The sequence below is a fragment of the Bdellovibrio bacteriovorus genome (assembly GCF_001592745.1).
Lineage (GTDB): Bacteria > Bdellovibrionota > Bdellovibrionia > Bdellovibrionales > Bdellovibrionaceae > Bdellovibrio > Bdellovibrio bacteriovorus_B.
On sequence record NZ_LUKD01000001.1, the window covers coordinates 1,004,558 to 1,062,228 of the forward strand.

55 protein-coding genes (1 of these 55 cut by a window edge) are annotated in these 57,671 nt (G+C 45.8%); 21 read left to right on the top strand and 34 right to left on the bottom strand.

Annotation, left to right across the window (positions count from 1 at the left end):
• Positions 1-253 carry the 3' portion of a BON domain-containing protein gene (locus AZI87_RS04710; protein ID WP_063205240.1) on the top strand. It extends 191 nt beyond the left edge of the window, so 253 of the gene's 444 nt are visible here — the last part of the coding sequence; its start codon lies beyond the left edge, outside the window; it ends in the stop codon at positions 251-253.
• Positions 254-329: 76 nt separating this feature from the next.
• Here the strand turns inward: AZI87_RS04710 and AZI87_RS04715 are convergent, their stop codons facing one another.
• The 6 genes from AZI87_RS04715 to AZI87_RS04765 form a co-directional block, all read right to left on the bottom strand.
• Positions 330-608, bottom strand: coding sequence for a hypothetical protein (locus AZI87_RS04715; protein ID WP_063205241.1), 279 nt, complete (start codon positions 606-608; stop codon positions 330-332).
• Between the two features lie 754 nt (positions 609-1,362).
• Positions 1,363-1,839, bottom strand: coding sequence for a hypothetical protein (locus AZI87_RS04725; protein WP_063205243.1), 477 nt, complete (start codon positions 1,837-1,839; stop codon positions 1,363-1,365).
• Between the two features lie 177 nt (positions 1,840-2,016).
• The gene (locus AZI87_RS04730; RefSeq protein WP_063205244.1) at positions 2,017-2,244 is read right to left on the bottom strand and encodes a hypothetical protein; all 228 of its coding nucleotides are present in this window, start codon (positions 2,242-2,244) and stop codon (positions 2,017-2,019) included.
• A gap of 1,000 nt (positions 2,245-3,244) precedes the next feature.
• Positions 3,245-3,997 carry an RHS repeat-associated core domain-containing protein gene (locus tag AZI87_RS04750; RefSeq protein WP_063205248.1) on the bottom strand — a complete coding sequence of 251 codons (753 nt, stop codon included), beginning with the start codon at positions 3,995-3,997 and terminating at the stop codon, positions 3,245-3,247.
• Positions 3,998-4,516: 519 nt separating this feature from the next.
• Positions 4,517-6,133, bottom strand: a complete 1,617-nt coding sequence (locus AZI87_RS04760; protein WP_253696447.1) for a DEAD/DEAH box helicase — start codon at positions 6,131-6,133, stop codon at positions 4,517-4,519.
• 64 nt (positions 6,134-6,197) lie between these two features.
• The gene (locus AZI87_RS04765; protein ID WP_063205250.1) at positions 6,198-7,013 is read right to left on the bottom strand and encodes an alpha/beta fold hydrolase; all 816 of its coding nucleotides are present in this window, start codon (positions 7,011-7,013) and stop codon (positions 6,198-6,200) included.
• 138 nt (positions 7,014-7,151) lie between these two features.
• Here AZI87_RS04765 and AZI87_RS04770 point away from each other — a divergent pair, with 138 nt between their 5' ends.
• On the top strand, positions 7,152-8,351 hold the full coding sequence (locus tag AZI87_RS04770; protein WP_253696450.1) for a poly(A) polymerase: 1,200 nt from the start codon (positions 7,152-7,154) through the stop codon (positions 8,349-8,351).
• Between the two features lie 137 nt (positions 8,352-8,488).
• A complete protein-coding gene (locus AZI87_RS04775) occupies positions 8,489-9,247 on the top strand; it encodes a cyclic nucleotide-binding domain-containing protein (RefSeq protein WP_063205252.1) in 759 nt (252 codons plus the stop codon).
• Here AZI87_RS04775 and AZI87_RS04780 read toward each other — a convergent pair whose 3' ends face one another.
• On the bottom strand, positions 9,248-9,988 hold the full coding sequence (locus AZI87_RS04780; protein ID WP_063205253.1) for a hypothetical protein: 741 nt from the start codon (positions 9,986-9,988) through the stop codon (positions 9,248-9,250).
• A gap of 210 nt (positions 9,989-10,198) precedes the next feature.
• Between AZI87_RS04780 and AZI87_RS04785 the strand changes: the two genes are divergently transcribed.
• A complete protein-coding gene (locus tag AZI87_RS04785; protein WP_063205254.1) occupies positions 10,199-11,260 on the top strand; it encodes a hypothetical protein in 1,062 nt (353 codons plus the stop codon).
• Between the two features lie 28 nt (positions 11,261-11,288).
• Here the strand turns inward: AZI87_RS04785 and AZI87_RS04790 are convergent, their stop codons facing one another.
• The 5 genes from AZI87_RS04790 to AZI87_RS04810 all read right to left on the bottom strand — a co-directional run bounded on the left by AZI87_RS04790 (position 11,289) and on the right by AZI87_RS04810 (position 18,406).
• Positions 11,289-13,400 (bottom strand): prolyl oligopeptidase family serine peptidase, encoded by a 2,112-nt coding sequence (locus AZI87_RS04790; protein WP_063205255.1) that lies wholly within the window; start codon positions 13,398-13,400, stop codon positions 11,289-11,291.
• Positions 13,401-13,462: 62 nt separating this feature from the next.
• Positions 13,463-14,260 carry a S1 family peptidase gene (locus AZI87_RS04795; RefSeq protein WP_063205256.1) on the bottom strand — a complete coding sequence of 266 codons (798 nt, stop codon included), beginning with the start codon at positions 14,258-14,260 and terminating at the stop codon, positions 13,463-13,465.
• Positions 14,261-14,447: 187 nt separating this feature from the next.
• Positions 14,448-15,506: a protein-glutamate methylesterase/protein-glutamine glutaminase gene (locus AZI87_RS04800; RefSeq protein WP_063205257.1), complete on the bottom strand. Its 1,059-nt coding sequence runs from the start codon at positions 15,504-15,506 to the stop codon at positions 14,448-14,450.
• 18 nt (positions 15,507-15,524) lie between these two features.
• A complete protein-coding gene (locus AZI87_RS04805) occupies positions 15,525-16,394 on the bottom strand; it encodes a CheR family methyltransferase (protein ID WP_063205258.1) in 870 nt (289 codons plus the stop codon).
• Positions 16,391-18,406 (bottom strand): chemotaxis protein CheA, encoded by a 2,016-nt coding sequence (locus tag AZI87_RS04810; protein ID WP_063205259.1) that lies wholly within the window; start codon positions 18,404-18,406, stop codon positions 16,391-16,393. The genes AZI87_RS04805 and AZI87_RS04810 overlap by 4 nt, the downstream gene beginning before the upstream one ends.
• Before the next feature lie 275 nt (positions 18,407-18,681).
• Here AZI87_RS04810 and AZI87_RS04815 point away from each other — a divergent pair, with 275 nt between their 5' ends.
• Positions 18,682-19,170 (top strand): chemotaxis protein CheW, encoded by a 489-nt coding sequence (locus AZI87_RS04815; RefSeq protein ID WP_063205260.1) that lies wholly within the window; start codon positions 18,682-18,684, stop codon positions 19,168-19,170.
• 111 nt (positions 19,171-19,281) lie between these two features.
• Here AZI87_RS04815 and AZI87_RS04820 read toward each other — a convergent pair whose 3' ends face one another.
• Positions 19,282-21,321 carry a transketolase C-terminal domain-containing protein gene (locus tag AZI87_RS04820; protein ID WP_063205261.1) on the bottom strand — a complete coding sequence of 680 codons (2,040 nt, stop codon included), beginning with the start codon at positions 21,319-21,321 and terminating at the stop codon, positions 19,282-19,284.
• Between the two features lie 66 nt (positions 21,322-21,387).
• On the opposite strand from AZI87_RS04820, the gene add reads away from it, so the two are divergent.
• From add to AZI87_RS04840, 4 genes are all read left to right on the top strand, one after another.
• On the top strand, positions 21,388-22,407 hold the full coding sequence (add, locus tag AZI87_RS04825; RefSeq protein ID WP_081112129.1) for an adenosine deaminase: 1,020 nt from the start codon (positions 21,388-21,390) through the stop codon (positions 22,405-22,407).
• Positions 22,404-22,994, top strand: coding sequence for a DUF6624 domain-containing protein (locus AZI87_RS04830; protein ID WP_063205262.1), 591 nt, complete (start codon positions 22,404-22,406; stop codon positions 22,992-22,994). Before add ends, AZI87_RS04830 begins: the two co-directional genes overlap by 4 nt.
• Positions 22,995-23,062: 68 nt before the next feature.
• On the top strand, positions 23,063-24,343 hold the full coding sequence (gene hmgA, locus AZI87_RS04835; RefSeq protein ID WP_063205263.1) for a homogentisate 1,2-dioxygenase: 1,281 nt from the start codon (positions 23,063-23,065) through the stop codon (positions 24,341-24,343).
• A gap of 155 nt (positions 24,344-24,498) precedes the next feature.
• A complete protein-coding gene (locus AZI87_RS04840) occupies positions 24,499-27,708 on the top strand; it encodes a beta strand repeat-containing protein (RefSeq protein ID WP_063205264.1) in 3,210 nt (1,069 codons plus the stop codon).
• A gap of 4 nt (positions 27,709-27,712) precedes the next feature.
• Here AZI87_RS04840 and AZI87_RS04845 read toward each other — a convergent pair whose 3' ends face one another.
• Positions 27,713-29,338 (bottom strand): response regulator, encoded by a 1,626-nt coding sequence (locus tag AZI87_RS04845; RefSeq protein ID WP_063205265.1) that lies wholly within the window; start codon positions 29,336-29,338, stop codon positions 27,713-27,715.
• 386 nt (positions 29,339-29,724) lie between these two features.
• On the opposite strand from AZI87_RS04845, the gene AZI87_RS04850 reads away from it, so the two are divergent.
• The 4 genes from AZI87_RS04850 to AZI87_RS04865 all read left to right on the top strand — a co-directional run bounded on the left by AZI87_RS04850 (position 29,725) and on the right by AZI87_RS04865 (position 33,504).
• Complete coding sequence (locus tag AZI87_RS04850; protein WP_063205266.1) at positions 29,725-30,609, top strand: YihY/virulence factor BrkB family protein; 885 nt, start codon at positions 29,725-29,727, stop codon at positions 30,607-30,609.
• Positions 30,610-30,644: 35 nt separating this feature from the next.
• Entirely contained in the window at positions 30,645-31,592 is a 948-nt protein-coding gene (pip, locus tag AZI87_RS04855; protein ID WP_063205267.1) for a prolyl aminopeptidase, read from the top strand.
• Positions 31,593-31,726: 134 nt separating this feature from the next.
• Positions 31,727-32,554, top strand: coding sequence for a S1 family peptidase (locus AZI87_RS04860; protein WP_253696463.1), 828 nt, complete (start codon positions 31,727-31,729; stop codon positions 32,552-32,554).
• Between the two features lie 101 nt (positions 32,555-32,655).
• Positions 32,656-33,504: a S1 family peptidase gene (locus AZI87_RS04865; protein ID WP_063205268.1), complete on the top strand. Its 849-nt coding sequence runs from the start codon at positions 32,656-32,658 to the stop codon at positions 33,502-33,504.
• Here the strand turns inward: AZI87_RS04865 and AZI87_RS04870 are convergent.
• Genes AZI87_RS04870 through AZI87_RS04880 form a run of 3 tightly spaced genes read right to left on the bottom strand, consistent with a single transcriptional unit; the run spans position 33,484 to position 36,829 of the window.
• Positions 33,484-34,251, bottom strand: coding sequence for an alpha/beta fold hydrolase (locus AZI87_RS04870; protein ID WP_253696466.1), 768 nt, complete (start codon positions 34,249-34,251; stop codon positions 33,484-33,486). The genes AZI87_RS04865 and AZI87_RS04870 overlap by 21 nt on opposite strands.
• The gene (gene menD / locus AZI87_RS04875) at positions 34,239-35,807 is read right to left on the bottom strand and encodes a 2-succinyl-5-enolpyruvyl-6-hydroxy-3-cyclohexene-1-carboxylic-acid synthase (RefSeq protein ID WP_063205269.1); all 1,569 of its coding nucleotides are present in this window, start codon (positions 35,805-35,807) and stop codon (positions 34,239-34,241) included. Before menD ends, AZI87_RS04870 begins: the two co-directional genes overlap by 13 nt.
• Complete coding sequence (locus AZI87_RS04880; protein WP_253696468.1) at positions 35,804-36,829, bottom strand: chorismate-binding protein; 1,026 nt, start codon at positions 36,827-36,829, stop codon at positions 35,804-35,806. The genes menD and AZI87_RS04880 overlap by 4 nt, the downstream gene beginning before the upstream one ends.
• Positions 36,830-36,907: 78 nt before the next feature.
• Here AZI87_RS04880 and aroF point away from each other — a divergent pair, with 78 nt between their 5' ends.
• Both aroF and ubiE read left to right on the top strand, forming a co-directional pair.
• A complete protein-coding gene (aroF, locus tag AZI87_RS04885) occupies positions 36,908-37,741 on the top strand; it encodes a 3-deoxy-7-phosphoheptulonate synthase (protein ID WP_063205270.1) in 834 nt (277 codons plus the stop codon).
• The gene (gene ubiE / locus AZI87_RS04890; protein WP_063205271.1) at positions 37,731-38,441 is read left to right on the top strand and encodes a bifunctional demethylmenaquinone methyltransferase/2-methoxy-6-polyprenyl-1,4-benzoquinol methylase UbiE; all 711 of its coding nucleotides are present in this window, start codon (positions 37,731-37,733) and stop codon (positions 38,439-38,441) included. Before aroF ends, ubiE begins: the two co-directional genes overlap by 11 nt.
• Positions 38,442-38,751: 310 nt before the next feature.
• Here ubiE and AZI87_RS04895 read toward each other — a convergent pair whose 3' ends face one another.
• The 10 genes from AZI87_RS04895 to ung form a co-directional block, all read right to left on the bottom strand.
• Positions 38,752-38,994, bottom strand: a complete 243-nt coding sequence (locus tag AZI87_RS04895) for a hypothetical protein (RefSeq protein ID WP_063205272.1) — start codon at positions 38,992-38,994, stop codon at positions 38,752-38,754.
• 126 nt (positions 38,995-39,120) lie between these two features.
• Complete coding sequence (locus tag AZI87_RS04900) at positions 39,121-40,020, bottom strand: 1,4-dihydroxy-2-naphthoyl-CoA synthase (RefSeq protein ID WP_063205273.1); 900 nt, start codon at positions 40,018-40,020, stop codon at positions 39,121-39,123.
• Positions 40,021-40,031: 11 nt separating this feature from the next.
• On the bottom strand, positions 40,032-41,057 hold the full coding sequence (gene aroC / locus AZI87_RS04905) for a chorismate synthase (RefSeq protein WP_063205274.1): 1,026 nt from the start codon (positions 41,055-41,057) through the stop codon (positions 40,032-40,034).
• Entirely contained in the window at positions 41,054-42,853 is a 1,800-nt protein-coding gene (locus AZI87_RS04910; protein WP_063205275.1) for a shikimate kinase, read from the bottom strand. The genes aroC and AZI87_RS04910 overlap by 4 nt, the downstream gene beginning before the upstream one ends.
• Positions 42,850-44,025 carry a 3-phosphoshikimate 1-carboxyvinyltransferase gene (locus AZI87_RS04915; protein ID WP_063205276.1) on the bottom strand — a complete coding sequence of 392 codons (1,176 nt, stop codon included), beginning with the start codon at positions 44,023-44,025 and terminating at the stop codon, positions 42,850-42,852. Before AZI87_RS04915 ends, AZI87_RS04910 begins: the two co-directional genes overlap by 4 nt.
• Complete coding sequence (locus AZI87_RS04920; RefSeq protein WP_063205277.1) at positions 44,018-45,070, bottom strand: 3-dehydroquinate synthase family protein; 1,053 nt, start codon at positions 45,068-45,070, stop codon at positions 44,018-44,020. The genes AZI87_RS04915 and AZI87_RS04920 overlap by 8 nt, the downstream gene beginning before the upstream one ends.
• Positions 45,070-45,483 (bottom strand): hypothetical protein, encoded by a 414-nt coding sequence (locus tag AZI87_RS04925; protein WP_063205278.1) that lies wholly within the window; start codon positions 45,481-45,483, stop codon positions 45,070-45,072. The genes AZI87_RS04920 and AZI87_RS04925 overlap by 1 nt, the downstream gene beginning before the upstream one ends.
• Before the next feature lie 41 nt (positions 45,484-45,524).
• Entirely contained in the window at positions 45,525-45,839 is a 315-nt protein-coding gene (locus AZI87_RS04930) for a hypothetical protein (RefSeq protein ID WP_063205279.1), read from the bottom strand.
• Positions 45,840-45,922: 83 nt separating this feature from the next.
• Positions 45,923-46,819 (bottom strand): DUF72 domain-containing protein, encoded by an 897-nt coding sequence (locus AZI87_RS04935; RefSeq protein ID WP_063205280.1) that lies wholly within the window; start codon positions 46,817-46,819, stop codon positions 45,923-45,925.
• Positions 46,820-46,833: 14 nt separating this feature from the next.
• Complete coding sequence (gene ung / locus AZI87_RS04940; RefSeq protein ID WP_063205281.1) at positions 46,834-47,520, bottom strand: uracil-DNA glycosylase; 687 nt, start codon at positions 47,518-47,520, stop codon at positions 46,834-46,836.
• A 147-nt stretch (positions 47,521-47,667) separates the two neighbouring features.
• Between ung and AZI87_RS04945 the strand changes: the two genes are divergently transcribed.
• A complete protein-coding gene (locus AZI87_RS04945; protein WP_063205282.1) occupies positions 47,668-48,069 on the top strand; it encodes a hypothetical protein in 402 nt (133 codons plus the stop codon).
• Positions 48,070-48,098: 29 nt separating this feature from the next.
• On the top strand, positions 48,099-49,058 hold the full coding sequence (locus AZI87_RS04950; RefSeq protein WP_063205283.1) for an aldo/keto reductase family protein: 960 nt from the start codon (positions 48,099-48,101) through the stop codon (positions 49,056-49,058).
• Positions 49,059-49,249: 191 nt separating this feature from the next.
• On the opposite strand, the gene AZI87_RS04955 is transcribed toward AZI87_RS04950, so the two are convergent.
• Entirely contained in the window at positions 49,250-50,146 is an 897-nt protein-coding gene (locus AZI87_RS04955) for a M14 family zinc carboxypeptidase (RefSeq protein WP_253696676.1), read from the bottom strand.
• Positions 50,147-50,301: 155 nt separating this feature from the next.
• Between AZI87_RS04955 and AZI87_RS04960 the strand changes: the two genes are divergently transcribed.
• Together AZI87_RS04960 and AZI87_RS04965 are read left to right on the top strand one after the other, a co-directional pair.
• On the top strand, positions 50,302-50,523 hold the full coding sequence (locus tag AZI87_RS04960) for a hypothetical protein (RefSeq protein ID WP_063205284.1): 222 nt from the start codon (positions 50,302-50,304) through the stop codon (positions 50,521-50,523).
• Between the two features lie 102 nt (positions 50,524-50,625).
• On the top strand, positions 50,626-50,970 hold the full coding sequence (locus tag AZI87_RS04965) for a hypothetical protein (protein ID WP_063205285.1): 345 nt from the start codon (positions 50,626-50,628) through the stop codon (positions 50,968-50,970).
• Positions 50,971-50,972: 2 nt separating this feature from the next.
• Here the strand turns inward: AZI87_RS04965 and AZI87_RS04970 are convergent, their stop codons facing one another.
• From AZI87_RS04970 to AZI87_RS18340, 3 genes are all read right to left on the bottom strand, one after another.
• The gene (locus AZI87_RS04970) at positions 50,973-52,298 is read right to left on the bottom strand and encodes a polysaccharide deacetylase family protein (RefSeq protein WP_063205286.1); all 1,326 of its coding nucleotides are present in this window, start codon (positions 52,296-52,298) and stop codon (positions 50,973-50,975) included.
• A gap of 205 nt (positions 52,299-52,503) precedes the next feature.
• The gene (locus AZI87_RS04975; protein WP_063205287.1) at positions 52,504-53,325 is read right to left on the bottom strand and encodes a hypothetical protein; all 822 of its coding nucleotides are present in this window, start codon (positions 53,323-53,325) and stop codon (positions 52,504-52,506) included.
• Positions 53,309-53,431 (bottom strand): hypothetical protein, encoded by a 123-nt coding sequence (locus tag AZI87_RS18340; RefSeq protein ID WP_301335607.1) that lies wholly within the window; start codon positions 53,429-53,431, stop codon positions 53,309-53,311. Before AZI87_RS18340 ends, AZI87_RS04975 begins: the two co-directional genes overlap by 17 nt.
• An 84-nt stretch (positions 53,432-53,515) precedes the next feature.
• Here AZI87_RS18340 and lexA point away from each other — a divergent pair, with 84 nt between their 5' ends.
• Both lexA and AZI87_RS04985 read left to right on the top strand, forming a co-directional pair.
• Positions 53,516-54,241 (top strand): transcriptional repressor LexA, encoded by a 726-nt coding sequence (lexA, locus tag AZI87_RS04980; RefSeq protein WP_063205288.1) that lies wholly within the window; start codon positions 53,516-53,518, stop codon positions 54,239-54,241.
• 85 nt (positions 54,242-54,326) lie between these two features.
• A complete protein-coding gene (locus tag AZI87_RS04985) occupies positions 54,327-54,830 on the top strand; it encodes a GAF domain-containing protein (protein ID WP_063205289.1) in 504 nt (167 codons plus the stop codon).
• A gap of 33 nt (positions 54,831-54,863) precedes the next feature.
• On the opposite strand, the gene AZI87_RS04990 is transcribed toward AZI87_RS04985, so the two are convergent.
• The 3 genes from AZI87_RS04990 to AZI87_RS05000 all read right to left on the bottom strand — a co-directional run bounded on the left by AZI87_RS04990 (position 54,864) and on the right by AZI87_RS05000 (position 57,406).
• The gene (locus tag AZI87_RS04990; protein ID WP_063205290.1) at positions 54,864-55,619 is read right to left on the bottom strand and encodes a ferritin-like domain-containing protein; all 756 of its coding nucleotides are present in this window, start codon (positions 55,617-55,619) and stop codon (positions 54,864-54,866) included.
• A 9-nt stretch (positions 55,620-55,628) separates the two neighbouring features.
• A complete protein-coding gene (locus AZI87_RS04995; protein ID WP_063205291.1) occupies positions 55,629-56,813 on the bottom strand; it encodes a hypothetical protein in 1,185 nt (394 codons plus the stop codon).
• Between the two features lie 221 nt (positions 56,814-57,034).
• On the bottom strand, positions 57,035-57,406 hold the full coding sequence (locus AZI87_RS05000) for a TraR/DksA family transcriptional regulator (protein ID WP_063205292.1): 372 nt from the start codon (positions 57,404-57,406) through the stop codon (positions 57,035-57,037).
• Between the last annotated feature and the right edge of the window lie 265 nt (positions 57,407-57,671).

The window sequence follows — 57,671 nt, forward strand, 5'->3', positions numbered from 1 at the left end:
CTACAAACGCAGTGACGAACGCATTCGCGAAGAGGTCTGCGAAATGCTGACACGCGATCAATACGTCGATGCTTACAACATTGATGTCGATGTCGTCGATGGCGAAGTCATCCTTCGCGGCACCGTCCCTGACCGTCACATGAAGTATCTTGCCGAAGATTCTGTAGAAAAAGTATTTGGAGTGAAGGACATCTCAAACCGCCTGCACGTCGATCGTCACGAAGACCTGATCCGCCGTCACGGGCGCCACTAAAAGTAGAAAGATAGTTCGATTTGTGAAAATCGATTTCCGAACCAAATTGGAGATGAGTATTTCTAAGGCTCCCATCTTATTTGGTAAAGAAATTTTTAACTGCTATCTTACAACTCTCATCACATGCAATTTTATAAAATATCGGGAGCAATACGATCGCTAAAAGTGCGAAATACACAGGTTTAATGCGACCTTTTGAGTTACTTAAATTCTCCTTTTTTTGAAATACTTGGGCGATTCGGTCAGTTCCAAAAAAACTACGTTCAATTTTCGAAAGAAGTACAATAACTGCAATTAACGCAGCTATCACGATTATAACTAAAAATATTCTATTTACTAAAAAATCAAAATTCATGGATTAACGTCCCGAATATCCCACTGTATTTCCTGTAGGTGTGTCAGGATTCCTGAGCTTATTCCGAACCCTAATCTTGAGCCTACAGCAAATCCAAGTGTTTCACTGATACCCGCTTTCAACAAGGTATTTGCTCCGAATGCAGTCAAGGCTCCCGCTGCGCCCGTTAATGCGCTTCCCACACCAGCATCTATCGCTTTTTTGAGATCAACATTACGAGTAAAAATGATCTGATTGAAGGCGCTGTCTTAAATATTTTAAGCTTACTTTTATTCTTTCGTAGTTCCATTGTAAAATATATGATTGTCCAACAAAAACCAGTGAACTGGCGCATACAATTGCGAGCAGTTGAGTCTCTGTTTCACCGCCCAACGAGGGTTTAGAAAGTTTCACAAAGTATGTGTCGCTTACAAATTAGCTGTTTTTGGTAATTAATAAATAAATCAAAAAAATACACAAAAAAGGCATACCTAACGAAGAGACACCAAAGTAGGACATTAAGAAGAAACGCATGCCCTTCGAAACTTTGTTTCCTTCATTTCTATGCGCTACCATAAAATTTTTTATCGTGGGTTTAAGACCAAATATAAAAAGAATAATGAAAGCAACGCATGCTATGTTTTCAAATTTCGTCATACTCAGACTTTCTCATCATTGGCACATGAGAGCACTAAGTTTCCAGCATCGGAATAAGAGAATTTGAAACGTCCGTAAGATTGACCTACAGCCTGGACTTTACAAAATTCCTTTTACTCTAATTTTCCCGACTCTTTTCGATGTGAACAGTTAGAAGGTTCTTAATCATCGTCACAGCCCTGAAATTTGCATACTCGTCGGAAGCGTTAAGGACTTCAACTGCTTCAGGTTCATCACTGTCCATCTGAAATTTCGAACTGATGTGAAACTTAAAGCCATCTTTAAAGATGATATAAAAACCATCAAAAGTGTGATCCTCAAGACCAACAATATCACTATATCGATATTGTTTTTCATAAAGTCTTATTTTTAGGGTTAGATAATGGGTCTCCAGAGATATCTTAGAGCGACTACGAATCGCTCCAAACAAGTAGATGAGTCCCATAATAAAAAAAATGGAAAAAATCCAAATAACTGGCCCTTTCACTTGAATTGAAAGAGCCCAAAACAAACCGCCACCAAATAAAATAGAACCAAGAATCGATAGAATTATTGCTTCTTTCAAGTACTGTGTGGTGCTAAAAAGCCCGTTCATACATCAATCATATAGTAATAAACTCTATATCTGTATTCATTTGATTTTAAATTTCAACTACGGCCGTGCAAGGGACGGATGCCATTTCGACATCATACTCAAGATTTCGAGCTTTTTAGAAAATTTTTAGATTCCGGCGGCCGCAGAATGGCCGTCGCTACCTCAGAATCTTAATATCTACGAAAATAAAGCATCTTGAATTTTATAAATAAAGAATGCGGCTCCTAAAAAAATTCCAAGAAAACCAATTGCATAAAAAATTAAAAGAAGATTTCTTCTGCCTTCGCTAATTCGAGGAATGAACTCATTCGTATAAATTAATTTTAAATTCCTAATGGCAGGAACTAAAGCAAAGGCCCAAATCAACAATAGGGCTATCATCCCCACCAATTCACTAGTTTTCATACTTTTAATCCGCCTCAGCGCGACAAACGAGACTCAATTTTTTTCTTTAACCTAAGCCTTTCGCCAGGTCTGCCTTAAGCATCTACTGGGCCTAATTCGGGAACCGAAAAATTCATCGCTTTCTCTGCGTATAGTCGATCCAAGAGAAATATTTTTTCCATTTTTCAGACGCATAGATAAGCTCATACCCAAATCCGAGAACGTAACTTCCTGTATTTGATCGTATTGGATCTTAAAAGATTTGTCCCTAAAGGGACTTATTCCCCAATCTGCACCGATAGCTAATTCAGCAAACGCAAATCCCATCTCTCATGTCTTTTACTTCTTTTGGAACCAGCCTAATTCCTTCCGGCACGCGCGAATTAAAAACCAAATCCCAAATATGCAAACAGCCACAACTGAAAACCAAGAAAAGAAATCTTTCTCCCCTGTTTGAAAGTAAATTTTATACTGATCAGTAAGAGCACTGCTGTTGCGATAAATCCTATTGCCAGAAAAGGCCGCGCTAACTTTACCAATATTACAGAAAGATTTTTATCTAAATTATTTTCCAACTCATCTTCCTTTCTGGGCATGCAGGTATCCATGGCAACACAGAACCTTTGAAAATCAGGTCCCTTTTGGAAAAATCTCCTGTGCAAGAATCGCGGGCGGCCCCAACCCGGAGGGGGGCTGAGGCTGAATTTCGAGAATTTTTTGAATTTTTGGCCGCTGCTTGGCCCCTATATGTCTTCAGTTCTTAATACAACGAAGTCACTTAACGAGTTACAAAGAGCACAACCAAATCGATCAATCCAATCAACAAAAACAATCTAAATCGAAACTTAACTTTCGATGATGCCACCGAAAGTTGAATGCTACTTTCTCCACCTTTGACAGAACTACTTTGCTTACGAAGGCTCTTCGCCTTAAATACAGCTGGAATCAGTAGAGCAAACAAGACCACCGTTATAATTAGAAGAAAAATATATATGAAATTCATTCTCGGTCCTTTCGCATCTTAAGGGCATTTTATCGCGTTTGTACTAGGAAGAACAATTGGCGAGTACGGATTTTGATTCTTTGTGTAATCGCCAGCATCCTTTTTAAAGTTATTGTACTCATCAATAATCATGCTAACACCGGCAAGCGCCGCAGTACCACCGATTACCGCACCGATTGCCCCAAGCGGGCTTGCAGGAGCAGTAACGACTGCAGCTGCACCAAAAGTAAACAATAGACCGCCGCTAAAAAGATTTCTAACGTTCACATCCCTCCAAGTTGTTCCCTCTGGATCAATGAAATTTACCGGATCTTGCAAAACGTATCCACAGAGATTCGTATCGCCACCTCTAAACAGTATTGGATCTTTAGAAGTCCATCTACCAGTCTCCGGATCATAATCACGAGCGCCGAAACGCAATAAACTAGTGTCGCTATCGCTAAGCCCTCCAGCAAAACCAAACGGAAGGTATGAGCTGCGTTTACCATCAAGGGACACGCCAAACTCATCGTAGCTTAATGTCTCAACAATTTTTCCCGTTGAAGACTCCACGATTGCTTTGGGTGTTCCTACTTGGTTGGAAATAACTCGATATTCTTTCCCACCAGTGACGACGTAATCGGGAATATTTATTTTTGATCCATAAACGAAACGGCGGATGATATTTCCGGCGCCGTCTGTTTCTGCGGCGATTTGATATTGAGTTTGGCAGATGAATCCTTGAACTGGTTTGCCGTTTCTTCTTCTCAGGTACTTTCCAAACTCAGACAAAGGATAAGTTCAGCCTACCTTCTTCCACCAAACCACCCTAAGCCAATTCGGCATGCTCCAATGCCAATGAAAATACATACGCCCACAAACGCAATCATCCCGAAAATTGTTTTTTTCGAAACGACCTGTCCTTGCTCCAGGGCTTTCCACACGACCCAGACAAAGCAAAGCGCTATGATTGGGGTACAGATAAAAAGAGCAATTGGTCCACCAACTCTACATATTTGAACATACAAATCGTTATTAGACATTCACCCAACTCCTCACTATGGGCAGCTTTTCTTACCAATACCTTTCGCGACCTCAGCGGCTGTCACCCCTGGGGGTGGAGAGTTGGTGAGAATATTCAAACCAACATCTGTTAGAATACCTGCAATTACCGATGAAAATGCAGTGCCACCAACATCTACGGCAAGAAGGCCACTAAGCGTAGTGACCCCTGCAGAAGTTATTGCCGCCCCACTCGCAGCAACTGTAACTGCACCGGTCGCGAAGGGGCCGTGAAGCCCCTTGTTTTCTTTATGAGAAAAGTCGTTTGAAGAATCCCGAGATCTTTTGTCCCAAGGATTTTTGTGCAACCACGGCTGGTGTTTTCTTGCCTTGGTGGTGCTGATGAGGACCTTTGCGGTGCTCATGCTTTTTGTGCTCTGGACGCTTACCATGTTGTGGCTTGCGTGGTCCGTCGTGTTTTTTATGTTCAGGACGAGGTCCGCGGTTTTGGCCGCCTTGAGCTGACTTGTGTTGATCACGTTCACCACGCTCAGGACGAGGTCCTTTGTCATGACGGCGTTGTTCACCATCACGGCGTGGACGATTCGGTCCGCCACCGCTGCGACGTTCTCCGCCGCCTTGTCTTTCGCCACGCTCTCCGCGAGGTCCACGAGCTCGATCCAAAGATTTTGGATAGTGACCTTCATGATGTCTTGGCATCGGCTTGAACTCTTGAATCAATTGATCATTTTCAAGATATCCAACCTCGATTTTGTGCTTCAAATATTCTTCAATACGCGCCAAAGACTCGATGTCTTTATCACCCACCAAAGAATATGCATGACCTGTTGTTCCCGCACGGCCCGTACGGCCGATACGATGAACGTAAGATTCACTGTCCATCGGAAGTTCGTAGTTGATCACAAGGTCGACACCTTTGATATCCAAACCACGAGCCGCCACGTCAGTAGCCACCAGGATATTCATGTTGTTTTCTGCTTTAAACTGCTCAATCACGCGGTTGCGCTGCGCTTGAGTCAGAAGGCTTGAAATCGCCATCGCAGGAACACCATTATCCACCAAGAACTTCGCAATCTTTTCTACACTCAACTTAAAGTTCGTGAAGATGATCGCTTGTTTTGGATTGTTCACTTTTAACAAAGATAAAAGATGCTGAGGTTTTTCATCACTGCCCACATGGAAGATCTGATCTTTCACGTTTTCAGCTTTAGCTTGATCACGGCTGATGTTGATTTCAACAGGCTCTGAACCGAACTGGTAAGCCGTGTTTAAAACATCAAAGTTCAAAGTCGCACTGAAGACCAGGAACTGACGCTCACGAGGCACACGTTGCAAAATGTACTTCATGTCGTCTTTAAAACCCATGTCGAACATACGATCAGCTTCATCGAACACGATCGCGCGAACTTGTTTCAAGTCCAGCAAGTGTTCTTTGTAAAGATCGATCAAGCGACCTGGCGTTGCGACGATAAATTCGACACCGTTTTTCAAAGCATCTTTTTGCTTATCGTAACCCGTCCCACCGTAAATCGCAAAGCCCTTAAGGCCTGAGTGCTCGCCCAGTTTTAGGATATTATCCTGAACCTGTTCAGCCAACTCGCGTGTCGGTACCAAAACTAAAACGAAGTTCTGAGGTTTCCAGTCTTTGAAAGCGCGCTTTTCGATCACAGCTTTTTGTTCTTCTGTGACATCACCTGCAGCCGGGCGCGCTCTTAAAATGCGCTCCATAAGAGGAATAACAAAAGCGGCCGTTTTACCTGTACCTGTTTGAGCAAGACCAGCAACGTCTTTGCCTTCTAAGATCACGGGGATAGCTTGCGACTGGACGGGAGTGCAATCCTCATAGTTCATACTATGGATTGCCGAATACAATTGAGAATCTAAATTCAATTCTGAGAATTTCAAATTTTACTACTCCGATCTGAAACCCCAAAGTACTGACAGCAAAGGGAAAAGTCAAAGAGGCGGCTTAAAAGCCGCCCACAAACAGGCGCAAAGCCTCGCTAAAAGCCTGAGGTTGATCTGAGTGGACCCAGTGGCCCGCATTCGGGATTTCGACGCCCTTAATCAAGCGGTTGCTAGCCAACATCTTCTGATAGTTTTCATGGCTGAGCTCTTGGGAATTGGCCCCGCGAACCAAAAGTGTCGGAACCTCTAAGGCCTCAACTTCATTCCAGCGGTCATCGCCCCGACCTAAGCGCACGGAATCGATGATGCCTTGCTTTGAAAAGCGCCAGTCCACAAGACCGTTCGGCTTTTCCTCCATGTTGGCGTAAAAATAGTTGGCCATGACCTGCACGTTTTCACGGGTCTTTGCGGTTTTAATGAACTCCCCAAAAAAATACTCTTTGGCTTGTTCGCGATTCGCAAAAGGCGCCGGGACTAAATTCAATAAATATTCGTAATACTCGTGGGCCTTTGGGTTGCCTTCGGGCCCGATATCTTCAATCACCAGACGTTCCACGTAATCGGGAAAGCGGGTGGCAAAGTTTAAAACATTACGGCCGCCCATGGAGTGCCCGACCAGGATGAACTTTTCCCACCCCAACTCGTCGACAATCATTTTCAAGTCGTCCGCATAGTCTTCCGGAGCATAACCAGAACCTGGCTGAAATGAGCGGCCATGCCCGCGTTGATCATAGGCCAAGCACCGTTCCGTACCCTCAATGCCAGAAATGATCTTGCGCCAGTTTTGCCCGTAACCCATCAGGCCGTGCACGAAAACCCAGCGTCTTCCGTTTTCAGGGCCGTAAATGTGATGATAAAAATTGTTGAGATAAGACATCCTTTTCCTATACCCCGAGGCCCTTGGGCATTCAAGCCTCCCTTAATTATTTCAAGGACTTAAGTTCCACAGCCTTTGTTGCGAGTTTTTGTTATTCCAATTTGAATTTTGATGCGAAGGGGTATAGATTCAGCGTCAATGATGCCCCAAAAAAGACCCCAGCTCCATGAGGACTGGATTGATTCGTATGCTTTAAGAATTGTGCGCAACCTGCAGGATGCTGGCTTTGAGACTTACCTGGTCGGCGGCTGCGTGCGTGATTTGCTTGTGGGCATTCATCCAAAAGACTTTGATATCGCGACTAGCGCCCTTCCCAATCAAGTTCGTAAAAAAGTACCGAATGCCTATGTCATCGGACGCCGTTTCAAACTTGTTCTGGTTAAGCGGGGCGATCACCAGTTTGAAGTCGCGACTTTCCGTCGCAACGTCACAGCCGAAGAAATTTCGACTGGAGACGATTCGGTTGAGGGCGATAATTATTTCGGAACTTCCGAAGAGGATGCGCAACGCCGCGACTTTACCTGCAATGCCGTTTTCTATGATCCCGTTCAACACAAACTGATCGATCATTGCGGCGGACTTCAAGATATCCAAGATCGCGTTCTGCGCATGATCGGCGATCCGAAAGGTCGCTTGATTGAAGATCCGATTCGCATTTTGCGCGCGATCCGTCTTTCTCATAAATTGCATTTTTCTATTGAGTCCTCGATGCGTTCTGCGATCGCCGAATGCAGCCCTGAATTAAAAAAATCCGTTCTGCCTCGCCGTCGTGAAGAGTGGTTGAAGTTCTTGCGTCTTAAAGAGCCGCACTTGGCTTTCATGGAACTTTTCGATTTGCACATCCTAGAGCAAATTCTTCCGGGCCTGAACTCTGTCTTCATGGATCCGCACCAAATGGAAATCTTTGAAATCCATTTAGCGCGCATGAATTCAGCGGGCATTAACAAAGATGATTCCACCGAATTATTCGCAGCTTTCATGATGGCATTTATGAAGGCGAAGTACGGTGAAGAGCCTTGGAACCACGATGAAATCCTGAATGATCCAAAACTTGCTTACTTCATGCGTGAAGAAATGGGCATCTTCAAACAAGAGGGCGCCATTTTCTTTAAAGCTTTGCACATTATGCAGGGTCTTCATCGTATCGAAAACTATTCGCGCAAAGGTGAAAGAAGACAGATGGCTTTTGTTCACAACGAAGGTTTCGGTCTGGCGATGAAACTGGCGTTTATGGATTACTCTTTGTCGGCTTCGCAAATGCACTATTGGTTGCAGCAAGTGGAAAAGTACCGTGGCGGAATGCCGGTGAAGGCTTCTTCCGAGGAATCCCATCATTAATTTCTCAAATTAAAACGTGTTGTTTCGTTTTTAGCTCCGAAACTTGCTGAGCGTAAACTCCCATATGATAATAGTACTGTCTCGCCATTGACCGGGTCTCAAACAGAGACTGGGTTTAATTAGGGAAGGTTTTAGCGATGGGGCAGGAAAAAAAGAACACGTTCTTGATCGTCAGCGGAGATAAAACGCGCATCCAGCGTTGCACCGATATTCTAACCCGCAATTTTCCAAACTGCACAGTCTTTCACGGATCTGAGTGGTTTGAGACCAAGTACAAACTGGACAACGTTCATCCCAAGGCCATTCTGATAGATGAGTATCTCCCTAAAGGTTCGGGTTTTGATATCGTCAGCAAGATTTTAAAAGAAAAAAATAATGACGACATTTCTATTGTCATCATGTCCTACGTAGCAGATCACGATATCTTCCATCACGAAGTCAACTCGGGCCGCATTCAATTTTTGACGGAACCCGATCGTGAACAAGCCGTGATTGACTGTATTTCAAAAATCGTTTCACCTAAAAAACAAGAAAACCCACAACAGCAATACGAGTTAAAGCAGTTACAACCAGGCGAAGTTCTTTTTAAAGAGGGCGATCGCACCGAACTGGCTTACATCGTGAAAAAAGGCAGCTTGCGCGCTTATTGCCTGGATAACGAAGGCGATCGCATCATGCTGGGTGAAATCATGGCGGGAGAGTTTGTCGGAGAAATGGGTCACTTCAACCAAGATCCACGCTCGGCCACGGTAGAAGCCATCACTGAAGTAGAGCTTATTGCTATTCCTAATAGCGCCATTGAAAATGTGATCTTCACGCGCCCTTCATGGGCTAAGGCGTTGGTGAAAACACTTTCTCAGCGACTTAAGAAAGCCAATAAAGCTTTAACGGGTTAATCACGGAAGCAATTCAAAACTTCTCGAAGGCGGAGCATCGTCTTTGAATTTAATTAAGCGCAGTCGCGGAATCTGCACATTTTCTTTTAGTTTTGTTACTTTGATAGTGCCGAAACGCCCTTCGACTTTAAGGCCATCAATACTTTCTAAAAAGTCCGTTATGGTTAAATTTCTTTCTGGCGTACGAATGCTTGTCGCGAAGTTTGTGGCGTGAATATAGAACTCTCCGCCCACGTTCATTAGATCAAATGTTTTTTGCAGGGATGTATGAAGATCGTGAGTGTAAGAAACGACTCCGAAAACATCCGTCACTAAATCTGCTTTTTTCCACTGAGAAGTATTCTGAGATTCAAAAGCCCCTTCACGTATTTGCAATTTCCCGTCAAACTTTGGCGGCGAAAACCAGCGATCCAGTTTGAAGGCCACCGCTGTAGCGGAAGCAGCGGAAGAAGAGTTAGAAAACGATTTCAGATAATCGATCTGAGCGTTGGCTTTGCCCGCGCCTAGGTCCACCCAATGCTGACTGGGTGTGAGTCGACTTAAACTGACCGAAAAATCTTTGTGTAACATGTACTTGTATTCCCAGAGATCCCGACTGGTTGCGAATTTATTCTTTTCAACTCGTGTGGTGATCACCCACGCGGCATCTTCGAAAACGGAGGAGCACGTGACGTTGGCCCATGTGGGTGTCGCCATGATCGCAAGTGCCAAGACTATGATTGAAGAGCGCAACTGTCTCAAAATGATACTCCCAAAGATATATATTTATATGATGCAAAATCCGCGCGCGTCCGCACCGAGTTTACTAAGACCTTGCCTGTTCAAGCTTCGCGTCTGTGCCAATTTCCGTTGCTTTCAAAGAGTCTAAGCATTCCCTAGACACTCGCTACAGCTTATAAGCCTTGTGAGCAGGTCCACGGATTGCTTTAAGAATCTATGTTGAGGTGGATTATGGCTTTCCGGAACCACAAGTTTTTTTATGTGACCTTCATTTTACTTTTGTCGTTCATTTCTTCGGCGCAGGCCATGGATGAAGACACAAACCTATTGGTTTTTGAGGACAAACCAACCCGCGAGGCCGTGGTTGAAACTGAAAGCCTAGAGATCAAACTAGATCCTTCAGAAGTGAAGGAATCCGTTAAGGATTTTGATCGTGAGGCTTTCATTCGTGAAGCCCGCGACAACATGAATCGCGAACCTTCCAAAGAGCAAATTGAAATCTGGAATGGCCCCCGCAACGAAAATGATCTTGTGAAGGTTTTACAGCTGAATGATTCAGAAATTGCTTCGTTCTTGGCAAAGAAGAATGCGTTTTTGAATAAGTTTGCAAAGTCTTTGGCCTTCTTCCGCATCTCTCCAGCAAAGATCAATAAAGCTCTTTTAGAGCTGAACAACCGTTTTTATGAAAGTTCACACACCGTTTCGCGCAGTAACGCGAAAATGGGAACAGTCATGTTTTCTCTTTCAGGTGGCTTGGCTTTACCTCGCAAAATGGTTGAAGCCATGAATAACCGCGGCTTGGGTGGCTACGTCCCTAAATCGGGGGGCTTCGTTTATCTTTTAGGTTTTGGTGCCTCTTTCGGAAGAAAAGTGGATGGCTCTGGTAAAGGTAAGTTCGTCTTTGAACTTTTCATGGACGTTGAAAGATTGAAATCCACATTAACTGGCGTAGCTGAGGTTTCGGCCGCCGGCACTTATGGATTGGTCTTTGAACAACGTCCGGATAAATTTGCGACTCAGAAAAACAGCGTTACATACGGTGGCTTAACGGGTGTTTTCCGCCAAGGTCCGAACCAGTTTGGTTGGGCTGCTTCAACGGGAATGTCATTTCCTCCAGGTATTGGCGCCATCTTGGTTTTCCAAAATGAGGCGACACGTTTTTATCTTTTCCGCAGCGAAGGCCTAAAGGCCACCCTGCCTGCGCTAGCGATGGTGAAAACCAATGTGCTTTCTTATTTCAGAAATCTTCTGGGCGGAAAAAACCAGATTGTAAACTGCAGTCACGTCTTCTAATAAAAAAGGCACCTTCCGGTGCCTTGACCTATTTCAGTTTCTCCCAGAGATAAGTGTACTCTAAGGTGTTCCAAAGAATACTTTGTTCGATATTGGCGTTTCCGGCATGCCCGCCTTCCATATTTTCGTAATAGAAAATCGGATGACCCTGTTCGCGCATCTTAGCCACCATTTTTCTGGCATGGCCTGGATGCACGCGATCGTCTTTTGTACTGGTCATAAAAAAGACTTCCGGATACTTCGTTTCGGCCTTCACGTTTTGATAAGGAGAATATTTTAAAATCGCTTCACGCATTTTGGGATCATCAGGATTTCCATATTCGTCCATCCAACTCGCACCAGCTAGAAGCTTGTGATAACGGAGCATATCCAAAAGTGGAACGCCCACGATCACCGCACTGTACAGATCAGGACGTTGGGTGAACGTCGCACCAGTTAAAAGGCCTCCGTTAGAGCGTCCCGAAATTCCTAAATGCTGTGGAGTCGTCACGCCGCGAGCAATCAAGTCCTCGGAAATAGCGATATTGTCTTCATAGACCTTATAACGATTTTCTTTTAAGACTGCTTTATGCCAAGCGGGACCGAATTCTCCTCCACCACGAAGATTTGTCAGAACATAAACGCCGCCACGCTCTAACCACACTTTGCCAATAGAACCTAGATACCCCGGTTGCATCGCAGCTTCGAAGCCACCATAACCATACTGAAGTGTCGGGTTCTTTCCATCTAACTTGATATTTTCTTTGGCCACCATGAAATACGGAATTTTGGTTCCGTCTTTGCTTGTCGCCAAATGACGAGTGATTTTCAATCCTTGAGGATTAAATCTTTCTGGAGACTTTTTAATAAGTTCTAATTTATTCTGGGGATCCGCCGCATTTCCCACGAAGGTTGAAAAAGGCGTTAAGAAATCTACGTACTGAGCCAGATAAGTATCACTTTCATCTTCTGTTGAAGTGACGTAAGCCATCCCATTTCCGCCGAGCTCGACATTTTCAAGCTTCCACTTTTCGCCCTCAAATGACGCCTTCACGATTTTGGAAAGCACGTTATCAATCGTGTACAGGAAAAGGTAATTCCTTGAAGAAGACACTCCTTGCAGGAAACGAGTCCGTGTCGGAGCAAATATAAGTTGCAAGAATTTATGCGCGTTTTTACCCAAACCGACTTTATCCACGGGTAAAGCCACCAGGCTTCCCTCTTTAAATCCGCCTAGATCGGAACGTAATAGATATAAGAACTGATTTTTAAAGACGCCATTAAATTCCGCATCGTGAGGCATAGGAATTTCCACTCGACTTCCATCAGGAAGTTCGTACCAATCCACACCTTCGTAAAATCCCACACGTTTTGTAAAGAAAGTGTAGGTCCCTTCCGGCGTGAACTGAGTGTACCCATAGACCGACATGTCTTCTTTCACACCTTCGATCTTTGTTTTGGCTTCGCTTAAAGAAGTCCCACGTTTCCATTCTTTGACAATACGAGGATACCCAGAATTCGTCATAGAATCGGGACCAAAATTAGTTCCTACTAAAACGGTGTTTTCATCCTTCCAAGAGACATCACTTTTTTCTTCGGGAAGCTCGAAGCCCCCTTTGATGAATTGCTTTGTCTTCATGTCAAACTCACGAACAACAACCGCGTCCTTACCGCCTCGAGATAAATACACTAAAGCTCTGTCATGATGAGGCGGTAATGTGGAAGCGCCCTTCCAAACCCAATTTTCGCCATCTTTTTTAGCCAGCGCATCGACATCTATAATCACGTCCCACTTGGGTTGTGCGGTTTTGTAGCTTTCAAGAGTTGTTTTTCTCCAAAGGCCGCGGACATGCTTTTCGTCTTGCCAGAAGTTATAAAGTTCGCCGTTCTTAAGGCTGACGCCTGGAACGCGATCCTTCGCCAGAAGAATTTTGCGAATATCATTTTCTAAAGTTTTGAACAGAGGATTTTTTTTGAAATGATCTAGAGTTTTTTTATTCTCTTCTTTGGCGAACTGCAAAGCCTTTGGGCCTTCGACTTCTTCTAACCAAAGATACTTGTCTTCTGCTTCGTAGGGCTTCGCCATTTCTTTTTGCATGGTATTGGTTTTACAAGCCACTAGAAGAAAGGGCAATAGCAGAATGTATTTCGATAATGTCATATCAAGACTCCCTTGTTTCCGAGAGTCTTGATATTAAAAGGAAGCCGTCCGACGGTCTACAATTATCGGCTCAGCTCTGCCATGGAATCTGTGATCCAAGTTTGATAAGCATCAACCCGAGTGAACACGGAAAAGAGCATGCACTTTGGAGTTAAGAATCCAGGCAATGAGTCACCACGACTAGCTACGCCCCACACATGCAAACGTCCGTTGATCTCAAGGTAAGCAGGCCCGCCAGAGTCTCCGCTGCAAATACCTTTGCGCACAGACTGACCCAACATCGCTTCCGTGCGAGAATATTGGGCCTTATCAATTTTTAATTCGGTTGTTCTTAAAGTTCCGGCGCCACGCTTAAGCGCAATGGTCCAGCTTAAACCATAACCAGCAACAATAGTTTTTGTGCCGTTATAAAGATGTCCACCATCAAACAAGATCGGTGCAGGAACAAATCCTGGAGCTGCTTCGCCTTCAAAGCGAATTAATGCAAGATCTGCCATATCCGCTTCTTTCATTTCTTCTGTATAGTCAGGGTGAACAATCGCTCCTGTGACGCGACGAAGTTGATCTTGAGAAGCCTTTTTCATTTCTTGCGCGAAGAAGACAACAAGGTCCTTGGCTTTCGGGTCCACACAGTGCGCAGCAGTCAGGACTAAATTCTTAGCAACAAGAGTTCCTGAGCAAATATATCCCAATTTTGCTTCGTAAATTCCTACAGTGCTACGACCGATAGCGGTGTTCGCTTCGACTTTATCGCCACCTACAATAGCTGTGTCAGGAGATTGGATCGTTGAAATATCATTCTGTGGAGCACATGCAGTGAGCGCCAAGAATGAAAGAGAAATAAGAAATGTCTTGTTCATAAAAAACCTCATTCGTTTTGATGAAGCCTTTTTAGCCGATCTGAATTTCAGAAACCACGCTATTGGTTGACACTTTTGTGGGAAATCTGTCGGAAACACCCCGTTTTTCGCCCAAAAGATGAAACATTTGCAAAGTCGAGTGCGAATAAAGGAGGAAAGTAAAAAGAGCCCTTGCGGGCTCTTTTCATTAAGCAGCGTTTCTAACTTGAACTTGTTTCAAGAGATCGCCGGCAATCTTATCGAGAGGAAGAATCTTGTCGGCCGCACCCAAAGCTACGGCCGCCGCGGGCATTCCGTACACGACGCAGGTTTCTTCGTTCTGAGCAACAGTGTAAGCACCGGCATTCTTCATTTCCAGAAGACCTTCGGCACCGTCTTTACCCATCCCCGTCAAAACTACTCCCAAGGCATTCTTACCTACGTACTTCGCGACGGACTTCATCATATAGTCTGCGGCAGGACGCACACTGTGCAATGCCGGCCCTTGATGAAGCTTCACGTGATAGAAGGCACCACTACGATGGATTTCCATATGATAGTTTCCTGGAGCGATCAATACACGACCCGGAACGACTTGGTCGCCTTCTTGAGCCTCTTTGACTTCAAAAGGAAACATGTTGTTCAAATTATCCGCGAAAGATTTCGTAAATCCGGGCGGCATATGTTGAACAATCAAAGTACCAGGAATATCCGCTGGCATTCCCGACAAAAAAACTTTCAATGCCTCGGTTCCACCCGTTGAAGAAGCCACTGCGATCAACTGATGCGTTGTACGCGCCAGTGACGTCGCCACTTTTTGAACAGGAGCTCCCGGCGTCACAACTTTTTTCACGGGATTGATGCGGGCCTTCGCAACCGCTTTCACTTTCTCGATAATCGAGTGTGAAAGCGTCTCTAAGCTTTGGCTGACGTCAATGGAAGGTTTTTCCATGATTTCAATCGCGCCCGCTTCCAACGCACGCAAATAAGTTTCCGAACCCGTTTTAGCTAAGCTCGAAAAGATAATCGTCCGCGTTGGAAAGTGCTGCATGACTTTTTCTAGGAAGCTGATGCCGTCCATACGAGGCATCTCAACATCCAAAGTCATTACATCGGGCTTCAAAGCCACCAGTTTGTCACGTGCGATGTAAGGATCTGAAGCGGTACCCACGACCTCAATATCCGGAGAAGAACTGAAGATCTTTTCCAAGAGCTTACGGATCACCGCAGAGTCATCAACGATTAAAACACGAATTTTTTGCGCCATAAATGGGGCCTTTACTGGTTAAAGCTTTTGGTAAACAGCTCTGGAAAGGGGTTTCAAACCAGTATGCTTAACGTTTCCAGACTCAGAATGGCCCAAAATCAAATAGCCACCCGGCGCCAAGCAAGATACCAAATTATCAATGACCTTTTTCGTGGTCTGCTCATCAAAGTAAATCAAGACGTTACGGCAAAAGATCACGTGAAACTTATGCTGAAATTCGTACTTGGGATTCATCAAATTGAAGGGAGCAAAGCGAATCATCTTGTGGATAGAATCCTTGGCCCTGAAAAACTCGTCGCCATTGGCTTTCACCTTCTCAAAGTACTTAACTCTTTGAGCTGGAGGAAGACCTTGCATTTCGCGCTCTTCATAAGTACCAACAGAGGCCTTCTTTAAGACCTGCAAATCAATGTCGGTTGCTAAAAGACGCACTTTTGTAGATGAAGTCTCGCCCAAAGCTTCACAGGCTGTCATCGCAATTGTGTAGGGCTCTTGGCCCGTACTTGCGGCGGCACACCACATGCGAATGTCCGAGCCAAACTTTTTTGCCAGCTCAGGAATAATATTTTGAAGGAAATCGAAGTGATTCGATTCGCGATAAAAAGACGTCATATTCGTCGTCAACGCCGAAATAAATTCAGACGTTAAGTCCGGTCCGCCTTTTTCTAATAATGTCCAATACTCTTCGTAACTTTTCAAAGAGTGTCTTCTTAAAAGCTTCACGATGCGATTGCGGATGAGTGCATGATTCTTTGGCGTCAACGGAAGGTCCACACCCGCCAATTGATACATGTGCTCAGCAAACTTCGTAAACATTTTATCTGAAAGCTTGATCTCTTCAAAATCGTAAAGAGATCCTACTAATTCATTCTTTTTTACAGCCGTCATGCCGCCATCTCCCGACCCTTAGCTACGTTATTCACTAAAGCCCCCGGTTCCAAAATTAGAACGGTACGGCCGTCTCCAAGAATCGCGGCGCCCGCGACTTCTGGAATGTCTTGACCTGTCGTGATTGGTTTCACAACCACCTGAGCCTGTCCTAAAACGTCGTCCACGGGGAACGCCATTTGGCCGGTCATAGACTCAATAATCACCAACATTGTTTCTTCACGGCGCGCACTCAAAGAGTTCTCGCGGCGTTTTTCCAATTGTTGATCTTTTTTATTCAAACTCCAATTGATCGAACCCAAAGTTTTTGAGACATCAATCACCGGCAATAAATGACCGCGAATGCTCGCCACTTTTCCCGCACCAGAAATATTCGTGTAGTCCTTTGGAAGAACGCGCACGATTTCACGGATTGAATGAATCGGAAGGATGTAACGAGCCCCATCTAGAGCTACAATAATACCGTCCGTGATCGCCGTGCTTAGGGGGATTGTCAGGCGGAACGTTGTTCCCTGTCCCGCTTTGGAATAGATGTTGATCTTACCATTGATTTTATCAAGGTTTGACTTAACAACGTCCAAACCAACACCTCGACCGGAAAGATCTGAGATCTTATCTGCCGTCGAAAAACCGGGATAGAAGATATATTGATAAACTTGTTCATCCGGAATTGTCGCTGGATCCACTCCTTGCGGAACAAAGCCCTTTTCAATCGCCTTACCTAATACTTTTTCACGGTTGATACCGCCACCGTCATCCGTAATATCAATCGTGACGTTACCGCCTGATTGTTTTGCAGATACGGTCACTTTCGCGGTCGCGGGTTTACCACGTTCTAAGCGCACTTCTTTCTTTTCCACCCCGTGGTCCATCGAGTTACGAACCAAGTGAACGAGAGGATCGCCAAGAAGTTCAAAAACGGTTCTTTCAACCTCTGTTTCTTCACCAATCAATTGCAAATCAACCGGTTTATCCAAAGTCAAAGACACGTCTCGAACGATACGTTGAATTTTAATGAACATGGATTTTAGCGGCGTCATGCGAATGCTCAAAGTTTTTTCGTACAACTCGCGCACAGCTTTATCCAATTGATCGACAATGCCTTCAAGACGCAAGTTCACGCCACTGCGAACCGTCTCGTCATGCACAAGCTGATTTTTAAGAACCACAAGCTCGCCGACCGCATCAAGAACTGAGTCCACGCGACCGGTGTCAACTTTGATAGTTCCGTTTAACTTACCTTTATTATTGCCACCGTTAGAGTCCGATGCTGCCGTAGCAGAACTGGCTGCAGGCTTTGACTCTTTCGGAGCTGGTTGAGAAGCCACAACTTTCAACGCGGGCTTTTCCACAACCGGCGCAGGCGCCGAAGCTGTAGCGACAGGAGCTGGTGCCGCCTTTTTTTGTTCTGCTTCTTTAGCTTCAAATTCAGCGCGGTCTTCAGGGGACAATTGTCCAAGAAGCTCTGCAAGTAATTCGTGATTAGTGCAATCATCTTCAGGAGCGGCTTCCGCAACTGGAGCGGCCGCTGCAAAGAAATCATCTGGAGCAGCTTCTTTCACTTCATCATGAGCCGGAGCGGCGGCTTCTTTGCTATGCGAAGATTGTTTGCCAGAAAGTTCTTCGGTGATTTGAATCAACTGAGCTTTCAGTTCAGCCGGATCCCACGCGCCTGTTTTTCCTTGCTGTAAAAAGGCAATGCGGTTTTTCAATTCGTCACCAGATGTTAATAGAAGCGAAATTACATTGGAGTTCACTAGCTCTGGACGCGAACGCAAAAGATCTAAAAGGTCTTCCATCACGTGCGCGAACTTAGAAAGATCCGTCAACCCTACTGCCGCAGCACCACCCTTCACCGAGTGCGCCACACGGAAGATGTCCGTAAGGTCTTTTGCAGGATCTTGACTGTTTTCCAGCCTCATCATGTATTCTTCGTATTGCTCAAGCATGAACGCAGATTCGTTCAAAAAATCCATCTGCAGTTCTTCAAAAAAGGAATTATCACCGCTCATGTGCGCTCCATTATCATATAAAAATCACAAGGAATTATCGGACGATAGAGGGTTCTTCTGTTTCCGTCGTTAGTCCAGAATGAGACAAAATAAAATGGGGGACGAAGTTCCTCACATTCACCCGACCATTGTCTCAGATTGAGTGGTCCAAAATGTGACTTTGTTAACTTTTTTACTTAATTAGGTCCAGCAACAAAATCTCTTAAAGTTCAAAGCCATTTTTCTCGAAGAGTTGTTTGAGTGATTTTATTTCTACTACTTGAAAGGCAATTACAATGAGCGATGTATCTATGAAAGCAAAACCCGGCCAATATCTAACTTTCCAATTGATGGCTGAACAATATGGCGTGGCTATCGAAACAGTGCGTGAAATCAATCAGTTTGGTGAAATCACTCCTGTTCCTCGTACACCAGACTATGTAAAAGGCGTGATGAACCTTCGTGGTAAAATCATTCCTGTAGTAAATCTTCGTGTGAAGTTTGGTATGTCTGCACAAGACACTACACGCGACACTTGCATCATCGTGATCGACACTGAAATCGGTCAAGTGGGCATGATCGTAGACTCTGTTAAAGAGGTTGTAGATCTTCAAGAAAACCAAATCGAGCCTTCTCCAGTGCTTGGCAACGAAAATGCAATGTCTTTCGTTCGCGGTATGGGTAAGGTTGATAACAAAGTTGTTATCCTTGTGGATATCGTTTCTGCATTCTCATCAGAGCAAATGGGCACAATGGCTCAATACTCTCACTCAGAAGCTGCTTAATAGATACTTTAAAAGTAGATCTAAAAGAAAACCCGCAGGAAACTGCGGGTTTTTTATTTTGAAATGAGCGGGCTCGCATTTGTGTTAAGTTATCAACACAAACTTAAAAAACTACCAAGCCTGGCTTTTTTGAAAGAAACCGCCTGCTGCTTCAACGATTGCGCCGGCATCCACTTTGTGTTTGCGGTACAAATCCATCGCCGTGTAGGCACTTTGTCCGAACTCTCCGTGCACACCTAAGCTTTTCACTTTCAACGTAGCCACATCGGCTTGCAACAATGCATGCGTCAGCATTTGTCCGAAGCCACCAATCACTTGGTGATCTTCCACCGTAATCAATTGACTTTGCGTTTTCTCTAAAGAAGCTTTGAAAGTCGCGACATCAATGTGATTTACACAAGCTGAATTGACAACAATCGCACCCACGCCTTTAGCTTCAAGGTCCTGCGCCGCTTTCAAAGCTTGCGGCACCAATGAACCCGTCGTTGCAATCGTTACGCATTTGCCGTTCTTACCAGACGTTGTATCGATAAGAATTTGCGCTTTTCTTAAGTCGTAAGAACTTGGTGTTACATATGACTTAGGGAAGTTTTCACGGCCTAAGAAGAAAATCGAAGAATTTGGCACTTCACCATTTTTACGAGCTTTTGCGAAGTTCTCGATAGCTGCATAAACCAAAGCATCAGCTTCCTCACTGCAAGACAACGAATAAACGTCCACGTGAGGAATTGATGAAACCATTGCCATATAGCTCAACGCTTGATGAGAAGCCCCATCGGCCGCATCTTGGAAACCAGTGTGGGAGAAGATCGCAATAATCGGCGCTTCAGATAACGCCCCCATCGTCAAAGGCAAGGCCCCTTTCGTCACACCAAATTGCGCAAAGGTATCAACAACTGGGATATAACCTAGTTTAGAAAGACCTGCCGCTGTTGAAACCATGTTGCTTTCTGCGATACCCACATCAAAAGAGTCATGAGGGAATTCTTTACGGAAACCCGCGACCCCCGTGGAACCCGGAAGATCCGAAGTCACGCTCAATACAGGAAGACCCGCTTTGCGAGCGCGAATCATCGCCGCAGAAACACCCGTTTGAATTTTTTCACCCGAATCTTTGACTCCGCTAGCTTTGATTTCAGCTTCCCACTTATGAAGTTCATCAATCCACATATTGTAAATGGGAAGAAGGGCTTCACCGCCATAGATCTCACCCAAGAAAGCCGCAAGTTCTGTTGGGCTCTTTAAAGGGAACCCGTGACCACCGGAAGCAGACTCGATGGTTTTCTTAGTTCCGATACCTTTGACCGTCTTTGCATGAATGACGACAGGCATTTTTGGATTTGCCTGAGCTGTTTCAATCGCATTCACGATAGTGTCGTAACATTTCTGCAAGTCGTTACCTTCTTGCAAAGTGATCACATTCCATCCCAAAGCTTTTAAAGACTCAAATGTCGGCGTCATCGAGAATGACTCGGCGTCAATACGACCAGAAAGTTTTGTGTTGTTATCACTGATGATCAAAACGAAAGGACCCATCTTTCCTTTTTGCGCCAGGCCTGGAATAGCGGCGAAAGATTCTTTCGCCTCTCCTTCCATGCAGGCTCCATCAGAAATCGTTGTCACCGTCACGCGGTTTGTGCCAGCAATAGCTTCACCCATCGCGACACCTTGTGATTGCGGGAAAGCCGAACCCAAAGGACCGTTCGAGATGAATACACCTTCAGGGAAACAATGAACTTCACCGTGACCTGTCAATCCGCTTTCGATAGAGCGGAATTTTTTAAGACTGTCTAAAGTCAAACCCGCCATGCCGTAGTTGGCTTTCAAAGCATACAAACCGTTTTCACAGTGACCAGCATCATTGATCAAATGGAACATGTCGTACCATTGTTTTCTCACGCGAGAAGAAACGTCGAAAACATGGCCGTGAAGAGCCGACATTAATTCTGCCAAAGCAGCAGGTCCACCGTAGTGAGAAGCCGCTCCGCCGAGGACGGCATTCATGTCCATCAAAGACACAAGCACGCGCGTTGCGCGAGGATCCGCCACAGGAATTTGGCGTCCGTCTTTGCTTTTGACATAGGTTTTAAATTGAGGCTCCTGTGAAGGATTGCCCGCGAGTTTTGTTTTGATTTGGATGGGTTCTGTCATAAGATCTAGTTTTACTCTAAGGGCCTAGCCGCGTAAAGCGCAGGGGCTGCTTACCGGGAGCGTTAAATGGAAAAACTTTATTCCCATAATATTCGCGACATCCTAAAGGTGGAGTTACACCGCCATCTGGACTGCTCAGTGCGTTGGAGTACACTCATCGAACTGGCCCCGCAGGTAGGGATTCCTTTAGCAAAGACGACTCAAGGTCAAAAAGATCAATTTCTTATCACAGGTCCCATGAAAGACCTGGGCTCGGTGCTAAACAAATTCCTGAATGCGCAAAAAGTATTAGCCAGTGAAGAAATCCTGACTCGCATTGCATTTGAAGCCTGCGAAGACGCTTACAACGATGGCATACGACTTTTAGAGCTTCGTTATGCTCCCACATTTATCGCCGACGGCCACAAATCTTTGACTTACGAAAAGATTCACAAGTCTTTGCATAAAGGCATCGAGATGGCTCGCAAGAAATATCCCATGGCCATCGGACTTATTTGTATTATTCAAAGGATCAAACCTTATGAAGTGGCCGAAGAAGTCGTAGATTTCGCGATTGACCACAAAGACAGTTTCTTGGCTTTGGATCTTGCCGACAATGAAGAAGGATTTGATCCAAAAATTTTTGCTCCGCTTTTTCAAAAAGCAAAAAAGGCCGGACTGCATATCACGGTTCATTCTGGAGAGGCGCCAAATTCTGCCAGTTGGGTTCGGGACAGTATTGAGATCTTAGGAGCCGAACGCATCGGTCACGGGATTCAGATCATTAACAATCCCGACGTGCTGAACTTCGTTCGCGACCGCAAGATTCCTTTGGAAGTTTGCCCAATCAGTAACTACCTGACCCAGAGTTTTAAAACCTACGAAGAGCATCCGATTCGCAAACTGATGGAGCAAGGAATTCTCGTAACCATCAATTCGGATGATCCCGGTGTTTTTGCAACCCAGCTAAGTGACGACTATGAAGTTCTTCATCGTGTTCATGGGTTCAGCAAAGAAGATTTCAAACGCTGCAATCAAGTTTCTTTTGATGCCAGTTTCTTTCCTGAAGCCGAAAAAAATCGCTTTATGTCGGAGTTCTTTGGATGAACGAAAAGTTAAAAGAAGAACTTCTGCACCTGATCCGCGAAGACGAAGCCACCCGCGAAGTCCTGGCCAGCACAGGCGAGTTGTTTCACGGTTATCATCCCGCCATGGAAAAAGTGCATCTGCGTAACGCCGATAAACTGAAAAAACTGATCGAAGACAATAAAGGTTTTCCCACTATAGATCAGGTCGGTGAAGATGCCTGTGTCGCCGCTTTAAGAATTGTCCTGCATGCGATCAGCTTGCCTGAATTTATGCGCGCCCAAGAACAGGTCTTAGTCGATCTTGCTAAGCAAAACAAGGTGCCCAAATCTTATGTCGCGATTCTTGTGGATCGCATTCGTTTTTATGAGGGCCGTAAACAAGTCTATGCCACCAATGCTGACTGGGACGAAAACGGAATTCTGCGAATCACTGAAGTGGAAGATCCAGATAAATTAAATCAACGCCGACATCAAATGGGACTTCCGCCATTGGAAAGTTTGGTTGTGACACCTCGGGACGGAGAATACCATCCGCCCGACCCTGCTAAGCGCCATCAAGAGTTTCTGGAATGGACGCGCAAAACAGGTTGGCGCTCTCTAACCTAGGAGGAGGCTCAGCCTGTCATCCTACTTCCAAGTTGACTAACAAAGCTCTGGCCTGATTATCTCTATCTATGGAAACACAATACTTATCAGGCTTTGGTAATCACTTTTCGTCAGAAGCTCGTCCCGGCGCGCTTCCTTTAGAACAAAACTCTCCGCAAGTCGCTCCATTAGGGCTTTATCCAGAGCAACTCAGTGGTTCCGCCTTCACAGCTCCTCGTCATCACAACATGTATACTTGGCTTTATCGCATTCGCCCTTCCGTGATGCACAAGGCGTTTAAGCCGCTTAAAGAGCTAACACAAAAAACATTTTTTAAACCTCAGCATATCAATCCCAATCAAATGCGCTGGAATGCCACAAACGACACGGCTGGAAATTTCATTGAAGGCATTCGCACTGTGTGCGGCAATGGCTCTGCTTACGAACAACGCGGCCTTCATGTTCATCTTTATTCCTTCAATCAAGAGATGGGGAATAAGTACTTCATGAACGCCGATGGCGATTTTCTTTTCGTACCGCAAGCCGGTTCCGTACAAATCAAAACAGAATTAGGAATTATTGAAGCCGAGCCAGGAGAAATCGTTCTAGTTCCTCGCGGAATGAAGATGCAAGTGAATCCGTTAAAGGGAGGAAACTGCAAAGGCTATATCGGTGAAAACTTCGGCGCACCCTTCCGTCTTCCCGAGTTAGGACCTATCGGCGCCAATGGCTTGGCACACCGTCGTCATTTCCTAACACCGGTCGCGGCATTTGAAGACAAAGAAGGTTCTTTTGAATTGATCGGAAAATTCAACAACGACTTGTGGGCGGCGGAGATGGGACATTCTCCTTTAGACGTCGTTGCATGGCACGGAAACTATGTTCCTTTCAAATATGATCTTCGTAAATTCAACACGGTGAATACGGTCAGTTACGATCATCCAGATCCTTCCATCTTCACTGTGCTTACGTCAGCAAGTGATACACCAGGAACAGCGAATGTGGACTTTGCGATCTTCCCGCCACGCTGGATGGTCGCAGAACACACCTTCCGTCCGCCTTACTTCCACAGAAACTGCATGAGCGAATACATGGGTTTAATCTATGGTGAGTACGACGCAAAAACGGCAGGAGGATTTGTCCCGGGCGGTGGAAGTTTGCACAACTTCTATTCTGCACACGGACCTGACGTGGATGCTTTTGAAAAAGCGAGCAAGGTCGATCTTAAACCTCACAAGATCGTCGATACGATGGCCTTTATGTTTGAATCGCGCGCACCGTACATGGTGACAGACTTCGCGATGGGTAAAGGTTTCATTCAAGAAGACTACCAAGACTGCTGGCAAAGTTTTAAAAAGAATTTTAAGTAATATTAAGCCGCGGCAACCTTGAAACATCGGGTTGCCGCCAAGTCCTCTCAGAGATCGAATTACCATCCATCCCACTTTGATGTTTCGTTCTAAGACACGCAATAACCAGAAAAACTTAATAATACGTCTTAAGTAGCCGATAAGTTTCATATCTTATGAACTTCTGTACGTTCTTGTTTTTCATAGTTGGCTTTGTGCTGGCCACATCTAATCACGCACAGGCTTCGCCGAATGCGTTGACATACCAGGGTCGCATCCTGAATGTGAATGGCCAACCTTTAGAACATAACAATGTCAGCTTCCTCTTTGAAATCACGAGTCCCAATGGAAATTGTGTTATCTATCGCGAACAAAAAGATGGCGTGAGCCTGCTGAACTCTCGCGGTGTCTTTGATGTCCCGATTGGATCAGGCAACAAACTCTTTCCGACGGACCCTCTTTTTACACTTCTAGACTCGTTCAATAATTCTCAAGCTCAAAACTGTTATGGCGGAGGAGCACCTTATGTTCCCAGCGCCGGGGACATCCGTCTTTTGAAAGTTCAGTTTCATGATGGCTCCGGATGGAGAGTGATTTCGCCTTCCAATGAAATTCGCACCGTTCCCTATGCGGCTTACGCACGTTCAGCAGAAAAGCTTGGAACAAAAACAGAGAATGACTTCGTCGTAAAGACTGGAGTTCCTACTTGTGCCGCCAATGAATTTTTGAAATGGAATGGTTCTGCACTTATCTGTGCGCCTGTCAGCGGAGCAAGCGGTGGAACGGTGACAACAGTGACGTCCACCAACTCTTATGTAACGATTGTTAATAACACCTCAACTCCCCAAGTGACCTTAAATGTTGGCACGACTGCCGGGACAGTTGCCGCGGGCGACGACGCTCGCCTTAGCGATTCCCGCGTTCCCAAAGGGGCCGCCGGTGGAGATTTGAGCGGCACTTACCCAAACCCTTCTGTCGCAAGAATTCAAAATACACCCATTGCAAATACGACACCGACTTCAAATCAGTTTTTGAAATTTGACGGCACTCAATGGACCGGTGCCGGTATCAACATCAGCGATGTGACAAATTTAAATTCGACTTTGAATAATTATCTTTTGAAATCCACTTTCGACGGATATGTCACTTCGGCGGGCTGCTTGCCTCATCAGACCATGTACTGGAGTGCCGTGCTAGGATTTCAGTGCCAGTCCATCAATGTTTCGGTTGATGGCGATGTCAGCGGGACGATAGGTTCCGTCTCTGTAAATAGAATCAAAGGCGTTGATGTCGATACGACGGGTTTAACTTCAGGCCAAGTTCTAAAATACGACGGCACAAAATGGGCACCCGCAGCCGATAATAACGGCGGTGGCACAGTCACCAATATCTCTACCGGAACCGGGCTTAGCGGTGGACCGATTACAGGAACGGGAACAATATCTCTTACGAATACCGCCGTCACAGCAGGTTCATACACTCGCGCAAATATCACTGTGGATGCTCAAGGGCGCTTAACGGCGGCCAGCAATGGTTCGTCCATCAATCTTGCGACGGAAGTCACAGGCACTTTACCCATTGCAAATGGTGGAACGGGACAGACTTCGACTTTGGCCGCTTTTAATGCGCTTTCCCCTCTGACTGCGAAAGGTGATATTCTTGTTCGCAACGACACCAACAACTCTCGCCTTCCTGTGGGCGCTAACGGACAAATACTTTCTGCCAATTCCGCAGCGGCTTCCGGTCTGGAGTGGATCACCCCTGCTTATGGCACGGTAACCAATGTCAGCGGGACAGCTCCTATTTCCGTAGCCACCGGAACAAGCACACCCGTGATCTCAATCAGTGATGCAACGACCGCCGCCAAAGGGGCCGTTCGAGTGGGTGCTGGTATTGCTGTTTCTTCAGGTACCATCAGCGCGGATCCCGCCAACTTTCCTTCAACAGTTCCCGTCACAAAGGGTGGTACAGGGACGGGCACTTTCACAGCCAACAGATTGATCGCTTCTGATGGAACTGGTTCCTCGCTTTCGACTTTCAACTGTGCTGTTGGGCAATTGGTTTCTTTCGACGCCACGGGCATGATGACTTGTTCCGCTTTCACTACGGGGTCGATTTTTATTAATGCCGGAAATTCTTTTTCTGCCGACGCCATCCTCGGAACTAATGATGGCTTTGCATTGAATCTAGAAACTAACAATCAAACGAGAGTGACCGTGTCTGCCGATGGTAACGTGGGAATTGGCACCACCACTCCTCACACTTCGGCTCTTTTAGAAATTTCTTCTGCAGCAAAGGGCTTTCTTCCCCCACGTATGACTCGTGCGCAACGAAACGCTATTACGGGAGCTCCTCAAGGATTGGTTATTTATAATACCGACGACAACACCGTCGACTACTACAATGGCGCCAACTGGTTTTCTTTAAATGGATCACCGAAGTATATGAAACGGGGCATGGCGGGTTATCAAACTGTTGATCAAAACTCTATTGTCGCTTTCTCTTTAACCACGGCAAATAACGGAATGACCACCACAAGTAACGGGATCAATCTTAAAGCCGGAGTCACTTATCGTCTTGAAGCTTCTTTAAATACGTATCAGAGCGATGGAAATGGATACCTCGGCTATGTGTTTTACAATGGCACCACCACCTTTGGTGCCCCCGCTTACACAGATGAACCCGACTCAGTGGGTGCGTACGGCTTTAAGTCCACTCTTCTTGAAATCTACACTCCGGCGACGGATCAGACAGTTTACGTTCGTATCAGCGACGACAATATCGGCGCCGGCCAAGTCACTCCAAACTACAACACGTACTTTATGGCGACCGAGCTTGTTCCTTCAGGTCCCGGCGGTGGCGGAGCCGACAATCTTGGAAATCACGCCGCCACCCAGAATATCAACTTGGGTTCGCACTGGGTGTCAGGGGATGGAACTTCTAATGGGCTTCGCGTGGATAATTCAGGTAATGTCGGTGTGAAAACCGCTTCACCATCGGCCGCTTTGGAAGTTACCGGAGACGTCAAAATTTCTGGCCAAATCGTCAACAATGCTTGGACGGACATAACCGCTTTCACAAATTCGTGGGCCGCCTATTATCCCATCGCAGGCGTTGCAGCTCCGGGCTATCGCAAAGGAAAAGACGCTCGAGTTTATCTTCGCGGATGTATGGCTCCTGGAACCTGGGGAAACGCGGCCTTCACATTTCCAGTTGGATTCAGGCCGACGACGAATATGACGCTAAATCTGACGGCTTATTCTGGCACGGCAGGAACGGCGGTGGCCGTTTATGCTTGGATCTACACGGATGGAACTTTTAGACCTTGGATAGCAAACACAGCCACCTGGCTATGTCTGGATGGAACTAGTTTCCCAACGGATTAGTATTTCACTGCAAAAGTTCTGGCTGACGTGATTGATGACCCAAAGGTTCTTCCGAGAGCCAAGACTGAATCACTGCGACCAATTCTTGCCGACGTGTCGGCTTTGTTAAAACGGCATCGAAGCCCGCTTTAATACATCTCATGGTTTCTTCTCTCATCGCGTGAGCCGTAAGCGCAACGATAGGCCCCTCATAACCGAGCTTACGAATGCGTTGCACAGCCTCATACCCATCCATTAAAGGCATTTGTATATCCATGAGGATTAAATCCACGTGAGACTCACAAACTGTCTCTAAGGCTTCAACACCACTTCCCGCTTGAAGCAGTCGAACTTTATGAGGACGAAGATAACGATCAATAAGAAGTCTGTTATCACTGACATCGTCGACAATCAGGATGACCTTATCTTCTAACGAGTGAGAAGCTATATCCGAATGCGACACCACAGGTGTTCGTACTTGGGGCGCTCCCTCAACTGTATCCAAAACAAGAGTGATTTCAAAAACAGAACCGACCTGAACTTCAGAAGAAATCAGCTTTAAGTCCCCGCCCAGCTTTTGCGCGAGCTGCTGAGAAATCACCAAACCTAAACCCGTCCCACCGAAGCGTCTGGCAGTTGAAACGTCGGCTTGAGCAAAAGGTTTAAAGAGCTTTTGAACTTCATCCACTGTCAAACCCGCACCCGTATCCCGCACGGTAAAAGTCACACGACGAGCTTCACAGGATTCGCGTTCCAAGATCGCGTCTTCAACACGAACTTGAACATCGACTTGTCCCTTGGTGGTGAATTTAATAGCGTTACCAATAACGTTAAAAAGAATCTGCTTAATTCGCAAAGGATCGGAAACAAAGGTCAGATTTCTATCGCAGGACTGAATCTTTAGCGAAATACCTTTTTCAGTCGCACGAAATCCCAAACTTGCTTCGACATCTTTTAAAAGATCCTTCAAAGAAAATTCTTTCTTTTCAAATTCCAGTCTCTGCGCTTCGATCTTTGTAAGATCTAAAATATCGTCGATAAGGCGCAGCAAAAGCTCTCCATTTCGTCGGATGACTGCCAGAAATTCATTTCTTTCAGAGTCACTCAACTTATCTTGAGACAGAATGTCGGCAAATCCTAAAACCGCCCCTAAGGGTGTGCGAATCTCGTGAGAGATATTGGCTAAGAAATGGCTTTTAGCTACGTTGGCCTCTTCAGCTTTCTTCTTAAGAAACTCCATCTCTTGAACTTGTTTATTCAAAAGACGGCGTTGCTGATCCAAAAGTACAAATGTGCGAACTTTACTGCGGACTGCATGAGGATCTAAAGGTTTGAATAAAAAATCCACCGCGCCCGTATCATATCCTTCAAAAAGAACAGAGCGGTCTTGTTGACGCGAGGTCATCAAAATCATCGGAAGATGACGGGTCTTTTTCAAAGCCCGAACCAGCCGCGCGAGTTCAAATCCGCTCATCCCTGGCATTTGCACGTCCATAAGCGCCAAGGCGAAGTCGTGGTTCATCAATAGCGACAGTGCTTCCTCCGCACTTTTCGCTGAAAGAACTTGAATATCTTCGCCTGAAATCAGGTGAGACAGAAATAAAATGTTCTCATGATGATCGTCCACGATGAGTAGCTTGGTTTTCTCCATGCAACTTTTCCCCTGATTCGATGAATGGTGATCCCGCGGACGTGCTATTGAAAATGATCTCATTCTTTTAATATCGAATCTTGGTAAAGGACTTAACACAACCTATTTAGAATATCCAAAGCAAACAACATAGCGTGTGCTCCTCGCGAACAAGTTCCGGTAAAAAGATTTCTGGAAATTTTATGATACAGTTAAGATTCGCTCTGTATTCGAAACTAATCGAAGCCCAACCAAGTGCGTTCGCGTACATGGCCCATATTTTTTGTGAAATTACACCGTTACCATTTTACAATTTAAACAGGATTTATCAGCCAAACACTTTGTATAAATCCAGAAGCAAAGCTTTCTTGAAGGACCGACTTCTTCGCCATGATAGCCTTGTTCCTATGAAAATGAAGATGATGCCATTCATTCATCGGCTGCACAGCGATCGTTTTTTAGATAAGCTCGGGAACGATAAGATCTTAGATCTTGCAGCGGCCCTTTCTTATTACACAGCCCTTTCCTTGGCGCCTCTGCTTATATTAATGATCACTTTCGTTTCTTTCCTAGGAATGGAATTTAAAACCGAGATGATCAGTGAAATCGAAAATCTTGTTGGCTCCCAAGCCAGTCAGGCCATCAAGGCTATCGCCATGAATGCTGACAAAACCCCTACGATCCGGGACTGGGCAGGATTAGTGGGTGTCATCACTTTGCTATTTTCTGCTGGCGCGATTTTTGGTCAATTGCGTGAGTCCTTGAATGTTATTTTTGAAGTAGCAAGTCCCGCGCAGGATCAACAAGACGAAGGAATTTTAAAAAGTTCCTGGGCCTTTATTAAGAAAAAAATATTCAGCATGGGAATGGTGCTGGCCTTCGTTTTTATTTCGATGGTGTCTTTGGTGATTTCATCAATCATCTCGCTAGTTCTTAGTGGTGCCGCGGCTATTATCGGACAGATCGCCAACTTTCTGATCTCTTTGTTAATCTTCACTTTGCTTTTTGCGGCTATCTATTACTTTTTACCGCAAAAGAAAATGCGGCCGGCGGAAACTTTAACAGGTGGCTTGATCACTGCGATCTTATTTTCTATTGGTAAAACACTGATCGGTCTTTATCTGGGACAAAGCGCTGTAGGTTCACTATACGGCGCCGCAGGATCTTTAATCGTATTACTAATGTGGGTCTATTACTCTTCGATTATCATCTTCATCGGTGCTGAAATCGCCAATGAGATTCACAAAGTCGATGATGAAGAGGCTTCGACTTTGACAAAAACGCGCGGCTAAGAGAAATTTCAATCTCCAACCACCGCGAGGTTTTTATGCGTGATTTCTATCCTTCAATTGAACCAAATAATTCTGGAATGCTGAAAGTATCCGACATTCACACTTTGTACTGGGAAGAGTGTGGAAATCCCCTGGGAAAACCTGTGGTGTTTTTGCATGGCGGACCAGGCGGTGGCGTGGCTCCAGATCACCGTCGTTTTTTCGATCCTAAAGCCTATCGCATTATTCTTTTTGACCAACGTGGTTCTGGAAAATCCACTCCCTGTGCAGAGCTTCGAGAAAATAACACGTGGGAATTGATCAAAGATATCGAAACGATTCGCTCCATGCTCAAAATCGACACGTGGGTTGTTTTCGGCGGCAGTTGGGGTTCAACGCTTGCTTTGACTTATGCGATTTCTCATCCTGAAAGAGTGAAGGCTTTGGTTTTGCGCGGAATCTTTTTGTGCCGTCCTTCAGAAATCAAGTGGTTCTATCAAGAAGGCGCCTCAGAAATTTTCCCTGACGTATGGGACGAGTACTTAAAACCCATTCCGGTGGCTGAACGTGGTGACATGGTGACGGCTTATTACAAACGACTGACTCATGAAAATTCAGAGGTGCGTTTGCAAGCGGCAAAAGCATGGAGCAAGTGGGAAGCGGCTACATCACGCCTGATCGTAGACCAAAACGCTATTGATGAATTCGATGATCCTGAATACGCGTTGAGCTTTGCACGCATCGAGTGCCATTACTTCACCAATAATGCCTTCTTCTCGACGAACAATTGGATCTTAGAAAACATCGAAGCCATTCGCAAAATTCCTGCAGTGATTGTTCAAGGCCGCTATGATGTTGTCTGCCCGGCTCGCTCTGCGTGGGACCTCCATAAAGCTTGGCCGGAGGCAAAATTTACAATCATTCCTGACTCAGGTCATGCGGCTGCAGAGCCTGGAACTCGCTCAGCTCTTATTGAAGCCACAGACAGCTTCAAACACCTGTAAGAATTTCAGCTACCAAGGGGCCTAGCGCCCCTTATAGAACGTATAAGTATTATGATGTTGTAAAGTGGTTCCAAATTGGGTTTATTAGCTTTCACGCACCGTGGGGTTTACGGTGCAACTATCCGGGGGGATACGTGAAGTTGAATAAACTTGTTTTGGCGGGGCTAGTTTCAAGTTTGGCTTTAACAGCTTGCTCACCTCAAGCTTCTAATCAAGGTGAAATTCAAACGACAGGCGAGGGAATCATTGGCGGTAAAGTAGTTGAAGCCGGTGATAAGATTCAAGAAAGCATCGTGGCTGTTTACGATGCCGTTGAAGGACAACTTTGCACAGGTTCTCTTCTTCCAAACAACCTTGTGCTAACAGCCGCTCATTGCATCGGAAGCGAAACAGAAGCGATGTATGTTTTCTTCGGTAATGAGGTCAACAAGTACGCGGTTCGTCGCCAGGTCGACAAAGTAGCTATTTCATCTTTGTGGGAAACACGCCAATACGAAGACTACGACACGGGTGACATCGCTTTGATGCACTTCCAAGGTGAAGTTCCGGCGGGCTACAAACCAGCCACTTTCTTAAGCGAAGCGAACAAAAAACTTCTTAAAAAAGGCGCGAAAGTCGTTCTTGCTGGTTACGGCATCACAGATGGCGTAACAGGTGACGGCGCAGGAACTTTGCGTATGACTTCGGTTAAAATCGCAGACCCAAAATTCAGCCTGACAGAGGTAAAGCTGGATCAAACTGGCGGCACAGGTGCCTGCCACGGTGACTCTGGCGGTCCAGCTTACATCGAAGTGAAAGGCAAGTACTACCTTTGGGGTGTTACTAGCCGCGGAGTCGAAGACGCTGAAAACGACTGTTCAAAATACTCTGCATACACGAGCGCATTGGCTCACAAAGTGTGGTTGAACAGAATGGCCAACAAGCTGATCGTTTCTTTAACAAATCCTGAAATTTCCAAATAGACTCACAAATTTCAGACTAAAAAAATTTTAAAAACACGAAGGGCTGCTACAAAAATAGCGGCCCTTTTGTTATTTCATTCCACAATCATGCCTGGGGAACTATGAAAACGAAGTTGTACGTAAGCTCTTTTATCGTTTTGTTGTTGGCAGCCTGTGGGGGACCTTACGGAGTTGAAAATATCGACATCACTCCGGAAGACGCGATCATTGGCGGCAAAGAGACAACAAGAGACAATGTGCTATCGAAGTACGTTGTGCTTATTCATGACGGTCCGACGAAAACTTACTGCACTGGAACCTTGATCAAAAAGAATGTGATCCTGACAGCCGCTCACTGCATTCCCAGCGGCGCTGCCACTCTTTCATTGGCATTCGGTTTAAAGCCATTGGCGGGGCAGTACATTCTTCGCCAGGCCGTCCGGGCGATTCCTCACCCCGATTACAAAAAGCAAAGTGCCAACGATCGTGATGACGTCGCATTGATCCTGATTAAAGGTGATGCGCCGAAAGGTTTTGAACCTGCTCTTCTTCCAGATGACAATTTTCCGTTCAAAGCAGGATTGGGATTCACGGCGACAGGTTACGGTCGCACGTCAGGAAGAGCTCCGGCGCAAAAAAGTGATACTCAAGGTTCTGGAACTCTTCGCCACGTGGATCTTTTGATCGACAGCATCTCTAAAGACGATGCGCAGTTTTACGTAAATCAGAAGTGGAACAAAGGTATTTGTAACGGCGACTCGGGCGGTCCGGCGATGATGCGCTATCAAGGTAAAGACTATCTTGTAGGTGTCGCCTCTGCGACCTCATGGAGTGTTCCCAGTGAAATCAGCGAAAGCGAACGCGAAGAATACATCCGCAAAAAAGATTTCTGCTCAGAGAAATCCATCTATATGAGCGTTAAGAAATACCGCCCATGGATTGAACGCGAATCAAAGAAATTGTTGTACTAACTGGCGAAGTTTTTCGCCCAGAACTTTGGGGCTGTCAAAAAGAACCCGGTGAGAAGAATTCGGAACGACTTCCACCCGCAGCCCCATCACCTCTTCCTGCAGGCGACGAGAAAGCTCCATAAATTTTTCATCGCGGTCGCCCACCATCCAGACGATCTTTTGAATATTTTTAAGCAAAAGACTGCGCATGTTTTTTTGCTGAGCCAAAGACCACTGAGTTAAGGCCAGACTTAAAGATTCACGAGAGTATTCTTTTTCCTGACGAAGAGGTTCGTTTTCGCCACCACCAAAAACCGGTTGAGCGTTCCAATTTCGAAGGACACTTTCCCACGGGGCTTTTAAAAATTCTTCAGCCCAATACGAGTCATTCATCCAACGCTGGCGGCGTTCTTCGGAAGTAGGATCCAAATCTTCATGAGGGTCATTAAAGCCGGGATTGGTCGAAACTAAGACCACCTTGTGCCAAATATTCGGGCGACGCTGAAGAGCATGCAAAGCCAGTCGCCCACCTAAGGAATACCCTACGAGGATGTTTCTATCCGCCGAACAGCCGTGCGCTTCGATCCACTTGATGAAGTTGTCAGCCCAAGCCTCGAACGCATGCTGGGGACCTAATAGCGCTTCTTTAAAGTAATCCGGCGTGTAGATCCTGACGCCATCGTGCTGAGGCACGTGGGCTTTGACAATGGCCCAGTCTGAGGGCCGTCCTAGGAATCCATGCAGGAAAAAGAGATTCACTCTTTCCACAGAAATTCGTACTCCTTCCAGAATTCTTGAGTCTGCTCCCAGTGGGGGCAGAGTTCGATGATCTGGTGATCAGCAAAATTGTTCTCTTCAGGAATATTATGCCATTTCTGATAAGACCAATTCCACATCTTTGCCCATGATTCGAAAGAAATCTGGTGTTTGTTTACGAAAATCTCTTTATTGAACATGCGAGAGAAAATTTGCCCCCCGCCGTTGTTAATGACGACAATACGGAATTTGTTGGCTTCAAGTTGAGAAGTTGCCCAAAGTGACGATAAATCATACAGCGCTGTTAAATCTCCAACAAGACACCAGTTTTCTGTCTGCGGCGACGCCCAACCTAAAAATGTAGAAAGCTGTCCGTCGATACCGTTGGCTCCGCGATTGGCCGCCACTCGCAAAGGCATCGCATCGTGGGAGGAGCAAGAATCCCATTCACGAATCGGCAGTGAGTTCCCTAAATAGACCGAGGCACCTTTCATTTTTTTAGACAAAGAATAAATCAGGCCTTGTTCTGACTGAGGGTACTTTTCCAAAAGCGCACGCATCGCTTCAGTGCGGGTGTTGTCTTCGATATTAAGTTTTACGTTTTCACGATGAACATGCGTGAACTCCACTTGGCTTAACAAGTCGATCGAGTTGCAATGATGCACCGGACGGCTTAGGCCCGAGAAGTGGTTGAAGCTGATATTGAACACCGGAATTTCACGATACTTCACTTCAAGGTCGCGCCAGAAACGCGCCGTGGGAACTCCGCCAATACGCAGAACCGAATCACAAAGACCTGAATTTAGCACTCGGTGGATCATCTTTTCGCCAGAGCGAATTTCAATATCTTTGATATCGGGATGACCGCGCAAGCTTGAGATACCTTCGCAGTACACCGGTGCTTTATATTGTTTCAAGAACTCAAGCACCGTCGTGTGAGCTTTTTCAGGTAAGATCCCCACAATCACCAACGGCTTGTGAGAATTGATGAAGTCTTCAACTTCTTTCAAAGTTCCTAATGGCAATTGGCCTGGTAATTTTGTTCTTTCAGATACAGAGAATTCGATCTTAGGGACGGGACCATCAATCAACGGCTCTTCAAAACAGATATTCACATGAATAGGCTTTTTCCAAGACAGAGATTTGAAAGAAATATGTGAATTTTCCGCGTCGATGTCGAGTGCGACTTCATTGTAGTAAGAAAAAATCCCCACCTGCTCGATGGTCTGAGGAGCTCCCGAGCCACGATAGTGCTTCGGACGATCTGCAGTGACCATAATCAGTGGTAATGATGAATAAGTTCCTTCAACAGCGGCAGGTAAAAGCTCGGCGACGGCCGTGCCTGATGTTGTGATGATCGCCACCGGGCGACGAGTGCTCGCAATTCTTCCTAAGGCAAAAAACGCGGCCGAGCGCTCTTCAAAGAAAGAATATACTTTCAGATTTTTATTTTCGTCTAAGATGTGAACCAAAGGGCTGTTGCGAGCTCCGGCGCATAAAACAAATTCACGAACACCGGTGTGCACCAGTTCCTGAATGACCTTCGCTGCTAATTCCATATTTGTCATAACTCAAGCCCCAAAATCTTTCTTACTGATTGGCGTTTTTGAAAAACCTCACGCCACTCTCGTTCCAATTCACTGTCAGCGACGATCCCGCAACCCGAACCAATCATCGCAAGGTTTTTATTCCACTGCAAATTTCGAATGCCGACAAGGCACAAGGCCTCTTCGCCCGCAAAAACAGCGAAAGGTCCCCCATAAGGCCCGCGGTCGTCTTGTCCAGGAAGCTTGGCCATCCACTTGTAGCCTTGGCTACGTGGAGCGACCCCTAGGGCCGGCGTCGGATGCAGGTCCTTCACCAAAGATAAAAACTCAGGTTTTTTATGACAGTGAATCTGAATGTCAGTTTTCAAATGGTAAAGTGTCGGAAGTTCTACGATATAGGGTCCATGAGTTTTCACCTCACCCCAAGGACTTAGGACTTCTTTGATATCTTGCAAAACCAAGAGGTGCTCTTGCATCTCTTTGGCGTCGTTTAGAAGAGAGTCGCGCTCGGAAGCTTCACTCTTGGGGCATGTCCCCGCCAATGCCATCGTTTTCAGAATTCCTTGTGAATAGTCAAAAAGTGTTTCTGGAGTTGCTCCCAAAACACCCTTTCCGTTCTGCCAAAGTCCGTAGACGTAAAGAGTGGGCGGTGCTTTCAAAAGATTCGAAATTATCTGCGCTCTTTCGGTTGCCGATACGGTTTGCGCGGATCGCGAGAACACGACCGGCACGGCCTTTTGAATTTCATTTTTTCGAATGCGATTTTGAATAACCATCAAGGCTTGCGCGAAGTCTTCTTTTTGAGGCTCTTCCCAAGAAGCTTTCATTACGGGGGCCTCAGAAGACGGATGCTGAGCCAAGTAAGCCTCACAATGATGGCGCATGTCTTCGGTCGTTAAGCGGTAAGTTTTCGCTCCCCGCAAGGGTTTGCTAGAGCCTAGGTCATAGAAATCAGGGCAAAATACTGTAATTTCATCACTATTCGCGTCGGAAGCAGGCTCAAAAGGACCTTCAATAAGAATCCATTGATCCTTATGGCGCAAGAGGGCCCCTGCCTCCAAAAAGTTTGTAATGCCTGAGAGCGTTATGCTATTCTGCCGTTCCACTAGAGAAGTCGTATTATGGAAATGCTAACTATGCAAACAACTCCCTCAACCCAAATCGTCAATGTCGGCGGATATGATATCGGCGGACCACAGTTCACTGTGATCGCTGGTCCTTGCTCTATCGAAAGCTACGAGCAATTCATGGAAACCGCAAAAGGCGTGAAGTCTTCTGGCGCTCACATTCTTCGTGGCGGGATCTGGAAAATGCGCACGTCTTCAAAAGCCTTCCAAGGTTTGGGTTCTTCATCCTTCGATTTCATCAAAGCTGTTTGCAAAGAGACAAACATGAGCCTGATTTCTGAAGTCACAGATGCTCGTCAAATCGAAGAGATCTATGACATCGTAGAATGCTTCCAAGTCGGCTCTCGCAACATGCACAACTACTCTTTGCTTAAAGAGCTAGGCATGCAGAAAAAGCCGGTGATGTTGAAACGTGGTTTCGCGGCTTTGATCGAAGAGTGGGTGAAAGCTGCTGAATACATCACAAACGGTGGCAACCCGAACGTCATCCTTTGCGAACGCGGTATCCGTACTTTCGAAACAGCGACTCGCAACACGCTGGATATTAATGCGGTGGCTTTCGCGAAAAGAAACACACATCTGCCTGTGATCGTCGATCCTTCTCACGCTGTCGGCATTCGCGCTCTTGTGCCGGATTTGGCTTATGCAGCGGCGGCAGTGGGAGCTGACGGTATCATCGTTGAAGTACATCCTCGCCCGGCAGAAGCTCTTTCTGACGGCATGCAAGCTCTGACTTTGGATGATTTCAAACACATGATGACCAAGATGGATAAAATCTTGAAAGCCGTCGACAGACCTCTTCACAAAGTAGAGCTTTATGCAAACTAAGCATTCTCCAAATCCAGAAGTGATTCGCAGCATGTTCTCTAAAGTCGCAGCGAACTACGACAAAGGGAACAACGTTTTGTCGATGGGCATTCACCACTTGTGGAGAAAAAAATTAGTTAAGTATAGCGGCGCTAAAGCTGGCGATAAAGTTCTAGACTGCGCCACGGGCACGGGCGATCTAGCTATCGAATTCAAAAAAACCGTAGGCACAGGCGACGTCGTAGGAACAGACTTCTGCGCGGAAATGTTAATCCCTGCTCCAGGTAAAGCCAAAGAACGCGGCCTAGAAATCAAATTCGAACAAGCCGACGTCACTCAACTTCAATACGCCGACAATTCTTTTGATATCAGCAGCATCTCGTTCGGCATCCGCAATGTAGGCGACCCAGTAAAAGGCCTGAAAGAAATGGCTAGAGTAGTAAAACCCGGCGGCCAAGTGATGGTCCTAGAATTCGGCCAAGTAAATCTGCCTATCTTCGGCGCGATCTACAATTTCTACTCGCAAAACATCCTACCAAAAATCGGCGGCCTAGTAACAGGCCAAGGCGAAGCCTACGAGTATCTACAAAAATCCTCAGCCGCTTTCCCCTGCCGCGAAGGCTTCCTAGATTTAATGAAAGAAACAAACTCTTTCGAAAAAATGGAATACATCAGCCTGACCGGCGGAATAGCCTACATCTACAAAGGCACCGTAAAATAAAAAGTTTTAATGAAAGCACCGACTGAAACACGGTGCTTTTTTATTTCGACGACGTGATGAAATTTCTCCGCATACTTACTCATCTAAATTTCACTGAACGAAGTTGGCCCTAAGCAACAGCACAGATTTGCGCTGGGAAGGGAGTCCTTTGAAATGACTCCGAAGTGAAGGGCCTTCGGTGGCGCCACGATGGCGCGAACCGAGGCGAAGCCTCGGCACCGACCGAGCCGGGACGGCGTGCCCGAACGAAGCGAGCCATTTCAAAGGACTCCCTTCCCAGCGCAAATCCGTCGCTCGAAGCGAAACCAATCTAAGGTCGAAGTGATTGTTCAGAGGAAGCAAGAAGACGAAGAGGCTCAACACGAACCCCGATATGAGGAGCCCGCCCCTCAAGACTAAGAAGCTCGTCATAAAAAGCACGAACCTCAAGTCGTGTTGGAATCACCATTTCAGGTTCTGGTGGCGTCGGATCCGGAACATTCTTCTTCGTCGGACATCCCCAGATGCCCAATCCAAGCGTGCCAGTAATAAGAAGAATGAGTGCGAGTTTCATACATCCATTTTCCCCCGGTTCATTTGCCGGAGGAACTTGTATTCGTGCAGAAACCCTAAGAACATCCCCGTTTATAAATACATCGTAATAAACAGGGATGTCTGGATGGTCTAATTCATGAGAAAATTAGTAATGCCAAGGGAACTTTTTGAAATCTTTGGGACGTTTTTCAACGAAAGAGTTTCGACCTTCGACGGCTTCTTCGGTGCCATAAGCAAGGCGAGTGGCCTCTCCGGCGAATAATTGCTGGCCTACTAAACCATCGTCAATCAAGTTGAATCCATACTTCAACATGCGCATGGCCGTTGGAGATTTTGAATTCATCTCATAAGCCCATTCCAAAGCGACTTTTTCTAGGTCCTTATGAGGAACAACGGCGTTGACCATGCCCATATCAAAAGCTTCTTGTGCTGAATAGTTGCGACCTAAGAAGAAGATTTCACGCGCGCGTTTTTGTCCCACCATGCGAGCCAGATAAGCGGATCCGTAACCACTATCGAAGCTAGCCACATCAGGGTCTGTTTGTTTGAAAATCGCATGTTCTTGTGAAGCCAAAGTCAGATCACACACCACGTGCAAAGAATGTCCGCCCCCCACAGACCAGCCTGGCACAACGGCCATGACGATCTTAGGCATGAAGCGAATCAAACGTTGAACTTCCAGAATATGCAAGCGACCTAGGCGCGCTAAATCCATTTTGCCAACAGCCTCTTTTTCTTCATACTTGTAGCCATCTTTGCCACGAATACGCTGGTCACCGCCAGAACAGAAAGCCCAACCACCGTCTTTTGGAGAAGGTCCATTTCCAGTGATAATAACAACACCGACATCCGCCGTGATACGCGCGTGCTCTAAAGCAGTGTAAAGCTCATCCACCGTTTGCGGACGAAAAGCATTGCGCACTTCAGGACGGTTAAAGGCAATACGAACTGTGCCTTGATCTTTGGCGCGGTGATAAGTGATGTCTTTGAATTTAAAACCAGGAACTTCAGTCCACCATTCAGGATTGAAAATATCGGAAACCATTTTTACCTCGATTAGATACGATCTGTTTTAGACCACAGCCAGTGATCTGCCAATACCAACCATGTCATCGCCTCAAGCACAGGAATCGCGCGAGTGACAATACAAGGATCATGACGACCCTTCTTTGCTACATCCAAGATAGAGCTCGTAGGTTTGAAAGACACTTTTAATAAAATACTTTCGCCAGTGGAAATTCCCCCACGGATACCGCCATAGGCCTCTTGAGTGCCTTGATGAAATTCCGTGCCTTTGACTTCGGCAGAGTCAAAACCTAAACCCAGTTCAAAGCCATTCGTCGCGCCAACACTTAAAAAAGCTTGTGCTAGATCAGATTTCAATTTGTGAAACACAGGTTGGCCTAAATACGCGGGAGGATTTTCGATCAGAATTTCGGCAACGCCTCCATAACTGTCCCCCGAGATTTGCGCAGACTTTAAAAGCTCTGCCACTTCGACATCACGGTTGGAAGGAAAACGCGCCTGGAAAGAATCCACATTTTTTGAAGAAACCTGTGTGCGCTCATCCGGAGTCAACGAGAAGGGTCCGATTTGCGAGGCATATCCCATCACTCGAGTCTTCGGTGAAGTCTCTTTTAAAAGCATCTGCGCAACGGCTCCGGCCATCACGCGAGACACGGTTTCTCGGCCAGAAGAACGACCTCCACCGCGATGATCGCTGTGACCGAATTTATTCTTCCACATATCATCGGCGTGCCCTGCGCGTGGACTGTTTTTGATTTCTTGATAGTCTTGAGAGCGAGCATCCTGATTGCGCACAATGATTGCAATCGGAGTTCCTAAAGTTTTCTCTTCAAATACTCCGCTTAACACTTCGGGTATGTCTGTTTCCTGACGACCCGATACGATTTGTCCTGATCCATGATGGCCGGGGCGACGACGTTCTAATTCTTTTTTTAGAATTTCTGTATCGAAGCGGACGCCAGCAGGGCAACCGTCAATGACGACTCCTAAAGCCGTGCCATGGCTTTCACCAAAACTTGTAATGACGAAGCGAGATCCAAATTGACTTGCGCTCATACGTTCTCCTCGCAGTGACGCCAGAACAGGCGTTGTCCTTGGGCTTGGGCTGTAAACATGACCAATCCCGACTGATAATTAGCTCCACAGGCTTGAGCGTATTCCTTACCCATAGAGTCTTCCTTGTAATTTAAATCAAAGACCATCACCGGATTCCATGAAGCCGGAGGCATCAGGGTTTCTTGAGCGCGTGGCGCAGCCCAAATAATAATTCTAGGTGTTAGGTCTGCAGAGGCTTCACTGCCTGGGCGAGGTGCTCCCGTTCTGGAAGAAAAATAACTCGCATGTGGCAAAGCCTTCTGAATCACCTCTAAAGTTCCACCACCGCCCCACACAAAAATTTCTTTTTGCAAAGGGGCAATCATACCAACGCCTTCGATAAGTTCGACAAAGCCTTCCTCGTCGGTGGAAGTTCCAAGCCACATCTCTTGTTTTTTATTCCAGTAAAGTGTGTTTAGAGCTTTCAGATCTGGGTGGTGGCAAAGCTTTGCGGCGTTTTCTTTGTGAGGAGCCGTTACTGCGGCATAGGTAAGCCCCAGCTTACGCAAAACAGGCAGGGCCTCTTCCCACTCGTCCCTGTCGATGTGTACAGCACAGACGGGCATTTCTTTTTTTGCAAAATAATCAGAATGTTCAAGCGGCGTAAAGCTGTGCGCAACCGGCGAACCCAAAACAGCAGCGAACTCCGGGGACGACGATGGCGTCATCAGCCAAGACCACAGGGAAGGCTGCTCTAAAGCACTGCCGTCACCTTCGCGGATGAAGTTTAAAAGCTGCTGGCCTTTTTGCAGACGACGATACCATTCCCAGCGTCCATCTTTAGAGCGAGGAAGAAAACTGCGATGCACTTTTTTGGAGCGCTGCCATTCATGATAAGTCGAGAGTTCCGCAAACGATGAAATCTCTGGAGCAAACTTCATGTGCGCGGCTTTATCTTCCCAACGGGACCACTCTTGGAAATCAAAACCACGATGCAGAGATAAAATAAGTTTCTGCGATCCTATAGCTGTAAGAATATCTGTCGGTTCGCCCAATTCCCATGCCCAATCCACGTAAGTGGCGCGCGATAAAAAGGCCTGGGAGTATTCGCGCGACTTGCGAATAGAAAAAATAAACTTTTCGCGCGGCATTTCTTGAAGAGCGCGCTCTATTTGCTCATCACTTAAAAGATCATCGCGCAGTTCAATAAAGTCGAGATCACGATTGGCGTAGCGAGATTTAAACAAAGACCAACGCAAGTCAGTGGCGAAAATTTCTGGCAGAAGAGTGATGATGCCGCCGACACTTTTTAAAGTATGCGACAAGATTTCTTTTTCTATGGCCATCGCCTTGTGATGGTTTTCAAGCTGACCTTCAGGCATCAAATAAACTTCATCAGCTCGTTCCTGATAGCGCTGCTCGCGCAGGTGCGCTCGTTTATGAAACTCTTCCAGTGGAGATATATCGGGCTCTAGGCGCGGGCGGTTTAAAAAAATACGCCCGTCTAAATCCGTGCGTCTTTTCACCCATAAAACAGGAATGCTTTCCGGAATAACTGAAAGATCAAAACCGGCTCCGAGTACAAGGTAAGTTTTTTTCGAAGGTCTTTGCAAGATTTCGAGGAAAAGCTGTCGTTCCATTTCGCGGAAATAAGCTTCCCCGTGTTCCATAAAAAGTTCGCGGATGGTTTTACCGATTTTCTTTTCGATTTCTGTATCAAGATCAATAGCGTCAACGTCTTCGCGCCAATAAAGCTGCAAGCGCTTCATCAGTTCTGTTTTTCCAGTGCCACGATGTCCGACAACAACAGTAATCATGGTTTGATACCTATCATGTCCCAGAATTCTGGAAAGCTTTTATTTATCGCTTGAGGCTCTTCCAATGTGAACTGATGACCTTTTAGCTTCATCAATGTGGCCGCCATCACCATGCGGTGGTCTTTGTCAGGATTAAAGCGCCCTGTGGTAATAAGTTTTTGCGAAGACTGACCGTGAATGATCATACCGTCAGGAAGGCTTTCATGCTCCACACCAATCAGTTTTAAAAGGTCTGACACCTTGGCAATACGATTGCTTTCTTTTTTTGTTAAATGAGGAGCCCCATAAAGCTTCGAGGTCCCCGGCGTCCAGCTACAAAGCACAGCCAGAACTGGAAATAAATCGGGCGATTGGGAAAGATTCCATTCCACGGCGCGAAGGTTTGCACTTTTACGAGTGATAAGATTGCTTCCTTCGAGGGTGAAATCGACATTCATCTTTTTAAAGATCTGTAAGAAGACCAGATCAGGCTGAGAACTTTGTTCAGGAAAATTCTGAATCACACTTTCCCCGGCCAAGGCACCTGCTGTCGCCATGGTGAAGGCAGAACTAAGATCAGGCTCAACACTCCAACTCAGCTTGCTGATTCTTTGCCCTGCGGGAATAAGATAACCCTTTTCCGTTTTTTTCGGACGCATTCCCAGAGTTTTCATCATCTCTAAAGTCAGAAGGAAATAAGATTCAGATACGTTGTCACCGACAAGCTCAAACTCCAAATCAAAATCCAGAAGCCAGGCGTTTAAAATCAGAGCTGATGCATATTGACTGGATTCGGAGGTGTCCACGCGCAAAGGTTGGCGAGGTCTTTTCCATCCCTCGCTGACGATAAAAAGTTCATTCGCCTTGATCTGAGTCTGTACGCCCAATTGTTTTAGCAAATCCAAAAGGCCGGCTTGAGGTCGCTGCATCAGGCGAGGTGCGGCCTCGAGTGTGTGCACACCTTTTTGCCGTGAGGCTCGTAACGCCATAAAACGAAACGTCGTACCGCCTTCACCACAGTCAATGCGACTGCGGTCACGAATATCCTTAAGTCCTTCGCGCATGTGAACAACGTCATCACACTCTGAAAAACCCTGAAGATCTAATACAGGAAAATAACTTTGCACGATCAAGGCGCGATTGAAAACGGATTTAGAACCTGGAATTTCGCCTTGAAACCGAAAATCAGCCATTCAGTTCATCTTCCTTTTGACGACAGATTTCCATCAACACTTCATCGACCGTCACTTCTTTCACCACACACTGACCCGGCTTTTTTAGAAATACAAAACGCAATGTCTGCGATTTGGTTTTCTTTTTATCGCTTAGTAAAAGCTGACGGAACTCTTTTAACACCGAAGCCTTCGTCTGTAATAGATCATCGCGCAAAGGTGACAAGAGATAGCCCGATACCGGCGCGTGAGATATTTTTTCGTACTCTTTAGAAGACATGATCTTCAACTGAACACTGTAGCGAAGAGCAAAATCCAAACCATAGTTGATAGCCACACCATGCGGCAGCTGATAATAAGACTCTAGAACATGGCCCACGGTGTGACCAAGATTTAGAATGTGGCGATGGCCCGACTTTTCTTCAGGATCTTTCCCCACAACTTTGTATTTAGCATCAATGGCTCGAGCCAAATACTTCCAAAGAACCGCCGAAGTGACCTCAAACTCTTTCGATAATTCCTGCCAAAGCGTTCCGCCTTGAATCCAAGAAATTTTTAAAAGCTCACCAAAACCTTCAAAGGCGCGAGCCTCTGGCTGCGACATTAAGAGCTGTCGAGATAAAATCACCTTGTCCGCCGGATAGAAGGTGCCGATTTGATTTTTAGCTCCGCCCACATTCAAAGCTGTTTTACCGCCATGAGCAGAATCAATTGCTGAAAGCCAGGTGCTTGGCATGTGCACAAGCTTCACTCCGCGCTTTAGAACGCTAGCGACGAAACCACCAAAATCACCCACACTGCCGCCGCCCACCACGACAACCGTCAAACGGCGACTGGAGGTGTTTTCACAAAGCTGCACGATTTTACGAATGTGTTGGGGAAAATGGTCTACGGATTTTAAAGATTCACCGGCTTTGACACCATATTTTAACGAAAACTTTTGCGACCATTTTTTAAAAGCCGTCGATTTTCGTGGCAGGATCTCATCGTAAATAAGCAAAAGCTCTTCACCCAGATCTGTAAGAGAAGGAAGTGCCGTCGTGAAGAGCAAAGTACTTTTTTTCATTATTTGGATTCTTTGAATTCTTCTTTGGCTTTAGCGTAAGATGAAGAAAGAGCATCCCAAGCTTTGCTCATGCCTGTTTTCATTTCGGCCCAAGCTTTGCCAGAACTTTTCTTAAGCTTTGCCAGATCTTTTTTAAGATCGTCTTGTTGAGCTTCCAAAGCTTTGATTTGTTCTTTCATTTCTTTTTTGGCATCGCCGGTTTTTTCGGAAGCGGATTTCTTAAGGGCCGCGATTTCTTGCTTCAACTCGGCAAGTTTAGCGTCCATGTCTTTTTGGAATTGCTCTTTTTGTTCTTTAGAATAATCCACCGCTGCGGCTGCCGCATCACTGGTTTTCTGCTGAACTTCTTCTTTGGTTGTTGCAAAAGCGGAAAGAGAAAAACAAAGGATGGAAGAGAGAAGAATGTGTTTCATAAACTGGTCTCCTATTGGCGGAGACCAGTTTATACAGGGACTTATTTCACTTCAAGAATATTGAGCTGAACAGCATCAAACGTGACGCTTACAGGCTTCTTGGCTTTAAAGGCCTCTTCTAATTTCTTACGAAGGCCATCGAAGTTTTCGACGTCTCGACGCAGGTAATACGATCCCGGGTTTTTCGCGAAAAGCACGACGATTCCCTCGTCGTCTTCACGAATTTTCTTGATTGTATCCTCTAAAGAACGATGCTCCTCAGCATTTGCCGGTCCGCGAGCCGCAGAACGAGCTAAAGCGGGATTTACACTGACTGTCGCTGTTGTTATCAAGGCTGCGATTAAAATCCACTTCATGAGTCACTCCTTTTTGTCGCCTTATCTTATCGGCGATCTGAAGCAAGCCTAGAGTCCAGGAGGGCGTCGCATTCTGAGATTTATTACACCAAGGTCGCTGCGCACCATTGTAAGGGATTTAATTGAGCATCAGCCTCTTCATTCAGCTGCTGGATTACAATTTGGGCCATCTCAGGAGCCAAAATATCATCCGGCTCATGCACCAAAAAGAAAACTTTTTGTAATCCTTGCTGCGACCAAGAGCTCAATCGCACAGCCCAGTCTTGGGAACGTTGGCGATCCGATAGGTGCAGATCATTTCCGATAAAGCGAAGCATCGTGAAGGGAGCGCTTATAGACACATGAAGAACGTCTCTTCGACCTGCGACATCTGTGATAACTAAGCCGATGCCTCGGGATTGCAAATATTTAGTCAATGCCGGAAGCACACATCCGTTTTGAAACCAACTGGGATGACGAAACTCTAAAGCCAGCTCAAAATCGTCGGTCCACTGCTGCAAAAAATAAAACAACAGAGATTTTTTACTGTAATCAAAGTGCGGAGGAAACTGCGCAAAGCACGGCCCGCGATGCGTTCCCAGGTTTTTCAAAAACTCGAACCACTCCGCCAAAAGTTTTTTATCTAACATTCCTTGTTCCGAATGCGAAATGCCCTGATAGAGCTTTGGGCAGAAAACAAAATCCGTTCCCACTTGCGCAAGCCACTTCTGTGTTTGCTCGGCCGTCGGGATACGATAGTGAGATGTGTTGAGTTCGATAGTGTTGAAATTGCGCGAATAATAAGAAAGAAAATCCGCAGCCTTTGTTTTCTCTGGATATATCTTCCCGATCCATTCTTTATGCCCCCAGGCCGGAGTGCCAATATAGAATTTTGCTGAAGAGGAGGTTTTGAATTTTTCTAAATACACTGACGCCAAAGGGTCATCAGAAGGAAGATCCCAATTCACACCGTCTACGGAATGCAGCTTTCCAAATTCCATGACAGCCTTTCTGCTTAAAGGCTCCAGTCAATTTCAGAAATACCGTGAGAGCGAAGATAGGCATTGGTTTTTGAAAAAGGTTTCGTTCCGAAAAACCCGCGATGCGCTGACAGCGGCGAAGGATGAACAGCTTCAATCACTAAATGCTTTTTACGATCCACAAAAGAGGCTTTCTTTTGCGCATAAGATCCCCAAAGAATGAACACCAGATGTTCGCGCTCTTCATTCAGTAAATGAATAATCTTATCGGTGAATTCTTCCCAACCTTTTTTCTGATGAGCAGCGGCTTTGCCATCTTCCACCGTCAAAACAGCGTTCAGCAACAACACACCCTGCTCGGCCCATTTGGTTAAGCAGCCGGACTTGGGAATTTGCAAACCCAGATCGGAATTCAGTTCTTTAAAAATATTTTGCAAAGAAGGCGGAAAACGAACTCCGTCACGAACTGAAAAGCACAAACCATGAGCTTGACCTGGTCCATGATAAGGATCCTGCCCGACGATCACGACTTTCACTTTGTCAAACGGCGTAAGGTTCATGGCGGCAAACCATTCTTCACCACGCGGATAGATGGTCTTGCCTTTTTTGTATTCCTGCACAAGAAACTCGCGCAGAGTTTTCATTCGCTCGCTGTCGAACTCGCCCTGCAATCGCTGTTTCCAGCTAGAATCTAACTTAACTTCACTTTTTAAATTTTCCATCTCACCTTGATACATGACAAAGGTCTAGGTCCCGGATTCTAAATCAATCTTATTGGTTTTCAATTTATTTTTTGATTCCTGCTCAACTTGACCAGACAAAATTCGGCCACATTGTTACACTATGAGTAGAGGAAAAGGAGGCCGCCTATGACGACCCTTCTCAACCCCACAATACAACTTATCGAGCAGAATCCAGAGGTTAAGTCCTTCATCTATCAACAGATCGTGGAGTTCGAACCCTTCGTGACACCTCAGACAATCGTCGCAGTGGTCGCACGGGATCCGAAAAAACTAGCGATTCAGTATGAAACAGAAGGAAAAGACTTTACCCCTGAAGGTCTCAAAAAACTCTATCGCATTGCGATCGTGTTGCGTGAGGGCGACACGAGTGTCGAAGCCGAAGGAGTTCACGAAGATATCTTCCAAGCTATTAAGTTAGCCAAAGATTCTTTACTGAAAGAGTTGGTTGCTATCCAGGATTCTGTCATTAGCCAACAAGACAGAATTGTCGAGATCAATCACTACTTGCAACACCCAGTTCTTCATTAAGATAATAGGGCTTCCGTGAAGGAGGCCCTATGTTCAATCCTACTATGCCCTATCGCAATGCGGGTCGTTGCGGTCTGAAATTGAGTTCGCTTTCTTTAGGAGGCTGGACGACGTTCGGGGGCACCGTTAAAGATTTCACTTCTGTTCGCAGCATTCTTCGCCTGGCTTATGAAGCCGGGATCAATTTTTTTGATATCGCAGACATTTACGCCAAAGGCGAATCGGAACGCATTATGGGCGGAGCTCTGAAAGACTTTCCGCGCCATGAGCTCGTGATATCTTCCAAAGTATTCTGGCCGATGAGTGATGACATCAATGATCGCGGCCTTTCGCGCAAACACATTCTTGAATCAGTGAATAAAAGTCTGCAAAGAATCGGGACTGACTATTTAGACATCTATTTCTGCCATCGCTATGATCCCGAAACTCCCGTCGAGGAAACTGTTCGTATTATGGATGACCTAATTCATCACGGAAAAATTCTTTACTGGGGAACGAGCGAATGGACTGCTGAACAAATCCAAGAAGCCATGGATGTTTGCGACCAAGGTGGTTACTACCGTCCGCAAATTGAGCAGCCTCAGTACAGTCTTCTTGCCCGCGAAAAATTTGAAGAGAATGTTCGCCCGAAAGCACAAGAGCACGGCATGGGCTTAGTAACGTGGTCGCCCTTAGCTTCGGGAATGCTGACTGGAAAATACGACAACGGAATCAGCGAAGGTCGCCTGTCGCGGATTGATTGGCTCAGAGAAACTTTCTACACAGAGGAAAATTTGGAACGTGTGCGCAATATGAAAGCTCTGGCGGACGAGTTGGGATGCACGCGGGGGCAGTTAGCACTGGCGTGGCTATTGAATCAACCGGGAATGACCAGTGTGATTCTCGGCGCGACCAGCATCGAGCAATTGCAAGAAAATCTGAGTTGTTTAAAGGTTCCCATGACAGAAGATATAGATAAATCTCTGAAAAAGCTTTTCACGTACTCCTAAAGGCTGGAAATGGACAGCGATATTCGTGCTTATTGGCACTGGAGGATTCCGTTCACAAACCACAGAGCTATACTGAGCATGAAACGACCTCTTGAGAATAAAAGATACCATTGATTGGTTATTTAAGTTCTAAGAGGTTGTCCGAGACGAGACTTAGTCATTAGATTAAGCCTCGTTTCCATTTTTAGGGATTAGTGTTCTAGCGCGACAGGAAGAAAACTGGTCGGCGATTTTGATTCAGCCGTATTGGCTTTCGTCTTTCCATTTTCTAATTTCACCAAGCTGCCGATAATATCTTGCAACTTTTCAAACGGAGAAAGATTCGGCGGAAGACTTTCTTTCAACTCCATCGTTAAAACAGGCGTCTGTCTTTCAAGCCACATGTAACGACCCAGGCTGCCGGGATAATTGCCCAGCGACTTCCAAGGTAAGTAATCAAATTTGGGCGGAGGAGAAACCTTTGGACCGTCAAAATCCAAAACCTTCAGTGGCGTATGTACAGACACGATGAAATCCGGTTGGAAATCTTCTAAGTGGTGCAGAGCACATTTTGTTTCGGGCTCGCTCGCAGCGACCTCACCGGGGAATCTGCGTGGATTTGATTTTGTCGTGCGTTTCCAATTTTCGATGGCACCGACATCCCAATCTTTTGTTGGGAAGTTGCGATTGATATCGATCTTGTTGGCATTCGTACGAGTTTTGTATTTCACACCATCAGGATTTACGACAGGAATCACACGCCAAGAGTTACGCGGATCAATGCCTTCTAAACGCTCCATCCAATAACGACCGACAGTTCCTGCCGGTGTTTCGTCTCCATGGATCAAGCTGAATACTAAAACTTTCTTAGCGCCTGGTGTGGAAGAGGGTTTGTCGTAATGGTAAATAGGACGACCTTCCGCGCTCACGCAAAGGGCTTCTACTTTGACTTTTTCACAAGCCTTCGTAAGAAGTTTGTCATCCCACGCTCCGGGGAATTTTTTTAGATCATTGATGCAGTCTTGTTGGATATTAGAAAAGTCTGCTTGAGCGCCAACAGCTGACATAAACATCAGACCAAATAAGATTGTCTTCATCATTTTTGTCATCACTTCCCTATTATCTCCGAAGTTTGAAATCTCTCAAGATGAGAAAATGGCTTTTTTTGAATCAAGCTGAGAATCCTTACAAATTGACTAAAGTCTTAGTGCCTTTCGTCCGTAATGTAAAGGGTGTGACGAATTAGACTCAGGTCGGAGGTTGTATGGTGAATCGTGGCGGTTTTAGTTTTGTAGCGATGTTGGTGATTAATCCCATCGTGATACTGTTTTATCAAAACTGCTCCATGGCCCCGGTGAGCTATGCGAAAAATACCACACCTCAAGTGAAGGTGTCGCGTCAGGTAGCTTCTGAAGCTAAGCCTACAGTAGCGACAATTAAGAAACAGACTTGTGTCGAGAAGAAGGAATGCCCTCAAAAGGAATAGTATTCATTTCTTGAATATCTGAATTCTTTCTATGCCTTTTACTAATCATAGAGTCCCTTGTAGAACGAATCATGAAGCATGATTCAGAACAAGGAGGCTTCTATGATTAAGTTCGTTTTAACTCTCTCAACAATCTCCGTTCTTTTTAGCTCCCCAGCATTTGCTTTTGTGTCTCCGCAAGAAGAAAAAGCCCTGATTGAAGCTATTAACAACGCCAGCCCTGCGCAAACGCACGCGGAAGGCATTCGCTGCTCATTACGCAACCGCATGTGCCTGGTTCGCCTGCACGTGGCAGAACGCCAAGCCGGTTGCATGATCGAAAGAATCTCGGATGTCTCAGATTTGTATACGGAAGAGTTTGATAGAACAACGGGAAAGAGCGTCTTCACCCTTTCCCGTTATGCTCAAGACAGCTTGAACCACTGTGTGGCAGAGCTGTCTCGCTAAGATTATTTTTCGCAAGCCGATGTCATTGGATCAATCGGAGAATTTTGATAACTCAATTGAGGGAACATATCACGATAACGGAATCTGTCTGGCTCATAACCTAAAGGTTTTACCGGCTCTCCGTTTTGATCCGCGCGCGGTTTCAAGTCCGTGACTTTAATATTGTACGTATTCATAAACTTCACCGCCTGAGTCACGACAGCTAAGTTTGAACGATCTTGCATGTCGCGATTTTCAGGTTTCAAAAGAACCACCTTATAACCGTTGTCCGCCAAGTAGTTCAAAATCAAAGGCAGAGCTTCCGCAGATTGTTTAAACACGTCGTGCATAAGAACGATACCGCGATTTTTACTGCCTCTGAGAGCCTTCAAGAAGCTTTGTAAGATCAACTGACGGCGCTCTTCATCGTTTTTGTATTTCGATACGCCATACTGCCAGTCAAAGCTATCGACGCTCCAACCGAAGATTTTTAGACCCAACTCTGTGGCGTTACGGCGCATGTTCTTATTCATGCAACCATTTGGGAAACGGAAGTACGGATCAATGTAACCGGCTGAAGAAAACACGCCGACGTGACCACCGATCATCTCTGAAAGGAAGTAGTCGTAAGACATTTTGCCGCGATTCACTTCACGCCCCATCATCAGTGTGTGATAGAACGAGTGAGAACCCAGGATATGGCCTTCTTGTAAAATTCTTTGTGTTAGTGCTTTATTCTGCAATGCTTGACGGCCTGTCGAAAAGAAAGCCGCTTTAACGCCCGCTTTTTTAAGTGCATCAAGAATAGGAACCGTGGTTCTTTGCGTAGGACCATCATCAAATGTCAGCATAACTTCTTTGTCGTTCAAGCCCTGCATTGAAAGATAATCAATATTAGGAACAATACGCTCTTCAAACGGGATACGACGGATCTTTTGGATGTCCGCATCCAAGTTCAAAGACGCTTTTTTAGTAAGGTTTGCAATCATGATTTTGCGCTGAAGATCACCGTTACAATCTTTAAGTGCGATAGAGGCGTCGTCAGATTCAATAATAGACTGAACGTATTCAAGTTCACCCACAGGCAATGACTTAAGCTGCGTACACAGAGCAAGACTGGAAAACTTGTCATTTCCAGGATTGACGATAAAGGCGCGAAGTTTATGAAAGTGCTCGTCAAATTCGTTTCCGTTTTTACTCTTGGAAATATCTTGGATGATTTGGTTATAAACGCCCGACACGCGCTCCATTTCGGCGGCAAACTTAGTTTGCTCGTGAACTTCACCAGCGGCAAAGGCATTTAAACCTACGAAAAGCGACGACATTACCAGCATGTGCTTTCTAAACATATGAACACCTCAAATTATATCAATTGAAGGTATCGCAAGTTCTGTTCCGGCTGAGCACCGCCTTATTCCGTAACCAGTTTGTTAAAAAGTGAAGAAGGACACATTGTGCGGCGTGGGTGTCGAGAAGTTCGACAGAGGGTAAAGATGATGAAGTATTATCAGATACAAAAAGCCCCTCTTACGAAGGGCCTTTACGAGAGTAAAATTATGGTTGAGGCTCAGGTGTTGGAGCCGGTTTCTCCTCTTCCGGTGTATGAGTCACCAAGTAGGTGGCGATGTCATCCACCATCTGCATGCTACGCGCAACGGACTCTAGGGTGTCTTTGTCATCAGCCAAAAGTTTTTCGATAAAATCTTTTAGGCCTGGTTGATCCGCATTGAAACCCTTGAAAGCCGGATTGATGAGAACCTCAATACTGCCGCTAAGACCTGTGCGGTCTGCACCTAGACGCGCCTGTAACGACTTAAATTCAACGTCCTCTATTTTCAAATTTGCAGGAAGCTTCTGAAAATCAACAGAGGCCTGCAGATGAAGTTTTGCCGAAATGATATTTCCTTCGGCGTCCTTTTGCAGTTCATCCATCACTACTTGGACGGAAATAGCCTCGCCATATTTTTGGCCATAGTCACCGACCAAAGATTTTACCAAGTCTTCAAGCTGGCCGCCGAATTCGTTCAAGATCGACTGACCGAAGGCTTTTACCAGATCGAACTTCACAGACAAATCACCCGCAACACGTGGGGCACTGCCATCGCCATAGTGATAAGAAGCATTATTCAGCTGAAGATTGAGTTCATTCGCGGGGCCTTTTTTGTAAGCCGTCGCCTTTAATGCGAAATCCAAAGTGCGAACCGCATCGACGCGAAGTTCGGTGAACGCAACATCGAGTTTAGTCGACTCGTTATTGTAGGCAGCGGCAATCGCAGCCACCTTTTTATTTACTTCTTCCTTATTAATAACGCTGGCAACAGCCACGGAGGAAACGACAAGAACGACGGGCGCTGCCACTTTAAGCCATGATTTCATGTGAAACTCCTGTAGTGATTTTTGGTTGAGCCCCATTTTTATCACCGACACATCCCACTGACTCGCGAAACATGAACGGCTTACCCACTCTTAATTTCGCGTCCATTGCGGCGCTTCTAGACCTTCAAAAATATTTTTAAAAAGCTTATTGACTTACACATTATTTACACTGTAAGTTCATATGTAAGTTATGACAAAGAAATTGCCCCTCCCCCCACTGACACCGAAAGAAAAATCCGTTCTCGAGTTTATCGAGAGCCACATCTTAAGTTCAGGAGTTTCTCCGTCATACCAAGAAATTAAGGATCACTTCGGCTTGGCTTCGTTTAATTCTGTGCAGAATTATCTGAAGCAATTGACGAGCAAAGGATACATCGAAAATCCATTGGGTCAAAAGCGAGCGATCCAGGTGCTTCACTCAGCCAGTGCTGTGCAGGAGCATCTTCAATCGAAAAAAGTCTCGACGACGACAGGATCTCACCGCTCACAGCTCCTCCAGGCACGTGATGAGGTCCTGTCCCTTCCCCTTCTTGGGAAAGTGGCCGCAGGTCAGCCGATTGAAGCCATCAAACATGACGAATTTGTCGATGTCCCTCCTTCTATGATTCGCAATCCTTCCAAATCCTTTGCATTGAAAGTGCAAGGCGACTCGATGATTGAAGATGGCATCTTTGATGAAGATATTATTTTAGTTCAAAAACAGGATTCGGCCTCTAACGGCGATATTGTTGTGGCTACGGTAGAAAATGAAGCCACGGTTAAACGCATCTACGTGCGCGCGCGTCCCGACAGCGGTTCTAGCGAAAAACTAGTAGAACTTCGTCCTTCAAACTCCACAATGAAATCTATGTGGTATTCACCTGAAGAAGTCGAAATCCGCGGTATCGTCGTGGGCCTTATCCGTAAATTCCAGTAATCCAATTTATGCTTGCGTCAGGGATGACCAAGTTTTTTCTTAAAGATTTTCCCCCGCATTTTGCTTTTTGTGATATCTAAGCGAAATGCAAAGCACACACGCTCGAATCAGCTATAAAGATAAATCTAAATTCTACAAAGAACTTCATTCGGAAGCCTCCGGCATTCTGGAAAAAGAATGGTTTGTGAATTTGGCAAATATCTCAGCACTTTTAAATCAGCACCTTCCCGATATAAATTGGGTGGGCTTCTATCTTCTGCACAGTAATGAATTGCTGTTGAGTTCATTCCAAGGACTGCCGGCGTGTACCAGAATTGCCATGGGTAAAGGTGTTTGCGGTGCGGCCGCTCAAACTTTACAAACACAACTTGTGCCGAATGTGGATGAGTTCCCCGGTCACATTGTTTGCGATGCGGCTTCTAAGTCTGAAATTGTGATTCCTTTGATTCACGAAGGAAAACTTTTGGGCGTTCTAGATATCGACGCTCCTATCTTAAATAGATTTGATCACGAAGATAAAAGTGGTCTTGAAAAACTTGTGGATATCTTGGTGAAGTCCACAGTCTGGCCAACAAATTTTCTTTCCTAAGGCGAAGGCACAGTTTCCTGTGCCTTTTTTATTTTAGATCGTTCGCTTTCCAGGTGCACCTTCTCTGCGATCTATATCCGCGAAATTCATCTGCGTATAAATTCTTTTAATCGTCATTAAGTGCTCTTCTTCGGCGGCTAAGGCGCCTTCAAATTTTTCAGCCATAGCATCCAAATTGGCTCGCCTAGCCATCTCTATCAAAAGTTCCCATCCCGCATTGTCGGTCATTTCTGCAACCAACAACGCCTGAAGCGTTTGTGGTACGGAGGTTCTAGGATCGGCGGCCACTTGCAACAACCCCATGGAAGCCACCGCATTTGCATCCGCGCACGGAGTAACGGCAGTGGGATCCGCTCCGATTTGTTCGATGGCCCCTTTCACGATCTCGAAATGCTCAAGCTCTTCCTGATGGATACGCATAAGGTCAGGCAAAAATTCCGTCACTGCACAAGCCTGGCACTTCGTAATAACCGCCTCATAAAGCCGTGCGCCCGTGCGCTCAAAAGCCAAACGCTCTCCTAATTTATCGATCAAGGCTTCAGGTCTTTTACCTTGCAAGAGCTCAGCTCCCGTGGAGGCCATGCCTTTCAAAGTTCCTGGAGGTGGAACGGTGCCGATATTGTCAGACTCTTGAATATACTCTGTGCGCACTTGCACCAACTCACTTTGCGAAAAATCCGTCATGGGTGTCGTCGGTGTTTTTTCCGCATTCTGCATCATGCGTTTACTATCTAAAGGGGACATTTGAATTCCCGTACGATTGCTTCCAATATGAACATGCTCTTTCATTTTTGACTCCTACTGAGGATAAATGGAATTACGAACTTGTTGATTGTTCAGCTCACCACCCGGTTGCCAGATATAACCCTGCGTGATGATTTCCGTCGGAGAGCCCTCTGAATTCAAAGTATCGCGATAGCGTTTGGATTTTTCAGACTCTTGAGATTTCTCGACATAGTTTGGTCCGTCCGTGCGCAGATCCACTTCCGCTCGTAAAGTGTCCATTACAAACTGTCGCTGACTTTTATAAGAAATTGGTGTTGGTAAAGTTTCAGGAAGAATCTCTGCCGGATCTCTGTTTTCATATTTTTTAAAGAGTTCCATCACGTGATTTAAATGACCTAATTCGTAATCCAAAAAACGTTCCCAAATTTCTTTTAAGCGAGGATCATCTTCGGTTTGCACGCAGCTATAGTAATTATAAACTTCATTGGCTTCGTGCATGAGCCACTTTTCCATCCACGTCTCTTCGGGATCGATCAAAGACTCATAGTGAGTGACGTGTTGTTCTTCGATCGAGGCAATCTCCGCATAAAGAAGTCGAGCCACCGGATCGGTGAACAGAGGGCCAATATTCATATAATAGTTGTGGGTTTGCTGCTCTCCCGAAACCAAAGTTAAAGCATTCAGCTTCGTGATCGGCGAAGCATTGTTTTTATCGTAAGGGGTCCGCAAATCATCATGCGGATGACGATGCTGAATAATCGTCGGGCGGCCGGGATGAACATCGGTGTAACTTTGCAGAATGTTGTTAGAGTCTTTGCCCTCTAAACGATCCAACAAAGCCGAGTACCGATACATATGATCGAAGTCTTCTAAAAGGCCGAAGCGAAAACTTTGCGCAATATAAGGATCAGGCTCTACTTGCGCTAACGCGGCCGTAACTTCAATAGCGACTTGTTCATAGGCGATCGTTGTCTCCAAAGGGGAATGATCCGCAGGAATCAACCAATTGATCATGGTGTGCTGGTGCTGCTCTACCCGACGAAGCATGGCCAGATCTTTTTGCAAATCCTGATTCATGCGTGCACAAGAGTGAGAAAAGCGCATGGCTTCTTCTTCAATCCCGTTCATAAGAATCACGCGCACTCGTGTGAATGCATCACAGTCCAATTTACTAATGGGTTTGCGAACAAGGTCTTTCCAGGTAAACCCTTGTTTTGCCAACGGTCTGCCTTTTGTCTTAAGTAGGTCCAAGCTCATGTTATGCCCTTTCCAAAAATAATATTCGTTAGGGCACGGTGAACTTCCTCCACCAAGCTTTCAATTCATTTTCATTTGAACTGCTTCTAATCACGAGAAGCAAAAGAGAGAACACAAACGACATGTGTAGAGAGACAATGACAAAAAAACAAAGGGGAAGCGCATAGCACTCCCCCTTATATCCCCTCGAGATAAATCTATTTTAAAGTACGCGCGAAGAACTAACCGCGAGCGTAACGCTTATTCATGGATTCGCGAATTTCAGCACCTTCGATGCTCAAGCGAGTCCAAGGAATCGCGCGCAAGCGTTCTGGTTCGATTTCTTCTTCGGTTTCTTCACAGTAACCGAATGAACCGCCCTCGATACGCGCCAAAGCGCTTTCGATTTCCATCAATTGGGAACGAAGTCTTTCGTGCATGCTCAAGAATTCTTGTTCAGCAAGTACGCGGACAGTTTGGTCGCCCTCATCGCCGCCTTTTTCTTCGTTCTGGTCCAAGTTCAAACGAGCTTCTTTAACCCTGTTCAGGATGTCTTGCTTCGTTTGCAAAAGCTTTTGTCTACATTCTAAGACTAGCTTTTCAGAGATAGCCATATTGCCCCCCTGTTCCTTCCAGCTTAAGTGCCAATTTGGAACTGACCTATTAAGTTCTACCCTTGTAAATTTTGCAACTAAAAAATCTTACATTAACTTAAAATTAAACAAATCCATGAAAATCTTAATGAATATTTAAATGTAGCCATGGATGCGCCGATCCGAAGTCCTCAAAAATCGTGTTCCCACGTCAGGATCTTACAATTTCAATCCTGTTTTTGATTAGAGCCATCAGCATTCGCAGCGCGTTATAGTTTAGTGCAAA

Coding starts and splice junctions, on each gene's coding strand:
- AZI87_RS04810 (WP_063205259.1), bottom strand. CDS start 18,406: ATGAGCGGTGATAATTCCTTTTTTGAAGAACTGCAGATGGATTTTTTG.
- AZI87_RS04935 (WP_063205280.1), bottom strand. CDS start 46,819: ATGGAATTTGGAAAGCTGCATTCCGTAGACGGTGTGAATTGGGATCTT.
- AZI87_RS04830 (WP_063205262.1), top strand. CDS start 22,404: ATGAACGAAAAGTTAAAAGAAGAACTTCTGCACCTGATCCGCGAAGAC.
- AZI87_RS04895 (WP_063205272.1), bottom strand. CDS start 38,994: ATGAAACTCGCACTCATTCTTCTTATTACTGGCACGCTTGGATTGGGC.
- AZI87_RS04840 (WP_063205264.1), top strand. CDS start 24,499: ATGAACTTCTGTACGTTCTTGTTTTTCATAGTTGGCTTTGTGCTGGCC.
- AZI87_RS04945 (WP_063205282.1), top strand. CDS start 47,668: ATGACGACCCTTCTCAACCCCACAATACAACTTATCGAGCAGAATCCA.
- AZI87_RS04865 (WP_063205268.1), top strand. CDS start 32,656: ATGAAAACGAAGTTGTACGTAAGCTCTTTTATCGTTTTGTTGTTGGCA.
- hmgA (WP_063205263.1), top strand. CDS start 23,063: ATGGAAACACAATACTTATCAGGCTTTGGTAATCACTTTTCGTCAGAA.
- AZI87_RS04990 (WP_063205290.1), bottom strand. CDS start 55,619: ATGAAAGAGCATGTTCATATTGGAAGCAATCGTACGGGAATTCAAATG.
- lexA (WP_063205288.1), top strand. CDS start 53,516: ATGACAAAGAAATTGCCCCTCCCCCCACTGACACCGAAAGAAAAATCC.
- AZI87_RS04765 (WP_063205250.1), bottom strand. CDS start 7,013: ATGTCTTATCTCAACAATTTTTATCATCACATTTACGGCCCTGAAAAC.
- AZI87_RS04930 (WP_063205279.1), bottom strand. CDS start 45,839: ATGAAGTGGATTTTAATCGCAGCCTTGATAACAACAGCGACAGTCAGT.
- AZI87_RS04845 (WP_063205265.1), bottom strand. CDS start 29,338: ATGGAGAAAACCAAGCTACTCATCGTGGACGATCATCATGAGAACATT.
- AZI87_RS04770 (WP_253696450.1), top strand. CDS start 7,152: ATGATGCCCCAAAAAAGACCCCAGCTCCATGAGGACTGGATTGATTCG.
- AZI87_RS04955 (WP_253696676.1), bottom strand. CDS start 50,146: ATGACAAAAATGATGAAGACAATCTTATTTGGTCTGATGTTTATGTCA.
- AZI87_RS04715 (WP_063205241.1), bottom strand. CDS start 608: ATGAATTTTGATTTTTTAGTAAATAGAATATTTTTAGTTATAATCGTG.
- aroC (WP_063205274.1), bottom strand. CDS start 41,057: ATGAGCGCAAGTCAATTTGGATCTCGCTTCGTCATTACAAGTTTTGGT.
- AZI87_RS04920 (WP_063205277.1), bottom strand. CDS start 45,070: ATGAAAAAAAGTACTTTGCTCTTCACGACGGCACTTCCTTCTCTTACA.
- AZI87_RS04790 (WP_063205255.1), bottom strand. CDS start 13,400: ATGACATTATCGAAATACATTCTGCTATTGCCCTTTCTTCTAGTGGCT.
- AZI87_RS04995 (WP_063205291.1), bottom strand. CDS start 56,813: ATGAGCTTGGACCTACTTAAGACAAAAGGCAGACCGTTGGCAAAACAA.
- AZI87_RS04785 (WP_063205254.1), top strand. CDS start 10,199: ATGGCTTTCCGGAACCACAAGTTTTTTTATGTGACCTTCATTTTACTT.
- AZI87_RS04815 (WP_063205260.1), top strand. CDS start 18,682: ATGAGCGATGTATCTATGAAAGCAAAACCCGGCCAATATCTAACTTTC.
- pip (WP_063205267.1), top strand. CDS start 30,645: ATGCGTGATTTCTATCCTTCAATTGAACCAAATAATTCTGGAATGCTG.
- AZI87_RS04985 (WP_063205289.1), top strand. CDS start 54,327: ATGCAAAGCACACACGCTCGAATCAGCTATAAAGATAAATCTAAATTC.
- ung (WP_063205281.1), bottom strand. CDS start 47,520: ATGGAAAATTTAAAAAGTGAAGTTAAGTTAGATTCTAGCTGGAAACAG.
- AZI87_RS04915 (WP_063205276.1), bottom strand. CDS start 44,025: ATGGCTGATTTTCGGTTTCAAGGCGAAATTCCAGGTTCTAAATCCGTT.
- AZI87_RS04965 (WP_063205285.1), top strand. CDS start 50,626: ATGATTAAGTTCGTTTTAACTCTCTCAACAATCTCCGTTCTTTTTAGC.
- AZI87_RS04900 (WP_063205273.1), bottom strand. CDS start 40,020: ATGGTTTCCGATATTTTCAATCCTGAATGGTGGACTGAAGTTCCTGGT.
- add (WP_081112129.1), top strand. CDS start 21,388: ATGGAAAAACTTTATTCCCATAATATTCGCGACATCCTAAAGGTGGAG.
- AZI87_RS04925 (WP_063205278.1), bottom strand. CDS start 45,483: ATGAAACACATTCTTCTCTCTTCCATCCTTTGTTTTTCTCTTTCCGCT.
- AZI87_RS04775 (WP_063205252.1), top strand. CDS start 8,489: ATGGGGCAGGAAAAAAAGAACACGTTCTTGATCGTCAGCGGAGATAAA.
- aroF (WP_063205270.1), top strand. CDS start 36,908: ATGGAAATGCTAACTATGCAAACAACTCCCTCAACCCAAATCGTCAAT.
- AZI87_RS04950 (WP_063205283.1), top strand. CDS start 48,099: ATGTTCAATCCTACTATGCCCTATCGCAATGCGGGTCGTTGCGGTCTG.
- AZI87_RS04805 (WP_063205258.1), bottom strand. CDS start 16,394: ATGACGGCTGTAAAAAAGAATGAATTAGTAGGATCTCTTTACGATTTT.
- menD (WP_063205269.1), bottom strand. CDS start 35,807: ATGACAAATATGGAATTAGCAGCGAAGGTCATTCAGGAACTGGTGCAC.
- ubiE (WP_063205271.1), top strand. CDS start 37,731: ATGCAAACTAAGCATTCTCCAAATCCAGAAGTGATTCGCAGCATGTTC.
- AZI87_RS04960 (WP_063205284.1), top strand. CDS start 50,302: ATGGTGAATCGTGGCGGTTTTAGTTTTGTAGCGATGTTGGTGATTAAT.
- AZI87_RS04725 (WP_063205243.1), bottom strand. CDS start 1,839: ATGAACGGGCTTTTTAGCACCACACAGTACTTGAAAGAAGCAATAATT.
- AZI87_RS04970 (WP_063205286.1), bottom strand. CDS start 52,298: ATGTTTAGAAAGCACATGCTGGTAATGTCGTCGCTTTTCGTAGGTTTA.
- AZI87_RS04850 (WP_063205266.1), top strand. CDS start 29,725: ATGAAAATGAAGATGATGCCATTCATTCATCGGCTGCACAGCGATCGT.
- AZI87_RS04975 (WP_063205287.1), bottom strand. CDS start 53,325: ATGAAATCATGGCTTAAAGTGGCAGCGCCCGTCGTTCTTGTCGTTTCC.
- AZI87_RS04730 (WP_063205244.1), bottom strand. CDS start 2,244: ATGAAAACTAGTGAATTGGTGGGGATGATAGCCCTATTGTTGATTTGG.
- AZI87_RS04910 (WP_063205275.1), bottom strand. CDS start 42,853: ATGATTACTGTTGTTGTCGGACATCGTGGCACTGGAAAAACAGAACTG.
- AZI87_RS05000 (WP_063205292.1), bottom strand. CDS start 57,406: ATGGCTATCTCTGAAAAGCTAGTCTTAGAATGTAGACAAAAGCTTTTG.
- AZI87_RS18340 (WP_301335607.1), bottom strand. CDS start 53,431: ATGGACGCGAAATTAAGAGTGGGTAAGCCGTTCATGTTTCGCGAGTCA.
- AZI87_RS04820 (WP_063205261.1), bottom strand. CDS start 21,321: ATGACAGAACCCATCCAAATCAAAACAAAACTCGCGGGCAATCCTTCA.
- AZI87_RS04800 (WP_063205257.1), bottom strand. CDS start 15,506: ATGGCGCAAAAAATTCGTGTTTTAATCGTTGATGACTCTGCGGTGATC.
- AZI87_RS04795 (WP_063205256.1), bottom strand. CDS start 14,260: ATGAACAAGACATTTCTTATTTCTCTTTCATTCTTGGCGCTCACTGCA.